Below are 57,671 nucleotides of genomic sequence, written 5' to 3'. Positions count from 1 at the left end.
TGCCACCGGCCAAACCTGCCAGCATCGCCTCGGTGAAGGGCTTGTCCGTCAAGGGGTTGCGCACACCGGAGGCTGCCAGAACACGGGTCCAGAGCCCAGAATCCCAATGTGAATATTCGGTGGTGTGGTCATAGGCGGAAAGCATCCTTCGATTCTAGCCGGGCTAGGCTTGATCCATGACTGAGACCGAATTACGTATGACCGACCATGAGCTCTTGGCCCTCTTGTCGATGACGCCCACGGAGTCGGCGGCCACAACGCTGGGCTTGCTGCGCCTAGATCAGTACAACGACGACGAGTTGTTCCATCAGGCCGGCGTCACGACGCTGCTGGTGCGCGGGCTGGCCACGGCCCAGGGCGAAAAGGTCGTGCCCGTGGAGAATGCGGCCATTGTGGGATCCGTGATTGCCCAGGCTCAGGAGTGGCTGCAAATCACGCTGACGACGCCCGAGATGCACCACGTGTTGTTTACCGTAGGATCCAACGTTGGTGCCGTGCTGTTGAGCATCACACCCTTCGGCGTGCACGACGTCCAGCCCATCGAATCCGGACCCGCCATGCTGGAACTGGGCCTGCACCTGAGCAAGGAATACCTCACGGCCGCCACGGCAGATAGCCCCGCCACGGTCACCATCAAGCGCCTCCGCGTGGATGCCCCGACCGTTGAGGCCAGCGTGAGGGCCGAGGCCGGCGACTGGACGCTCAGCTCCACAGGCGGCGAACAGAGCTATCCTCGCGAGGTGGCCTTGGACAAGCTCCGCGAGAGCCTCGGCTAAAGAGTTCGCCGGCGACAGCATTTACGAACAGTACGACGGCGGGAGCCCTCCTTGGCGGATTTTAGCTGTCGTTGCAACACGGCTGGTGGTTAGGTTGTTAATAGTAGGTCGCGTAAGCGCTCGGCTGGTGTATTCCAGTCGAGCGTTTTGCGTGGTCTCCCGTTGAGTTGTTGGGCGACGTGCTCGAGGTCCTCAGGGCTGTAGACGGATAGGTCGGTGCCTTTGGGGAAGTATTGGCGCAGGAGTCCGTTGGTATTTTCATTGCTTCCGCGTTGCCAGGGGCTGTGAGGGTCACAGAAATAGACGTCCATGCCGGTGGCTGTGCTGAAGGCCTTGTGCTGGGCCATCTCGGCGCCTTGGTCCCAAGTGAGGGATCCTCGCATGTGTTCAGGCAGTGTACTCATGGTTCTGATGAGCCCGTCACGGACGGTTTCAGCGCTGTGATCGTTGGGTAAATGTACGAGCATGACGTAGCGGGTGGTGCGCTCCACGAGAGTGGCGATAGCTGATTGGTTGCGGGAACCCGTGATGTAGGGTCGGGCCGGAGCGCGACACCAGAATTGCTCCTGGCTCGTTTCTCCGACCCGCCCTCCGCACCGGACATGCGACTCTCATCGCATCCGGCGCTCCACGGATAGCCACTCAAACCGTGCTGGTCGCCCATGGCGTCGGGATATTGTGCGCCCGCCACCGATACCGTGTGACAGGTACCGACGCGGTATCGAACATAGTAATTCCCTCTGCCTGTGGCTGGTTTCCGGGCCTTCCTGTCAGAAAGCGCCGAAACAATTCCCGCCACGTAATGCCGGGGTGTCGTTTGCGAATCCATTGGGTCACCCGATGCCAAATAAACGCATCAAGATAGCCGAAGGTCGCTTTGGAAACCCCATGACGGAAATAGTTGCACCAACCACGCACTACCGGATTTAACTGGTTGAGCAGGACGTCCAACGAAGGATGCTCCGCTCGACGTGTCAGTGCACGCACCTTCCCCAGAATCGTCAGCAAAGACTTCTTCGACGGGTAGGTGTAGACACTCATTTTCTGGGTTCCTTTCTTCAGTCTTCGCTGGATGTGAAAACCAAGAAAGTCGAACCCCTCATCAATATGGCAAACCCGGGACTTGGCCATGGAGATCTTCAACCCCAAGGGGGCAATGACCTCAGCGACTTCATCCCAAAGGGCCTCCGCATGGGCTTGGGTTCCAAGGACCATGATCACAAAATCATCCGCGTAACGAATGATCCGGTACGTGGCCCCACCCTGTTTCCGGTGGGCTTCCCTGCGATACGGGGTGCTGTGGGCCTCCCATTTATCGCAGAAATGCTTATCCAAGACCGTCAAGGCGATATTGGCCAGAAGCGGGGAAATGATCCCGCCCTGTGGAGTCCCGGTGCTGGATTTCCTGACTTTCCCCTCGGCAGACATGATGCCCGCCTTGAGGAACTTACCGATCAGGATCAACACGCGCTTGTCCGTGACTCGCTTACGCACCTCGGCTATGACCGCCGAGTGCTTGAGTTCGTCAAAGCACGCCTCAATATCTGCCTCGAACACCCAGTGATAATTCCGGGTGGCCATGGCATGTATTTCAGCTATCGCATCTTGTGCCCGACGCTTCGGACGGAAACCGTAACTGACCGGTTTGAAATCCGCCTCAAAGATCGGTTCCAACACCAACGCCAAAGACGCCTGAGCCACCCGATCCCTCGCGGTGGGAATGCCGAGCCGGCGAAGCTTCGTGCTGTTCGGTTTAGGGATCAAGCGTTCCCTCACCGGCAACGGAACAAAAGCCCGGGACTTCAGTAGCTCCCTGACTTCCTCCAGAAACTCCACACTTTCGGCACCAACACCGATCAGGGCCGGAATGCGCCGGTCAACACCGGCCGTTCTAGCACCCTTATTGCCCTTGACCCGGCCCCACGCAACGGTGAGGAAATCCCGGTCATAGACGAGGTTAAACACATCCTCGAAAAGACGGTCAGGATCGCTGACCGCCCAGTGGTGCAGTTTCGTCTGCATCGCACGTACCCGCACGGACGCCTCATCGAGGTCAGGCCATCGCGGTTCACCGGTATTCACCAATGCCTCCGTTCCTTGCAGTAGCAACTGCGTCATATCCGCTGGGGCCCTTCGCCATGTACGAGGCTTTCCCCCGCTCGGACTACTACGGCCCCTCCGCCCCATCGCGCGCCGATCGACGGACAACACGCCCACCCGAAACCATGACCCTGGATGGGCCTACGATCACGGGAGACACACGATGGTTCCCACGTTCACTGTTTACCGATTGGCAGGTTAGGTGCCCAGCTATGCCCCTGCGATATCGCCACGGCTACGCCGCAGGCCTTCACCGTGGCCTCGAATGCCAACGACCTTAACCGGCATTCAAGTTCCCATCCCGTAATGAGGGGATGGTGCGCATCGCAGGCCAGCCCATATCCACCGAATTTGAGCTGGCGGGAGACTTGAGGAGCTTTTAGCGCTGGTTCCTCTCGTACACCTTCCTGCCTTGCTTGCCGGACCCGGCCCATTCGGTAGTACTGGTCCGTCCCGGCGTTGTCGGGGCTGCTTTCCGCCCTCCCCGGTGTTTCCTCGGGTTAGACTGCCCCCAGCTTCATCATGCTGCTGCGACAGCACAACGGCGAAGGTCTTCCACCTCCGCTCGGTAAAACAGCGCCTCGTGGCGCACCAAGTCTCCTTCCCAGTGTCCTGGCACGGCCCGGTCCTCGATCTCTGCGGGGCGTTCGGAGATGTTGATCATGGAGTCTTTGAATCGGTGGGTGCGTTCTTGCGGGCCGGTGCGAGTTTTGCGGCGGGTTCGCCCGGTGCGCAGTGCTTGCTGGACTTCAAGTTTGAGCCCTCCGCGAGCTTGGAAGTACAGTGCTTGATAAATTGTTTCGTGGCACACGCGCATGTCCTGATCCTCGGGGAAGTCCTGAACCAGTTTGTGCGATATTTGTTCCGGTGACCAGCACTGGCGCAGCCCGTGTTGAATGAACTCTTTGAGCATCGGGTTAGCCACGATTTTGGCCAGCTTGGGCCGGGGCCGGCGTGCCACAAAAGCACGGTGGGCGAGGTAAGGGGTGTAGCCGCTCACAGGATCGCTGTTGCGCCTAATCTCGCGGCTGATACTTGAAACGTCTTTGCCCAACGCTCTGGCGATCGCACGTTGACTGCAGCCGCGGATGAGCATGCCATGGATCATTTCCCGGTCCGCTAAGTGGAAGAACCGCCTATCAATGACACGCTCAAGCTGTTCCAACGTCGGGCTCGAGGATGCTTCGGATTCACGCTTGTACGTCACCCCCTTTTTATAGTCCACAGCCCGACCCGCAGGATAAACGCGGCCATACTGTGTCCGGCGTATCCCGTGTTCCCATTCCTGTGCGGTCGTGGCGTGAATACCCAACTGTGCGGCCGCTTCATGTCGTGAGAGCCCAGCAGCGCGTAGCTGAAGGAAGTCTTCCCTACTGGGCTGTTCCGAACGCTTACGTGCTAACCCAGCCCGCCGGATCCACGCGTAACAAGTATTCCTATCTAGACCCAGAGCCTTCGCCGCTTCGGTCACGCTCCCCAAACGAGCGAACAGATCAAAGAAATCCTGCTTTACTTCCGGCGAGGACCGCTGCCTTTTCCGCGGCAACTCTGGATCCCCCACAGAATTCAACTTTTTCGTTAAAGACGACACGGTCGTTGCAACTCCCAAAAACTTAGGTGTTGCAACGACCGCTAGAACTCGCCCCTTTTCGCAAAAGGTGGGCTCCCGCCGTCGTACTGGGTGGTGAAAAGCGAGCTACTTGTTGTAGTTCGGGGCTTCCACGGTCATGGTGATGTCATGGGGGTGCGATTCCTTCAGGCCGGCAGCCGTGATGCGCACAAACTTGCCGCGGGCCTTCAGCTCAGGAATGGTCGGCGAGCCAACGTAGAACATGGTCTGGCGCAGGCCACCCACGAGCTGGTAGGCAACCGAGGCGAGCGGCCCACGGTAAGCAACGCGACCCTCGATACCCTCGGGGATGAGCTTGTCATCACCGGAGACGTTCGCCTGGAAGTAACGGTCCTTGGAGTAGGAGGTGTTGTTGCCACGGGTCTGCATCGCGCCCAAGGAACCCATACCGCGGTAGGCCTTGAACTGCTTGCCGTTGACGAACACGGTCTCGCCCGGGGATTCCTCGGTGCCAGCCAAGAGCGAACCGATCATGACGGTGTCGGCGCCGGCAACCAGGGCTTTGCCGATGTCGCCCGAGTACTGCAGACCGCCGTCGGCGATCAACGGCACGCCGGCCGGGATGGCAGCCTTGGCGGACTCGTAGATGGCGGTGATCTGCGGGACGCCAACACCGGCAACAACGCGGGTAGTGCAGATCGAGCCCGGACCAACGCCAACCTTGATGCCGTCAGCACCTGCATCGATGAGCGCCTGAGCGCCCTCGCGGGTGGCGGCCTGGCCGCCGATGATGTCAACGTGCGCGGCAGCCTTTTCGCTCTTCAGTCGGGCAATCATCTCCAACACGCCCTGGCTGTGGCCGTTGGCGGTGTCGACGAACAAGGCATCCACGCCGGCCTCGACCAGGGTCATGGCGCGCTCGTAGCCGTCGCCGAAGAAGCCGATAGCGGCACCGACGCGCAGGCGGCCCTCGTCATCCTTGGTAGCCAAGGGGTACTGCTCGGCCTTGGCGAAGTCCTTCACGGTGATCAAACCGCGCAGGACGCCGGCGGCGTCAACGAGCGGGAGCTTCTCGATCTTGTTCTTGGCGAGCAACTCGGAGGCGTCTTCGCGGCTGATGCCGACCTTGCCGGTGATCAACGGCATGGGGGTCATGACGTCGCGCACCAGGCGCTGGGAGTATTCGTTTTCGGGGATGAAGACGGTGTCGCGGTTGGTCACAATGCCCATGAGGCGGCCGTCTTTGTCCACAACCGGCAAGCCGGAGACGCGGAAGCGGGCGCAGAGCTCGTCCAACTCGGCCAGCGTGGCGTCGGAGCCAATGGTCACCGGGTTGGTGATCATGCCGGATTCGCTGCGCTTGACCAGGTCAACTTCTTCGGCCTGACGCTCGATGGACAGGTTGCGGTGCACAACACCCAAACCGCCCTGGCGGGCCATGGCGATGGCCATGCGGGATTCGGTCACGGTATCCATGGCTGCCGACAGCAGCGGGGTCTGGACCGTGATGCGCTTGGACACGCGTGAGCTGGTGTCGGCGTCCGACGGGATCACGTTGGTGTGGCCGGGAAGGAGCAGGACGTCGTCGTACGTCAGTCCAACAAAGGCAAATGGATCATGAATTTCGGGCTGGGACACGAGGGCTCCTTGGCGGGGTAGAACCGGTGGGGGTGTGCATCCGATGGCCGGTCCCGTAATTACGAAGCTGGCCTGTGCGTTGGTTACAGTCTAAAACGAAAGCGGCCGTTGCCCTATTCCCGTTCGTTGCGTCACACCGACGCGCCACCCGGGCGTCCGGGCAGATTAGCGCGTCCAAGAGATCCCACCAAGAAAAGGGACGGCGTTTGCGGTCAAAGCCGGTGGTATACCTGTGGCTTTACCCGCAAACGCCGTCCCTTTTCAAGAAAGCGTCACACGTTAGTGCTGGTGTGCGTCTTCGTCCTCGGCAGGCTTGTCCGTCACGAGAACTTCGGTGGTGAGCACCAAAGCCGCGATGGAGGAAGCGTTGCGCAGGGCTGAACGGGTGACCTTGACGGGATCGATAACGCCGGCCTTGACCAGGTTTTCGTACTCGCCGGTTGCAGCGTTGAAGCCGAAGCCGTCTTCGAGCTCGCCAACCTTGTGGACAACAACGTAACCGTCGTGGCCAGCGTTCTGGGCGATCCAGCGCAGCGGCTGAGCAACAGCCTTGCGGACCAGCTCAACAGCGGTTGCTGCGTCGCCGGTCAATGCCAGCACGTTAGCGTCGTCATCAAGAGCCTTGGCGGCCTGAACCAGTGCGGAACCGCCACCGGCAACAATGCCTTCTTCCAAAGCAGCGCGAGTAGCCGAAACGGCATCCTCGATGCGGTGCTTCTTTTCCTTGAGCTCGACCTCGGTGGCTGCGCCAACCTTGATCACGCCGATGCCGCCGGCCAGCTTGGCCAGACGTTCCTGCAGCTTCTCCTTGTCCCAGTCGGAGTCGGTGCGCTTGAGCTCAGCGTGGAGCTGAGCTACGCGCTCTGCAACATCCTCGGCCGTGCCGGCGCCGTCAACGATCGTGGTGTTGTCCTTGGTGACGGTGATACGGCGAGCCGTACCCAGTACCTCGAGGCCAACCTGGTCCAGGGTCAGGCCGATCTCCGGGGAGACCACCTGAGCGCCGGTCAGGATCGCGATGTCCTGCAGCATGGCCTTGCGGCGGTCGCCGAAGCCCGGAGCCTTGACAGCAACAACGTTCAAGGTGCCGCGCAAGCGGTTGACGATCAGCGTGGACAGAGCCTCGCCGTCAACGTCTTCAGCAATGATGAAGAGCGGCTTGTTGGCAGCAAGTGCCTTTTCCAACAGCGGCAGGAATTCCTGCAGGTTGGAGATCTTGCCCTGATTGATCAAAACCAGTGCATCTTCCATGACAGCTTCCTGGCGTTCTGCGTCGGTGACGAAGTACGGGGACAGGTAGCCCTTGTCGAACTGCATGCCCTCGGTGAGGACCAGTTCGGTGGAGGTCGTGGAGGACTCTTCGATGGTGATGACACCATCCTTGCCAACCTTGTCGAAAGCCTCGGCGAGCAGGTCGCCGATTTCCTGGCTCTGAGCGGAGATGGCGGCAACTTCTGCCACCTGTCCACCCTCGACCGGGCGGGCGTTCTCCAGGAGACGCTTGGCAATGGCTTCAACCGAAACCTGAATGCCGCGCTTGAGCTCACCGGGAGCCGCACCTGCGGCAACATTGCGCAGGCCTTCCTTGACCAGAGCCTGTGCCAAAACGGTGGCCGTGGTGGTGCCGTCGCCGGCAACATCGTTGGTCTTCGTGGCAACTTCCTTGGCCAGCTGTGCGCCAAGGTTTTCGTACGGGTCTTCCAGCTCAACTTCGCGGGCGATGGTTACGCCGTCGTTGGTGATGGTGGGAGCGCCCCACTTCTTGTCGAGCACAACGTTGCGACCGCGCGGGCCGAGGGTGACCTTGACGGTATCGGCAAGCTTGTCGATACCGGCCTCAAGGGCCTTTCGTGCGTCGTCATTAAATGCAAGCTGCTTAGCCATGCGTGTGGTCCTTTCAAGCAAAGACCCCGCTCCCACAAGGGTTGATCTGGACGTGCTCGATCAACCCAATTGCTGGTGCGGGGCTTTACAAAAGTGGTTACTTAACTACGATGGCCAGTACGTCGCGAGCCGAGAGAACGAGCAGCTCTTCGCCACCGGTCTTCACTTCGGTTCCACCGTACTTGGAGTAGATAACAACGTCGCCAACGGCAACATCGATCGGGACACGGTTGCCGTTGTCATCAACGCGACCGGGTCCAACTGCCACAACTTCGCCCTCCTGGGGCTTTTCCTTGGCAGTGTCCGGGATAACCAGACCGGAAGCGGTGGTCAGCTCTGCTTCGAGCTGGCGAACAACAATACGATCCTCAAGAGGCTTAATAGAGACCGACACTCGGACCTCTCCTTCACATGCGTAAATTCTATGGATGACTAGCGGGATTTTTCGCCATGTTTTCAGAGCCCCAACCGTCGTCGCGGTGCCGGTGTTGCTCTCATGGCCAAAAAGTATCGCAAGTTAGCAGCCTCAGGGCGAGAGTGCTAACTCTGACTCTAGGGAATCTATTAGCACTCGGTCAAGGCGAGTGCCAGAATTAACCTCAAAAGTACGACGGCGGCAGGCCCGGTTACGCTCACGGCGCACCCTGGGTGCCCGCGCAGCTCAGTAGTAAACCGCCAGCGGGCCGCGCGGGCCGTCGATGACCGTCACGGGGGTGTCGAAGACCCGGCTCAGGACCTCATCGGTCATGATTTCGGCGGGGGTGCCAAACTCGATGACCTTTCCATCCTTCACGGCGCAAATATGGTCGGCGTAGTGCCCGGCGAAGTTGATGTCGTGCAGCACGATCACAATCGTGCGGCCCAATTCGCGGGCCGCCTTGTGGAGCAGCTGCATCATCTGTGCCGAATGCTTCATATCGAGGTTGTTCAGCGGCTCATCCAGCAATACGTGGTCTGTTTCCTGGGCTAGGACCATGGCCACATAGGCGCGCTGGCGCTGCCCACCCGAAAGCTGATCAAGATAGCGGTTTTCCAGCTCGTTGAGGTTCAGAAAATCGATAGAGCGGCTGATGATTTCCTCATCGTCGCGTGTCAACCGCCCCTTGGAATGCGGGAAACGGCCAAAGCCCACGAGCTGGCGCACCGTCAGGCGTGTGACGAAGTGGTTTTCCTGGCGCAGGATCGAGACGATCTTGGCGAGGTCCTTCGAGGCCGTGCTGGCAACGTCGTATCCGGCGATCTCGATAGCACCGGCATCCAGGCCCAGGAGCCGGCCGATCATGGTCAGCAGGGTCGATTTTCCGGCACCGTTGGGGCCCACCATGGCGGTGATGCCGCCCGTGGGGATCTTTAGGTCCACCGGCCCGATGGCCACGTCGCTGCTATAGCTCTTCTGGACTGCGCTAAGAGAGATCACAGGCGTCCCTTTCTGAGGATAAAGATGAGGAATACGGTGCCGCCGACGGCCTCGATAATGATCGAGACCACGCCTTGTGCGTAGAAGACGTTCTTCATGACGAAGTACGCGCCGGAGAGGACCACGAAACCAACGAGGATCGCCACAGGGAAGACGTAAAGGTGATCGTGGGTATCGGCCAGCTGGTAGGCGAGGGTTGCCACGAGGAAGCCCAGGAAGGTCATGGGACCCACCAAGGCGGTGGAGACGGCCATCAGGATCGAGACTAAGAACAACACGCGCATCGTCTCAAAGCGGTGGTTCAGGCCGAGGTTGGTGCTGGCATCCTTGCCGAGGGCGATGACGTTCAGCCGCTTGGCATTGAGCCACAGCAGCGTTCCGGCCACGGCCGCGAGCGGGATGGCGACCGGGAGATAGCTGACATCCGCGTTGGAGATGGAGCCGAAGAGCCGCGCCGTCAGGACATCAAATTCACTCGGCGTCAGGAGCCGCTGCATGAAGGAGGACACCGCGCCGAGCCCGCCACCGAGGACGATACCCACGAGCAGCATGATCTGCAGGTTACCGTTCTTGCCGGAGAGCAACCAGCCGTACAGCGCCATGGACAGCCCCACCATGAGCACCAGCTGCAAGGCGAACTGCGGCACGCCTTGGATGGCGGTGACACCGGCTGCGCCGAGGAAAAATACGGCCCCGGTTTGCACGGCGATGTACAGCGATTCAAAGCCCATGATGGAGGGCGTGATGATGCGGTTGTTCGTGGCCGTCTGGAAGCTGACGGTCGCCATGGCCTGGCAGAACGCCACGAGCAGCATGACCAGGACGTTAACGGAGCGCATCTGGGCGATGAGCCAGAAGCCCGGGGTACCCGGAGGCATGGGGTTGTCGTAGGCGAGCAGTCCCCCGGCAAAGCCCAAGGCCAAGATGATGAGGATGCTCAGGACGATCCAATAACGACGGCGGACCCGCCCGGTCGGCAGCGGCCCGGACACGCGTCCGAGGTGATGGCGAGAGGCCAGGGCCGGGGTGGTGCGGGGCGCGGATTTGATGGTGTTTGATTCAGGCATTGCGACGCTGCTTCAGGAGGAGGGCTACGAAGACCACGGCGCCGACGACGCCCAGAATCAGGGAGACGGGCACCTCAAAGGGCATGATGATGGTGCGTCCGATCAAGTCGCAGATGGTCACGATCGCGATGCCGAGCAGAGCGACCCACGGCAGATTTGAGCGCAGGTCATCGCCGCGGAACATGGATACGACATTGGGCACGATCAGACCCAGGAACGGCAAGTTGCCCACCACCACGGTGACAACGCCGGTGGCGATGGCGATCAGGCCCGTGCCGATCAGCATGATCTGGTTGTAGTTCAGCCCGACATTGGTAGCGATTTCCTCGCCGAGTCCCGCGACCGTGAAACGGTCCGCGATCAGGAAGACCAGCGCCCCGACGATAGCCACGATCCACAGCAGCTCATACTGTCCGCGTAGGACCGAGGTGAAGCTGCCGGCGAACCAGATGCCGAGGCTTTGGAGCATGTCCGTCTGCAGGGCCAGGAAGGTGGAGAAGGCGCCCACCACGGCGCCCAACATGATGCCGACAATCGGCACCGTCAGGGATGCCTTCAGCGAGACTCTGCGCAAGAACAGGAAGAAGATCATGGTGCCGATGAAGGCCGCCGTGACGGCCCCGCCCATCTTGGCCATGATGCTGGCGCCAGGGAAGAGGATCATGACGGTCAGTAAACCCAGGCCCGCCCATTCGGTGGTTCCGGTGGTTGTTGGCTCCACAAAACGGTTCTGCGTCAGCAATTGCATGACGAGGCCACACATGGCCATGGCCGCGCCGGCAAGTACCAGAGCAATCGTGCGCGGGATGCGCGTAATCGCGAACATCTCCCCGCCGTCGTCATTGCCGAAGATGTCATAAACACCCACAAATAAGGACAGCACGAGCAGTAAAGCCACCACTACTATCCCAATGAGCAGTGAGGGCTCAAATAGCCGGCCCTTGGCTGGTGCGCGCGTGGTGGTCACCGGGCGACCTTCCCTTCAAAATCTGTGGCGGAAACACGACAATGGCGGACCCGGCGAAAAAGGCCAGATCCACCACTGAGGTGCTCAAATATAGCTATTACTTATTTGCCCTCAAAAGCATCGGCGATGCTGTTCAGGAACGTGGTGTACGTCTGGATGCTCTCGTTGGTGTACGTGTCGGCAGGCATGTACACAATGCGGCTGTCCTTGACGGCGCTGACATTCTTCAGGGCCTCAGAGGAAGCAATCAGCTTGTTCGCTTCAACGTAGCTGGCATCGGCGTTGCTCACCGCGGCGTCGCGGTCCATGACCAGGATCCAGTCCGGGTTGGAGGCGGCGATGGCTTCTACCGAAATATCGTCACCCTTGTGGTCGGTGCTGGCGTCCTTGACCTCAAGAGCCGGAGTCAGACCCAAAATGTCGTAGACCGGACCCAGGGTACGGCCCGTGCTGGGTGCCGAGTAGTTGATGTTTCCGCCGGAGGTGATGACGGCCATGACCTTGTCGTTGGCGTCGTAAGCCTTCTTGGCGCGAGCAACAGCTGCATCGAAGTCGTCGGTGAGCTTCTTGGCTTCATCCTGCTTGGAGAAAACCTCACCCAAGACGGTGATCTGGCGCTTGAGTTCGCTATCGAAGGGCTCGCCGTCGCGGGGATCCAGTTCCAGCACCTTGGCGCTGGGAGCCAACTTGGTGAAGTCATCGTGGTACTGCGCAAATCGCTGACCGTTGACAATCACATCGGGTGCCACGGCGACAATAGCTTCGAGGTTGGGCTCGTTGTGGCTGCCCAGGTCAACGATGCTGTCGTCCGTCTTGTACGGGTTGGTCTTCGGCATCAGGGCCACGGCCCCGGCGCTGAGCTTGATGCCCCAGTCGGACAGCGTCTGGAACGTGCGGTTGTCGGTAGCAACAACTGACTTCAGGGGAAGTGCGATCTCCTGCGAACCGTTGTTATCCTGAACGGTCACGGAGGAAGCTGCGGCGCTTTCACTCGTGTCTGTTGCGGCGGATCCTCCACAAGCGGTGAGGGCAAGCACAGCGGCTGTGGCGGCAAACGTCATCAGGCGTGTCTTCATCATCAAAATTTCTCCAGAAGTAGATTAGCTTAGGCAATCCTTATTAAGTCTCCTCAAAAAACTATTACACCGGTGAATAATTGCGCAAATTATTCGTATGCTATTTACTGTGATCCTTATCACGGCGGAACTGGCGGCTACGCTTGAGTCATGCCTAGCGATGCGATTTCCCCCTTACTGACCCTTGACGGATGGGAACTTTTGTCATCCCTCGGCCCCTACCGCGAGGCCGACTCGCTCAAGCTCAACGAAACACTGCGTAAAGCCGGCCACTCCCCCGAGCTTGTAGCCGCGGCGCTGACGCAGGCCCGCTTGCGATCCAAGGCCGAGGCGAAATTCGGCGAATTCGCCCATCAGATGCTGTTCACCCAGGCCGGACTCGAGCAGGCGACGCGCCTGAGCATCGCCGCCCTGCATGCTCAAAGATTTACGACGGCGAACATCACCTCCGTGGCCGACCTCGGCTGTGGCCTCGGAGCGGACTCGCTCGCCATGGCGAGCCTGGACATCGCCGTCACTGCGGTCGAGATGGACGAGATCACGGCGGCCTGCACCACCGTGAACCTCATGCCCTTCCCGCACGCGAAGGTCATCTGCGGCAAGGCCGAAGAGGTTGATCTGAGCGGCATCGAGGGCGTCTGGTTGGATCCGGCCCGGCGTACCACCAACACCTCGGGCACCACCCGGCTCTTTGACCCGGAGGCGTTCTCGCCGCCGCTGTCCTTCGTGGAATCGTTGGCGGATCGCGGCCTGGCCGTGGGTGTGAAGATGGGTCCGGGTATCCCGCATGAGGCGGTTCCGGAGACGGCCGAGGCGCAGTGGATCTCCATCAACGGCGATGTTGTCGAGGCTGGACTGTACTTCAACCAGCTGGCTCGCCCGGGCATTCGCCGCTCGGCTTTGGTGATTGGCAAGCATGGCAGCGCAGAGCTGACGAGCGCTGAGAAGTACGAGCCGCTGAAGCAAAATGCCGAGCTCGGCCCGGTCAGCAACTACCTGTACGAGCCCGACGGCGCCGTCATTCGCGCGGGGCTCGTGGCCGATCTCGCCCGGAGTTTGGGGGCGCATCTACTCGACGAGCACATCGCCTACCTCTCGTCGGAGGAGGCCATCGACACCCCATTTGCCCGCGGTTATAAGGTGCTGGAGGTCAAGCCCTTCAACGTCAAGGCACTCAAGAGCTGGGTGAAAACGAACAAGATTGGCGTGCTGGACATCAAAAAGCGCGGCATCTCCGTGACCCCCGAGGAGCTGCGCCGCCAGCTGTTGACCGGCTCGGGCAAGGGCCCCAACAAGGCCACCTTGATCCTCACCCGCATTGGTGAGGACCGGGTCGCCGTGGTGGTTGAACCTCTAGGCGCGGGAGAACTCTGAGGCTTCGCGCACCAGCTCGGGGCTGGGGCGCACGCCCGTGTACAGCACAAACTGCTCCTCGGCCTGAATCGCGATGACCTCGGCGCCCGTGATGAGCTGCTTGCCAGTCGCACGGCCCGCCCTGATGAGCGGGGTCTCGGAGGGAAGTGCGACGACGTCGAACACGATTTGTGCCTGCGCCACCGTCTCATCGCTGAAGGACTGAACCGAGGCATCGGCGCCTGTCATACCCAGCGGGGTGACGTTGATGAGCATTCCGGCGGTAGCCTCGCCCACCTCGGGCAACCACGCAAAGTCATATAGCGCGGCAAGGACCCGGCCCCGCTCCTCGTTGCGAGCCACAATCGTGACGGACGCAAATCCGGCGTCGTGCATGGCGGCGGCAACGGCCTTGGCCATACCCCCGGAACCGCGGAGTAAAACCGTGGTGGCGGGGTCGACGGCGTTGACGCTCAGGAGGCGGGCGATCGCCAGGTAATCGGTGTTGTAAGCGGTGAGCACGCCGTCGTTATTGACGATCGTGTTGACCGAATCGATCGCCGAGGCGGAGGCGTCCATGACATCGATGAGCTCGATGACATCTTCTTTATAAGGCATTGACACGGCGGCGCCACGAATTCCGAGGCCGCGAATACCGGCAACCGCCTGAGCAAGATCAACCGGGGCAAAGGCCTTGTAGACATAGTTCAGCTCGAGCGCATCGTAAAGGTAATTATGAAAACGCGTGCCGATGTTGCTGGGTCGCGCCGCGAGGGAAATGCATAAGGTCATGTCTTTATTCAGGATGGGCATGCTCCCATTGTGCCCGAGATCCTGAACTACAATCAGAGGGCAGTCGGCATTATTTCCGTAATCACTGCCATACGTTCGCTTATCAAGGAGGCGCCGCAGTGAAGATTGACTTCGCACAGTCAGAGCAATCGACTTTGGGATTGGAATGGGAAATTGCACTCGTGGACAAGGAATCAGGTGAGCTAGCGGCCCGCGCTAATGATGTTTTCGCGAATATCACCGCGGCCCACCCGGATGTCATGGAGGATGGCGAGCATCCCCACATCAAGGGCGAGATGCTGCAAAACACGGTGGAGCTTGTCACCGGGGTCAATCACACGGTTTCCGAAGGCACCGAAGATTTACGCCGCAGCCTCAATATCTTGCGAGAGGCCAGCGAGCCCCTGGGCCTGGATTTGCTATGCGCCGGAACGCATCCGTTCAGCAATTCACGCACTCAGGTCGTGACCGACAAGGAGCGTTACGCCAAGCTCGTAGACCGGACCCAGTGGTGGGGCAGCCAGATGCTCATCTACGGAGTTCACGTCCACGTCGGCTTGGATCACGTTTCCAAGGCCATGCCGGTCCTTGACGGCCTGGTCAATTACTTCCCGCATTTTCAGGCGCTCTCGGCATCCTCACCATATTGGAACGGCGAGGACACCGGTTACGCCTCGCAGCGTGCGCTGATGTTCCAGCAGCTACCCACGGCCGGACTGCCGTTCCAGTTCCCCACCTGGGAGGCCTACGAATCGTACGTCCAGGACATGTTCACCACAGGTGTCATCGACGCGACGAATGAGATCCGCTGGGACATCCGCCCCGTGGCGGGCCTGGGCACGATTGAAATGCGCATCTGCGACGGCATGTCCACGCTCGAGGAGATTGGTGCCGTTGCGGCCCTGACCCAGTGCCTCGTCGAGGACTTTTCCAATACCTTAAACGACGGCGGCACCATCCCCACGATGCCGCCGTGGCATATTCAGGAAAACAAGTGGCGCGCCGCACGTTACGGCCTGGACGCCATCATCATTCTCGATGCTGCAGGCAAGGAACAGCTCGTCACCGAGCACACTCTGGAATTGCTGAACAAGCTGGAGCCGGTTGCCGCAAAACTGGGCTGCTCCGATGAGCTTGCCAGCGTGGAAAGCATCCTCACCAAGGGCGCGAGCTACCAGAGGCAACGCCGCGTGGCCGCCGCCAACAATGGTGAGTTGCGCGCCGTCGTGCGTGAACTCGTGGCCGAGATGGCGAGCAACTAGCCGTTCGCGACGACCGGAAGGGCTGTGCGGACCACCATCTTTCCGGTGTTGGCTCCCCGCATCATCTCCAGCAAGGCATCCACAGCATTGTCGATGCCGTCAACGATCGTTTCGTCGTAGGCGATCTTGCCGTCGGTGAACCAGCCGGTCATGTGCTCGTTGAATTCCGCGGCCAGATTGAGGTGGCTGCCCAGGGTGAAGCCTCGCAGCTTCAGCCCGCGGGTAATCATGTTGACCATATTGTCGGGACCAGCTTTACGCTCGGTCGTGTTGTATCCAGCGATGGCCCCGCACAAGGCGGCCCGGCCGCCTGGGTTGAAGACGTCAAGGGCGGCCTCGAGGTGGTCGCCACCGACGTTGTCGAAGAACACGTCGATACCCTCCGGCGCGGCCGCGGCGAGCAGTTCGCGCACGGGACCGGACTTGTAATTAAAGGCTGCGTCATAGCCATATTTTTCCGTCAAGAGGGCGACTTTCTCGTCGCTGCCGGCCGAACCAATGACGCGGCCGGCACCGAGCAGTCGGGCGATCTGGCCGGCGGCGGTACCCACGGCCCCTGCGGCACCCGAGATAAAGACGGTGTCCCCAGCCTTCATGTTCGCGATCTCGGTCAGGCCAACATAGCCTGTCATCCCGGTCATACCCAGGATCCCCAGGTACAGCGAGAGCGGCACACCGGGGAGTTCCGGAACAATCCTGAATCCAGCGGCGTCCTCCTGAACCACGTCGCGCCAACCAAACTGGTGGAGGACTACGGAGCCTACCGGAATGGTCTCACTGGCGGACTCGACAACGCGGCCGATGGCGCCGCCGGTCATGGTCTCACCGAGAGCAAAGGGCTCCGAGTAGCTCTTGGCCGCGCTCATACGCCCACGCATATAGGGGTCAACGGAGACAAATTCGTTGGCCACACGGATTTGGCCCGGCGAAAGCGGCGCAAGGTCCACCTTCACGGTGGTGAAGTCACTGGCTGTGGGCCATCCCACGGGACGGGCGGTGAGCTGGATTTGGGTGCTGACTGAGTGGGTCATGATATGAGCTTTCTTGTGGAATGAGTGAAAAGTAGCGGGTATCAGAGGGATAGGCCAAGGGCCAACGCCAAGACACCGAGGAGCGGCGGCACGAGTTGTTTGAGTGCAGCCCCGGCCTTGCTCGGGCTGGAGAGCAACAAGACCACTCCGGCGGCTGCCATGGAGCCTGCTCCAACAAATACCAAGGTGGCGCCAACCGCTGTGGCTACCGGCGAGCTGGCCACGGCCAGCACCACAATTCCGGCCAGAACTCCCAGCGCTAGGAACAAGTTGTAGAACCCTTGGTTGAAGGCCAAGGACTTGGTCAGCTCGGCTTCTTCCTTGCTGGCCAGGCCAAAGGTGGCGCGGCTGCGTTCTCCGGTCCATGCGATGGACTCCAAGAAGAAAATGTAGACATGAATGAGCGCTGCAATGCCTGCGAACACGAGACCGATGATAACCACGCTGAACAACTCCTCACGGGGTGCTTTGGTTCCGGGAACCGTCACCCATGGCTTATTATGTATTGACTAGTCCACTATATATTGAACCGATCGATCTACAAAATGAGGGGCCCATGGGACGCGCGCAAGCATTTGATACGCAGGAGGCGATCCGTGCTGCGCGGACAGTGTTTTGGGAGCACGGCTACGAGGATGCTTCCCTGCCGGATCTTGAGCGCGCCACAGGGCTGAGTCGCTCCAGTATTTATCACGCCTTTGGCAGCAAACGGGGACTCTTTGATGCCGCCCTGACGAGTTACCTCGGCGAAATTATCCGCCCACGACTACTGCCTTTGAACGCTCCTGTTGTGGAACCTGACGCCATCGTCGACTATTTCACCGGCTTGCGGGACGCGCTTGCTCGGCGAGGCACCCTACCCTCCGACAACGGCTGCCTACTACTGAACGCTGCCGGTTCTCCTATCTCCAATGAGGAGGCGGTCAGCCTCACCATCGCCGGGTACCGGAAGGAACTCAGCGCCTCCTTGCTGCGCGGCATCGCCGCCCACCGCCCCGAGATAGGCAGGGCCACCCATGAGCAGCTCGCCACCGTCCTGAGCTCCCTGGTCATCGCTGCCATGACCCTGGCTCGCGTCGACAACCCCCAGGCCCTGACCACCCTAGATACGGCGCTGATTTTGCTCAACAGCTAAGCAACAGCCGCGCCGACTCTCACTCCGGGAGAATCAGGAAGTCCAGGTAGTCCTGCAGGCACTGGGCCATGTCCACACTGTCTGGGTCCATGAGCCATTGCGTCTGAATACCGTCCCAGAGAGCAATCAGGCTTGCTGCTGCGCGCTCGGGATCCACCCCTGAGCGCAGCCGTCCTTCGCGCGCGAGCGCGGTAAATGATCTGGAGTAGCTGCGGCGCAATCCCTCGTAACGCTGCGTAAAATAATCGCGTCCAGGATGCTTGGCAGTCAGCGATTCGGCGCAGAGCACCGTATACAGCTCGACGACCCCCGGGACGGTTTCGTTGAAGCGAGCCTGCCGAATCACGGCGGAGGCCAGCGATTCCTCTGGACTGCGGGACCCGCCGTCGCCCGTCACCGTATCGCGCCAATTCAACACAGCCAACAGAAGCGCACTCTTGGACGGAAAGTAGTGCAACAGGCTGGTTTGACTCATCCCCACCCTGTCGGCAACAACCTGCAAGGAACCGCCCTTGTAACCATGTTCGGCAAAGACTTCATGCGCGGCGATCACAATATTCTCACGCCGTTGCTTGGACTTGGCATATGGGCCGCGCTTGGGCGCCGAAGCGGAAGAGGTGGTCATGAAATGTCAGCCTAATGCACATGACGGCTTAACGTCATCTAAATTCGAGTACACACTCGATATTTGTGGTAACTTCTTCACCAATCGGTAAACACGGTATGTGACCATCAACGCTTTTTGCTCGTAAAACTGGCGTACGCATACCCACAATGAAGTGAGAGAACCCTTATGCCCCTTGTTACTCGAAGGCAGTTGCTGCACGGCGGCTTAGGTACCGCAGCCCTGGGACTACTGTCTGCCTGCGCCACGCCTGGAACTCATTCGGTCAATACGGCGCCCACCATCGCCTCAACAACTGGTGAGAAGATCACCATTGAATACTGGTCCTGGCTCAAGGATCTGCAGGTTGTGGCGGATATCTGGAACGCCGCGAATCCGAATGTTCAGGTTAAAACCGTGTGGATCCCCAGCGGAAACCAGGGCGGCTACCCGAAGCTGTATTCAGCACTCGCCGCCGGCGGTGGCCCCGATCTGGCACAGGTAGAGTTCGGTGTCATTCCGTCCTTCATGATGGTCAATGGGCTCGTGGACATCTCGCGCTACGGAGCCGCGGAATTCGCCGGCCGCTACGACAAAAACTTGTGGAATCAGGTAAGTTTCGCCGGCGGCGTCTATGGCATCCCACAGGACTCCGGCCCCATGGCCACGTACTACCAAAGCGAGCTCTTTGCCAAGGTCGGCGCCACGGCTCCTGCAACCTGGGACGAATGGGCCGACGTCGCGGCGGAACTGCGCAAGGCCAAAACCTACATCGATTGCTTCCCCTTGTCCGATGCCGCCGTATTCACCGCCTTTGCAGCCCAGGCCGGCGCTTCCTGGTTTCGCGCCGACGAGGACGGCTGGGTCATTAACATGAGTGACGAGGCAACCTTGGAGGTGGCCCGCTTTTTCGACAAGGCCATCGACAAGGACCTCGTCCAGACTGGTTTCACCCCCTTTTCTCCGGGTTGGTTCGCGGCAGCAGGAAAGGGTGAAATCGCCACGCTGACCTCGGCCAGCTGGGCTGACGCACTCATCGCCGGCATCAGCGGAGGAGCAGGCAAGTGGCAGGTGGCCGACATGCCGCGTTGGAGCTCTGGAGGATACGGTTCCAGTTACCAGGGCGGCTCCACTGTTGGCGTCATGGCCAATAGCAAACATCCCCGTGAGGCGCTGGAGTTCGCCGCGTGGCTAACCTCCACGCAAGAGGGAATCGACGCCGAAATTGAACATTGCGGCATTGGCTGGTCACCGGCCCCGGAGATCATCGGCACCCCGCGGACGCAGCCCTCGGATTTCTTTAGCGGCCAGAACTACAACCAGGACATCTTCGCCCCGGCAGCCCTCGAACAAAACACGCAGTGGTCCTGGTGGCCCTCCCAGCAGCAGTCGTTCAACATTCTCAGCGATGGATTCCGACAAAAAGCCTCCGGTACCACCCTCGTGGATGCCGTTGTTGCGGCAGAAGAAAAGATCATGACCGTCTTTAAAAACAGCGGCCTGAGCATCCGGAAGGAATCGGCATGAGCATCACAACCCCACAGAGAGAATCCCGTCCGGCAGCTGACCGGCGCGGCGGCACCCGGCGGGTTTCCGCCGTCACCCGCGCCCCATGGCTGTTGCTGGCTCCGTTTCTGGCTCTCTTCCTGCTGACCTTTATCCTGCCCATCATCGTGGCCGTGATCTCCAGCTTCACCAAGGTCACCCGTGGTGGCTTGTTTGGCGAGACCGGAGTCACGAGCAAATTCGCAGGATTCTCCAATTACGCCCAAGCTCTGGCGGACGGAAACTTCGTTGCGTCCATGGGACGAATGCTCCTATTCGGTGTGGTGCAGGTACCGGTCATGATTGTTCTGGCCACCATCTTGGCACTCCTACTGGAGGCCGCCTCGGCACGCTGGCCCGGATTCTTCCGCGCCGCGTTCTTCCTGCCCTACGGTGTACCCGGTGTCATCGCCACGATCCTGTGGTCCTTCTTGTACGTGCCCGGATTGAGCCCGCTGATTGATATTGCCGGCTGGTTTGGCCTCTCCCCCGACTTCCTAGGCCCCAGCGCTGTGCTGTGGTCCATCGCGAACATCGTGACCTGGAGCTACACCGGTTACAACATGCTCATCATCATCGCCCAGCTCAAGGCCATCCCCACCGAGGTCTACGAGGCCGCCAAGGTTGACGGGGCCTCCCCCGTCCGGGTGGCCTGGACCATTCAACTCCCACTGATCCGTCCGGCCCTAGTATTGACCACCATTTTCTCCATCATTGGCACCCTGCAGCTTTTCGCCGAACCTCAGGTTTTGCAAACCGTCTCGCCAGCCATTGACAGCCAATACACCCCCAACCTCAGCGCCTACACCACGGCCTTTGCCTACAACGACTACAACGTCGCCGCGGCACAGGCGGTCCTCATCGCCGTGGTGGCTTTTACGCTCTCCTTCGCCTTCCTGGCGTTCTCGAATAGGAAGTCATCATGACCACACAGCTGACTAAGCCCGTCACGAAACCGGCGGCAAAGCCCTCGGCCAAGGTACATAAGCCCGGGACGAAAAAGAGCACCACCATTGTTGTCACCGGCATTTTGGTGGTGGCGGCGTTGTACTTCCTGGCTCCCGTGTACTGGGTTCTTGTGGCGTCGACCAAATCAACGGCGGATCTCTTCTCCACCAACGGCTTCGCTTTCGCCGCGAACTTCAATTTGTGGAATAACTTGTCCCAAGTTCTCAGCTACGACAACGGTATCTTTGTCCGCTGGTTCCTGAACTCGATCCTCTACGCCGGCATTGGCGCCTTATTGGCCACCTACATTGCCGCGGCCGGAGGCTACGCCCTGGCAAAATACCAGTTCCGCGGCAATAACCTCGTTTTTGGCATCATTCTTGGCGGTGTCCTGGTACCCGGAACGGCAACAGCCCTTCCGCTCTTCCTGCTCTTTAGCCAGATGGGCCTGGCCAACACGTACTGGAGCGTTTTACTACCCTCGCTCGTGTCCCCGTTTGGTTTATTCCTGTGCCGAATTTACGCCCAAGCCACCGTGGACCCGGCCCTGTTGGAGGCCGCCCGCCTCGACGGCGCCGGGGAAATCCGCATCTTCCACACAGTTGGCCTGCGGGTCCTGACACCGGCGCTGGTCACCGTGTTCTTGTTCCAGCTGGTTGGCGTATGGAACAACTACTTCCTCCCGCTCGTCATGCTTTCAGACACCAAGCTTTACCCTGTGACCCTGGGCCTGAATACGTGGCTCAGCCAGGTCAATCGCCTGCCGGAGTTTTACCAGCTCACCACCGGCGGAGTGTTGCTGTCCATCATCCCCCTCGCCATCGCCATGGTAGTTCTGCAACGCTTCTGGCGCGGCGGCCTCACAGAAGGATCAGTCAAGTAATGTCTTCCTCCTACATCACCGATCAAGGCCCCGGTTCCGGCCTCCGTGTTCCGGCCCGCTCGTGGCTGAACAGCGATGCCCCGTCACTGTCCCTCAATGGGGATTGGCGCTTCCGCCTCTTGCCCACTGCTCCGGGTACTCCCGGGGCCGGGTCCGTGCTTCCCACGGGAGAAACGGTGGAAGGCGTTGCCTCCGAGTCCTTCGACGACTCCAGCTGGGACACCCTGGCCGTTCCCTCGCATTGGGTCCTGGCCGAGGACGGCAAGTACGGCCGCCCCATCTATACCAATGTGCAATACCCCTTCCCAATCGATCCCCCGTTTGTCCCGGACGCTAATCCCACGGGCGATTATCGCCGTACCTTTGACGTCCCGGACAGCTGGTTTGAGAGCACGACGGCGGCCCTGACCTTGCGCTTTGACGGCGTCGAGTCCCGCTACAAGGTCTGGGTTAACGGAGTGGAGATTGGGGTTGGCTCCGGCAGCCGCCTCGCCCAGGAATTTGATGTCAGCGAGGCCCTGCGTCCCGGGAAAAATCTCTTGGTCGTCCGGGTTCACCAGTGGTCAGCCGCAAGTTACCTCGAGGATCAGGACCAGTGGTGGCTCCCCGGCATCTTCCGTGATGTCAAGCTTCAGGCCCGCCCGGTGGGCGGACTCACGGATGTTTGGCTACGGACAGATTGGTCCGGCAGCGGCACGATCACCCCCGAAATCACGGCGGATCCTGCCGCGTTCCCCGTGACCTTGCGCGTGCCCGAGCTGGGACTTGAGGTTATCTGGGACTCTCCCGCCGACGTCGCCCCGGTGAGTATTGACGCCGTCGAACCTTGGTCTGCCGAGGTGCCGCGCCTCTACGACGCAAGTGTCTCCAGCGCCGCGGAGAGCATTTCGCTGCGCCTGGGCTTCCGCACCGTGAAAATCGTGGGAGATCAGTTCCTGGTCAATGGCCGCAAGGTGATTTTCCACGGCGTCAACCGCCATGAGACCAACGCCGATCGTGGCCGGGTCTTCGACGAGGCCAGCGCCCGTGAGGATCTGGCGCTCATGAAACGCTTTAACGTCAACGCCATCCGCACGAGCCACTACCCGCCACATCCGCGTTTTCTGGATCTGGCCGATGAGCTGGGATTCTGGGTCATTCTCGAGTGCGATCTGGAGACGCACGGCTTCCATGCCCTTAAGTGGGTCGGCAATCCCAGCGATGATCCGGCCTGGCGCGATGCCCTCGTGGACCGTATGGAGCGCACGGTCGAGCGGGATAAGAACCACGCCTCGATTGTCATGTGGTCGCTGGGCAACGAGTCCGGGACCGGCGCGAACCTCGCCGCCATGGCGGCCTGGACGCATGCGCGCGATCTCTCCCGCCCCGTGCATTACGAGGGCGACTACACGGGAGCCTACACGGATGTCTACTCCCGCATGTACTCCTCGATTCCGGAGACGGATTCCATTGGGCGCAACGATTCCCATGCGCTGCTCCTGGGCTGCAACGCCATTGAATCCGCGCGTCAGCGCACCCGCCCCTTCATCCTCTGTGAGTACGTTCATGCCATGGGCAACGGCCCCGGCGCGATCGACCAGTACGAGGATCTTGTGGATAAGTACCCGCGTCTTCACGGCGGTTTTGTGTGGGAGTGGCGTGACCACGGCATTCGCACGCGTACCGCCGACGGCACCGAGTTCTTTGCCTACGGCGGCGACTTCGACGAGGTCATCCACGACGGCAACTTTGTCATGGATGGCATGATCCTCTCCGATTCAACGCCCACACCGGGCCTATTTGAGTATAAGCAGATCGTCTCCCCGATCAGGCTCGCGCTGACCTTGAACGCCGAGGGGAACGCGGGCCTCACGGTAGCGAATCTGCGGCACACCTCTGATGCGTCCGACGTCGTGCTGCGTTGGCGTGTGGAGCATAACGGTACACGCGTTGACGCGGGTGAACTCACTACAGATGGCGCCAACGGCCCCTTGCAGGCGGGCGATTCGCTCACGCTGACGTTGCCCACCATCGTCGCTGCGGCTGAGGGTGAGACCTGGCTGAGCGTCGAGGCCGTGCTGCGCGAGGCTACGGCCTGGGCTCCTGCAGGGCACCCTCTGAGCGAGACTCAGCTGGATCTCTCCCCTGCGCAGCCGCCGTTGCGCGTGCCTCGCCCGGCTTCCCCCATCGCTGGTGCGGCTCCTGTGGAGCTGGGTCCGGCCACGTTCGACGCCGGATCCCTCGTTACGCTGGCAGGATTGCCTGTTGCAGGTCCCCGGCTCGAGCTATGGCGCGCGCCGACGGATAACGACAAGGGTCAGGGCTTTGGTGCTTATGGTCCCGAGGATCCGTGGATCAATAGTGGCCGGGGTGTTCCGGCGCCGTCGTCGGCCGTCGTCTGGCAACAGGCTGGATTGGACCGACTCACGCGCCGCGTTGAGGACGTAGCCGCGCTGCCGCAGGGTCTGCGCGTGCGTAGCCGCTATGCCGCCGCCAACAGCGGACATGATGTTGCCGTTGAGGAGAACTGGCAGCTTTCCGGCGATGAGCTGTGGCTGCGGATCGACATTGCACCCAGTGCTGGTTGGGATCTGGTGTTCCCTCGGATCGGTGTGCGGTTGGATCTTCCTAGCGAGGTTGACGGTGCTTCCTGGTTTGGCGCGGGCCCGCGGGAATCGTACCCGGACAGTTTGCATTCTGCCGTTGTGGGTACCCACGGCGGATCCCTCGAAGAGCTCAACGTCAACTACGCCCGGCCACAGGAGACTGGCCATCATAGCGATGTGCGCTGGGTGGAGTTGAGCCGCGATGGGGCTCCGTGGCTGCGCATTGAAGCAGATCCGGATGCTTTAGGTCGACGCCCTGGCTTCTCCTTGGCCAAGAACACGGCCCAGGAAGTTGCCCTTGCACCGCATCCGCATGAGTTGCCGGAATCGCAGCACAGCTATCTTTACCTCGATGCGGCGCAACACGGTCTGGGCTCGAGGGCTTGCGGGCCCGATGTATGGCCGGACTTTGCACTACGACCGGAGGCCAGGACACTCGTCCTGCGCATCCGTGCCGCTTAGAGACTAGGACGCCGCATCACTTTAGGGGCTTTATCCCATTACGCTCCCGCAATTTTGTGGGTCTGAGGAATTCTTAGAGAGTTCTTAGATGACGTGCGGGACAGTGGAAATACCAGCCACTGTCCCGCACGTTTTTGTTGAAGAAAGCTCCCTCATGCACTCATTGAGCACCCGCACAAACACCGCGACTCCGCACCAGAGCGCTCTCTTGCCCCGGCTCCCACAGCCGGCATTTTGGGGCCTGTGGGTAACGATCTTGTCCTTAGCCGTCCTCGCGATCGGCGTCGTCGCCAGCCACTCCCCGCAGTTCACCTCGGAGGAATTCACGGTGGATCAAGAGCTCAGTAAGAGTCATGTGGGCGTTCTGACGGGCCTGGTGATGGTGCTTGATAGGGCTTTTTCTCCGGTCGGCGGCGTCGTCATGATCGGTCTGGTTTGCTTGTTCCTCTGGTTGTTCCGCACATCATTTGTCAACGCGCTGGCCTTTGGCGGTGTGGCCTCCGCGGGATGGCTCTCCAGCCAGCTGTTCAAAGTCATCGTCGCCAGGCAGCGGCCCAATCCGGCCTTGTTGATTGACCCGCTCTCCCCGGAAACCGGCTCCACTAGCTTTCCCAGTGGTCATGTGGCCCTCGCCGTGGGACTGGCCTGGGCTTTTTACTTTCTGTTGCGAAAGACTCACTGGGCCAGGCCGGTGATGGTGCTGGCCGTCGTCGTACCTCTTGTAGTGGCCTGGTCTCGCATCTATGTTGGTGTGCACTACCCCAGCGACGTTATTGCCTCATTCCTGGCGGCGAGCGCAGGCGTAATGTTGTTTGTTGGTGTGTGGAATCTTTTCCGGGGCGCCGGCGATGCTACTGCCGCCACCCACCCTTCTGTGTAATCGAGACTCATTGTGCTGCATGTAATTGATCCTTCTACCCTTTTGGGTGATCTCGGACCGGCGACGTTGGCCGTCGTGGCCTTGATTGTTTTTATCGAATCGGGGCTGTTGTTCCCTTTTCTGCCGGGCGATTCGCTGCTCTTCACTGCCGGGCTGTTGCATCAGCAGCTGAATCTGTCACTGCCGGTCTTGATTGGTGTGGTGGTGGTGGCCGCGATTGCCGGAGATCAGGTGGGTTACCTGCTGGGACGGAAGTTTGGCCGTCGCTGGTTCAAGGACGATGCCCGGATCTTGAAGACGAAATATCTGACGGAGACCGAAGAATTTTTCGCCAAGCGGGGCGGCTGGGCCATTGTGCTGGCTCGTTTTGTTCCCGTGGTGCGCACCTATGCTCCCTTGGTGGCCGGGGTTGCGAACTTTAACTACAAGAAGTTCACGTTGTGGAACATTGCTGGTGGTGTCGCGTGGGCAGCGTCGATCACCCTCTTGGGGACGTGGCTGGGACACTACGAGATCATCGCCAAGAATATCGATGTCATCGCGGTGCTTCTGGTGCTGGCCTCCGTTATACCGGGTTTGATCAGCTTTCTTCTCAAGCGTCGCAAGGCCGGTTCAACTGCTCCCGCCCCTGTGACGACAGAGGACAATAAGGATCATGTACATCCCTGAGCTGCCACGGCTCCTGTTGATTGAAGATGATCCCGTGTTGGGTCCGTTGATCGCCGAGCTTTTATCGGGCGACTATGAAGTTCGGATCGCCCCCGATGGGCAACAGGGTCTCCATCTGGCTCTCACGCAGGACTGGGAGGCCCTGGTGGTTGACCGCGGCTTGCCGATCCTGGATGGGGTGGCGCTGATTCAGGCCCTACGGCGCAAGGGCGTCACGACCCCTGCCATTATTCTCACCGCTCTGGGGTCCACGGCAGAGAAGATCGCCGGGCTCGACGCCGGAGCTAACGACTACATGAGCAAACCCTTTGACGCGGGTGAGCTCAGAGCGCGGCTGCGTGCCATAACCCGCAGTTTCGCGGCCACCCCGACGCTATTGAGCTTCGGGGAGTGGGTGCTGGACCCCGTGAGCCGTTCCTTGCGTTCCTCCTATGGGGAACGGGTGGCCCTGACCGCCAAGGAAAGCGATCTCTTGGCGCTCCTCGCCGCCGAACCGGAGCGCGTGTTCAGCCGGCAGGAGTTGTTGACGAACCTGGCCCACCCCGACGATTCGCACAGTGTCATCGACACCTATGTGCACTACCTACGTAAGAAGCTCTCGCGCTCCGTGATCCGCACGGTGCACGGACTGGGTTACCAGATTGGGGATGGTTCTTGAGCTCCGCGGATTCACCCCAGCTCCGCCGCGCCGCACTGACGGTAGGGCTGCGAATTGCCATCAGCATCGCCCTCATGGTGGTGGTCGTCATCATCGCGGCAGCACTGTACATGCTGTATCTCTCCGACCATCCCGATGTGAATGCCGCCGACACCTCGGCCCGGGTTTATGTTGAATCCAACGACATGCTCAAGGCCATGATCGTGGCCGGCATTGTTGGAGTTCTCGCCGCCGGTGGCATTGGCTGGCTCAGCGCCCGCAGCGCCATCCGCCCCCTGGGCAAAGCTCTCGAACTGCAGCGTCGCTTCGTCCAAGACGCCAGCCATGAGCTGCGCACTCCCCTGACGATTCTGGACGCCCGGGTGCAACTGGCCGAGGTGAAGGTGGCGCCGGGCAGCGACGCCGCCGGGCTGTTGGGCCAGATCCGGCAGGACACGGCCGCGCTGTCGGCCACGGTCCAGGAATTATTGCTCGCGGCCACCGGCGAGAGCGAGGACACGGCCGAACCCCTCGAGGTATCCGCCGCCGTGGCCACGACGGTTGCAGGTCTCAACGATCACGCGGCTGCCCGGAACATCACGCTGCGCACCGAGAACGACGGCGTCGCGCACGTCCGTATTCCGGCCAACAGTCTGCATCGGGCCGTGTTGGGCTTGATCGACAACGCCCTCAATCACACTCCCGAGGGCGGCGTCATCACGGTCGGCACGGCGCTGCGCGGAAACACCATTGCTATCTCCGTGGCCGACACCGGCGCCGGAATCACTGGCATCGACCCGGCCCGCATCTTCGATCGCTTCGCCCACAGCAGCACACCGGCGCTGGGTGGACGCCGCAGTTACGGTCTCGGCCTGGCCCTGGTGCGCGAGATCGCACAAGCCTGCGGCGGCAGCATCGCCGTCACGGCCACGGGCCCGTCCGGCACCACTGTAGAACTCCTCCTCCCCGTTGACCTGGCACATAATGCCGCTATGAGACGTCAGAAGGGCATGATCTGACTACTCAACCTGGGGACGTTCACTTTCCGGCGGCGGCGTTTACTCACAGTTCATCTGAACCAGCTAGTCTCGAGTGAATGAGCAACCCGCAGAACTTGGCCCGCAGGCTCGGCACCTTTGACGCCGTCGTGATTGGCCTAGGCTCCATGATCGGGGCCGGCGTTTTCGCCGCCTTCACTCCTGCCGCCCAGGCCGCCGGATCGGGATTGCTGATCGGCCTGGCTGTGGCCGCCGTCGTGGCGTACTGCAACGCCACCTCGTCGGCACAATTGGCCGCGGCCTACCCCACCTCCGGCGGTACCTACATCTATGGGCGCGAACGCTTGGGGCAGTGGCCAGGCTTCCTCGCAGGCTGGGGCTTTGTTGTGGGCAAGGTCGCCAGCAGCGCGGCCATGGCCATGACCTTTGCCGCCTATGCTGCACCCGCCGGGTGGGAGCGACCCGTGGCGATCGGCGCCGTCGTCCTGCTCGTGGCTGTCAACTATCGCGGCATCAGCCGGACGGCCGCCATGGCCCGGATCATCGTGCTGTTGGTCCTCGCCGCTCTGGCCCTCGCTATCACCGCGGCGTGGGTGGGCACGGGCGGCAGCACAGCCTCGATCAGGGGCGAGGGCCTGTTGTCCCACGGCTGGTACGGGATTGCGCAATCGGCCGGGCTGCTCTTTTTCGCCTTCGCCGGATATGCCCGCATCGCCACGCTGGGTGAGGAGGTGCGCGATCCGCGGCGCACCATCCCCCGCGCTATCCTGCTCGCCCTGGCCATCGCCGCCGCACTCTACGCGGTCATTGCCGTGACCCTGCTCAGTATTTTAGGGCCCGACGGCGTCGCCTCCTCAGCAGCTCCGCTCGCCGAGGCGGTGGCCGCGGGAGGCTGGAGTTGGGCCTCACCCGTGGTCCGTTTCGGGGCGGCCTTGGCGTCGCTGGGGGCGTTGTTGGCTCTCATCGCGGGGCTGGGAAGAACTTCCTTGGCCATGGCGCGCGAGGGCGATTTCCCGCGCTACTTTGCCGCCATTCACCCGAAATTTCAGGTGCCGCACCGTGCGGAACTGGCGCTGGGCGCGGCCATCGTCGTGATCATTGCCGTGGCCGATCTGCGTGGGGCCATTGGATTCTCGTCCTTTGGCGTGCTGGTCTACTACCTCGTGGCAAATCTGGCCGCGCTGACCCAGACCGGCGCCGACCGCCGCTACCCCAAATTCCTGCAGCTACTCGGCGCCGCCGCCTGCGTCATCCTCGTTGCCACGCTGCCCCTCGAAGCGGTGCTCGCCGGCCTGCTGATGTTCGCAGGAGGAATCTCCTACCGCCTCGTCAGACAACGCCGCACCACTTTACGGCCATAATCGGCCAACGCGGCATCATTTTCCGGCGGTGCTCCTAGAGGCTGATGCTCGTCACCGGCATGGAGGAATCCGGTGCGAACGCCAGATCGCTGGGGGCTACACCGTTCATGACAAGTTGCGCGCCGAGGGCCGCCACCATGGCTCCGTTATCGGTGCAGAGCGAGAACTTGGGCACCAGCAAGGTGATGCCGGCGGCCAGGCAACGCTGGTGTGCCAGCTCGCGCAGACGGGAGTTGGCCGCCACGCCGCCACCCAGCAACAGGGTCGTGATGCCTTGTTCCTTGCAGGCCAGCACGGCTTTGGCCGTAATGACGTCCAGCACGGCTTCCTGGAACGACGCCGCAACATCGGCAAAGGGAACCTCCTCGCCGCGCGCCTCGTAGCCCTCAACGCAGCGAGCAACCGCCGTCTTCAGCCCGGAGAAGGAGAAGTCGTAGCGGTGCGGGCCAGGAGCCTCGGCCGTCCCCATGTACTTGGGCATGGTCAGCCCGCGCGGGAACCTGATGGCCTTGGCGTTGCCCTCGCGTGCCAGCTTGTCGATCGCCGGCCCGCCCGGGTAGTTCAGCCCCAAAAGGCGGGCCACCTTATCGAAGGCTTCGCCGGCGGCGTCGTCAATCGTGGCGCCGAGCAGCTCAACATCCGAGGCGATGCTGCGCACCCGCAAAATCTCGGTGTGCCCTCCGGACACCAGCAAGGCACCGAGGTTCTCCGGCAGCTGACCACCCTGGGTCATGGCGGCGATGGATTCATCAAGCAATCCCACCCCAACGTGCGCCACGAGGTGGTTGATGGCGTATAGCGGCTTGCCCGTGGCCAGGGCCAGCGCCTTCGCCGCACTGACACCCACCATGAGGGCGCCAGCCAAACCGGGTCCGCTTGTCACGGCAATCGCGTCCACATCCTCCAGCGTGACCCCGGCATCGGACAGCGCCTGTTGCAGTGTGGGCACGAAGGCGTCCAGGTGCGCGCGCGAGGCGATCTCGGGGATGACTCCGCCAAATCGCACGTGCTCTTCCATGGACGAGGAGACCGTGTTGGTCAGCAGCTCGGTGCCTCGAACCAGCCCGACCCCGGTTTCATCGCAGGAGGATTCGATCCCCAAGATCAGCGGATTTTCCTGGCTCATGACGGGTCCTTCGAGGTTGTGGGGAGATCTGCGGTGGCGAGTGGGAGTCGCATGATGAGCCCGTCCGAGCCGTCACGGTAATACTTGCGCCGCGTGTGAATGTGTTCAAAACCGTAGCGTCGGTACAGCGCCTGCGCCCGCGGATTGGTGGAGCTGACCTCCAGCATGACGTCGTCCGCGCCGCGCCGCCGGGCCTCGGCGATGAGCTCGGTCAGCATGGCCCGGGCCATCCCGCGCCCCTCATAGTCCGGCAGCACGCCAATGGTTTGGATGTCGCCAATGGGCGCCACACACATGAGCCCGGCATAGCCCACAATGATTTTTTGGGAAGGCTCGACGGCGGACGGCAGCTCCGCGATCACGTACCGTCGGGTCTCTGGCTGGGCCAGTTCCCCGACAAACATCTCCCGCGGCCAGGCGTCCACGCCAAAGAGCTGCTGGTCCAGGGCCGCGATGAAGTCAATGTCGGCCTCGACCATGTCTCGAAGCTCGGCCGGCTGGGTGGTTGCGGCTTCGACGCTCACGACAGGGCTCGCTTCCGGGGGCCGGGGACCTTCGCATCGGACTCGCGCAGGTAGAGCGGGGTGGAATCCAGCAGTCCCGCGGCCTCGAGGGAACCGGCGGCCGTGATCTTGCGAGCCGCCGCGCGGCCCAGTTCGAGGGCCGTGGGCTGCGCTTGGGCGAAGGGCTCGTACACGGAGCAACGGTTGGCGGTGAGGACCTCTTCATAGAGTCCGGCACCGGCGCCAAATACCTGAACACCAAAAATGTCGTCGGCCGGACCTACGTGAGGCCCGTCCAGCAGCTGCGCGCCTGCACTGTATTTAGCCCAGTACACTTCCTTGCGCCGGGCGTCGGTGGCGATGACAAAATCCCGGACGGCGAGCGGGGCAACAGCCACCCCGTTGCGGTATTCGGGTGAGTCAAAGACCTGGTGGGCCAGGGCGTCCAGGCTCATCATGCCGTACAACGGAACACCCCACGTGAAGCTCAGTGTCCGTGCCATGGCAATGCCGGAGCGCAGACCCGTGAACGGTCCCGGACCGGTGCCCACCACAATGGCATCCAGCGCGGGCCCCTCCGTGATGGGGTCACCGAAGAGGGACTTGACGCCCGGAGCCAGCACCTCGGCATGGCTGCGCGTGTCCTCGGTGACGAAGTTCGCCACCACTTCTGCGGTCTTCACGGGGTTGCTGGGGTCAAAGTCCAGGATGGCTGCGCTAGCAACAGCCGAGGTATCAATAGTCAGTATTCGCACGAAATTTTTATCTCTACTCTGTTGTGTTCACGCGCTGGCCAAGCAGCGAAAAATCGGTCTCTGCCCAGCGCGGCCCCACGGCCACCAAGCGCAAGGTGCGGGGTTCGTCGTCGTCCTCGTCAGCATCGAAACTGGCGGAAAAATCACTGTCCTCCACGTCACTGCCGGCAAAGTCACCGGCGGCCTCAGTGGGAGCGGCGACAGGGCTGGCGCCCCCCACGGCCCGCACGAGCTCAATCTCCAGGCGGCTGGCGGCCAGGTGTTCCACCCGGTCAACGCCCCATTCAACCACCGTGACGGAGGAATCCATGGTGTTTTCCAGGTCGATGTCATCAATCTCGCCCGGGGTCGCGAGCCGGTACGCGTCAACGTGGACCAGATCCGGGCCGCCGGGGTTGGAGCCGTCGGGCAGGTTCGGATGAATCCGCACCAGGACAAAGGTGGGCGAGATGATGCCCTCGCGCACGCCAAGGCTGCGGCCCAGGCCTTGCGTAAAGGTGGTCTTCCCCGCGCCAAGTTCACCACTGAGGATGATCAGATCGCCGGCACGCAAGAGTTCGGCCAACTTCCCTGCCAGCTGTTGCGTGGCCTCGGCCGTGCCCGTGGCAAATTCCCAGAGCGTCATTGGGCCCCTCCCACATAGCGACGCGGAACGCGGGGGCTGATTCGGGTCACGATCTCATAGTTGACCGTCCCGGCGGCGCCCGCCCACTCCTCAACGAGGGGTCCGCCGTCGGCCCCATTACCAAACAAGACGGCCGGGGCACCAAGCGCCGAACCATTTTCGAAGCCTGCCCGCCCCTCAGGGCCGAGGTCGATGACCATCTGGTCCATGGCGATCCGGCCCACCACCGGGTAGGTGATGCCGTTGACTCGCACCGGGCCGCCCGTGGCAATGCGCGGCACACCGTCGGCATAGCCCAGGGGAATCAGGCCTAGGGTCGTGGCCTGTGAGGCGATGAAGTTCAGCCCGTACGACACGCCTTGACCGGCGGGAACGTCCTTGCACTGGGCAATCTGTGTCTCCAAGGTCATCGCGGGCGTCAGGCCCAAAGCGGCGGAGCTTTGGTCCGCAAACGGCGAGAGCCCGTAAATACCTAGGCCTACGCGAACCATGTCGAAATGGGAGTCGGGGCGGGACAGGGTCGCGGGGGTGTTGGCGATGTGCCGAACCTCCAGCTGCGCGCCAGCCTCTTCGGCAATGTTGACGGCCTCACGGAAGCGGTCCAGCTGCTCATCGGTTTCGGGACGCTGCGGTTCATCGGCCACGGCAAGGTGGCTAAAGACGCCAACTACACGCAGCAGGCCCTGATCCTGATACTCCATGGCGGCGGTCACCAGGGCCGGCCAGTTCTCGCGGGAACAGCCGTTACGGCCCAAGCCGGTATCAATTTTCAGGTGGATTCGAGCGGGGCGCTGCAGCTCGCGGGCCGCGGCCACAATGTATTCAAGCTCCCAACCGGAGCAGCCCAAATCCAGCTCGTTGGCCACGGCAGCCGTGAAATCGGTGTCCAGCGTGTGCAGCCACGACAAGACCGGCACCTCGATGCCGGCGGCACGGAGCGCAAGACCCTCGGACACGTGGACGGCACCAAGCCACTGAGCTCCCGCGGCCACCGCGGTGCGGGCCACCGGAATCATGCCGTGCCCATAGGCGTCGGCCTTGACCACCGCCATGAATTGGGCCGGGGCGGCAATCTCACGCAGATGACGGATATTGTTGGCGATCGCGGACAGGTCAATGATGGCTTGCCGTTCAAGACTGGGACTGCGCTCAGGAACGGGGGCAACGAAAGGGCTCACCAGCCCATTTTAGGCCTCTTTTCTGGGAGTCAGTTCGATTCTTCGCTCCCGTGCCGACGCTCACACGTAGCACGGGCGTGGAACAACTCGCGTCGTGTGCACCTTATAGATGGCGAGCGGTCCCCAGCAGTGGGAAGATATATAAGGTATTTGCGGGGTCAACCGGCCCGGCCACGAAGCCAACGGAGGAAAGCTGTGCATCAGATTCGGCGTGTCGCCATGCTATCCCTCCACACTTCCCCGCTCGAGCAGCCCGGCGGTGGCGATGCCGGCGGCATGAACGTTTATGTGCGCCATCTCGCCTTAGAACTGGCCGCCACGGGTGTGGCCGTTGACATTTACACCCGACGCGTCTCCGCAGCGCAGTGTGAGAGCGTGGAGCTGGCCCCGCTTGTCACGGTGCACCACATTGCGGCGGGCCCCGCCGCAAAAGTTTCCAAGGAGGTCCTGCCGGAGCTCATCACCGAGATGGCGGACGCCGTCGCCGATCATGTGGCGGCACTTCCGGGAGAGCCGGTCAGGGTCATTCACTCGCACTATTGGATTTCCGGGATGGCCGGGTTGCTGGTTGCTAAACGGCTCGATCTGCCGCTCGTCCACACCATGCACACCATGGCCCGGGTCAAGAACCATCTCCTGCCACAAGGCCAGACCGCCGAGCCTGGTATCCGAGAAGATGGCGAGCAACATATTGTGGCGGCGGCAACGCGCTTGATTGCCAATACCACGGCCGAGGCCGCCGAGCTGGAGCGCCACTATGACGGCTGTGAGCAGCGCATCGATATTGTCTCCCCCGGTGTCGACCTCAAAACGTTTAAACCGGCTTTCCGGGATCGTTCTCGGCAAGAGCTTGGTATCGCGCCGGAGCGTTTCCATGTCGTTTTTGCCGGGCGCATGCAACGTCTCAAGGGCCCGCATGTCCTGGTCAAGGCGGCGGCACTCCTGCGGGAGGAACACCCCGATATCAACCTTCAGCTCTCCTTCCTGGGCTCGCGAAGCGGCAACGATAAGTACGATCTGCAAACCCTCATCGACAACGCCGGGTTAACGGACTGCGCCACCATCTACCCGCCCGTCGAGGCGCCGCAATTAGCCGATTGGTACCGCAGCGCCAATGTCGTGGCAGTCCCCTCCTCCAGCGAGTCCTTTGGCCTGGTGGCCCTGGAAGCTCAGGCCTGTGGCACCCCGGTGGTGGCCACCAATGTTGGCGGCCTGCCCCGCGCCGTAAGCGATGGCCGCACGGGCCTGCTCGTGGACGGACGCTCGGCCACCTTGTGGGCCGAGGCTCTTGCCTCACTGCATGACTTCCCCGAGACCCGGATCGACATGGGCCGTGCCGCCTCCGTCTTTGCCGGAGCCTTTGGCTGGGAACGAACGGCCGCCCGCACGGTCTTGAGTTACGATCTCGCCCTGACCTACCAATACATCGCACCTCCTGGCTGCTAGGCGCCACCCCTAGCCGTATGGATAGTTCATGACCATCTTCGTGTGTTTGGGGTCACAAACTTCGTACTGGTCAGTAGCCTAATGGGGTTGGCTTCGATCGTTTCGCACCCCCGACTTCATCACTCGATGCTCAGGTACGAACCGTCGCGCCATGTTGCACCCGCTAGGTAAGCCGCCTAGCGGAGATCCTGTTGAAAGGTTCACGCGCCATGAAACGAACGAGAAGAACTCTCTTTCGAAACTCAGGAATGCGAAAGGCTGTGGCTCTTTGCGCCGGCCTTCCATTGCTTTTTGTCACAGTGGGGGCACTGCCCGCATCGGCCAACCCGAGCGAACCCACCGAGTCCGGCATTTCCCAGTCGGAGATTGACCCCTTGGATTACCAGGCCGGACGTTACATCGTCGTCCTCGCCGAGCAGCCCATCGCCATGTACGACGGCGGCACGGCCGGCATGAGTGCCACCAAGCCCCAGGCGGGCCAAAAGTTAGATTCCTCGCGTCCCGAGGTCAAGAAGTACAAGGCTCATCTTGAGAACAAGCAGGCCGCCGTCGCCAAGACGGAAAATGTTAAGGTCAAGCGCACCTTCACCGCGGCCTTGAACGGATTCTCCGCGGATCTCTCGGCAGATCAGGCCCTCGCCCTGGCCAAGGACCCCAACGTCCTGGCCGTCGCGGCCGACACCGAGAATGCACCTGATTACTCCAGCACCGATTTCCTCGGGCTCAGCGGCCCCTCGGGTAGCTGGAACACAAAATTTGGCGGCCAGGACAAGGCCGGCGAGGGTGTCGTGGTCGGCATCATCGACACCGGTTACACCCCCTCGAGCCCCTTCTTTGCAGGAGAAGAGGTGCTGCCCCTGACGGGTGAGCCGCAGGTTGGTGTCCCCTACCGCACAGATGATGGCAATATCGCCATGCTCAAGGCCAACGGTGAAACCTTCTCGGGCGAATGCCAGAAGGGTGAGGGCTTCGATGGGAGCGCCTGCAACTCCAAGGTCCTCAGCGCACACTACTTCGCCGATGATTTCCTGGACTATGTAGCACCCGGGGATCGCGCACCGGAAGAGGTCATCTCACCCGTTGACGTGGGCAGCCACGGCACGCACACGGGCAGCACGGCAGCCGGAAACGCCAACGTTTCCGCCACCATCGGCGACCGCGCCATGGGTATTACCAGCGGGGTTGCCCCGGCGGCAAAGCTCTCCGTCTATAAGATTTGCTGGGAAGATACCGATCCCGACACGGGCGGCTGCTACTCCTCTTCGGCAGTTGCCGCCATCAACCAGGCCATCCTCGATGGTGTTGACGTGCTGAACTACTCGATCTCTGGCAGCGCCACCTCCACCACGGATCCGGTCTCCCTGGCCTTCCTCTCAGCCACCTCGGCCGGGATTTTCGTTGCCGCATCAGCGGGTAACTCCGGACCCACGGTCAGCACCGTCAACCACGGCGCCCCGTGGCTGACCACGGTTGCTGCCACCTCCTTCTCCTCCGAGTTGCAGGGCACGGCAGAATTCTCGGACGGCAGCAAGTTCCGGGGTGCCAGCATGATGGCCCAGGGCGTTCCGGCCAGCCACGTGATCCTCGCGACCACCGCAGCAGCATCCGGTGCCGCCAACCCCGAATTGTGCGGACCGGGCACACTCGATGCCGCGAAGGTTGCGGGCAAGGTCGTTGTCTGTGATCGCGGCGTGATCGACCGTACGGCCAAGAGTGCCGAGGTCAAGCGTGCGGGAGGCGTGGGCATGATCCTCACCAACGTCACCTCTTCCTCAGAAGATGTGGATCTCCACGCAGTTCCCACGGTGCATGTGAATCCTCCGGCGACCCAGCAGATCAAGGATAAGGTCACGGCCAATCCGGATATTCTGGTGACCTTGGTGGGCACGGATACCACTGGTCTGCCGGTCGCTCCGCAGCCGCAGGTTGCCGGGTTCTCCTCGCGCGGCCCGCTGTTGGCCACAAATTCTGATCTGCTCAAGCCCGACGTTGCAGCCCCGGGTGTTGCTGTCTTGGCGGGGGTCTCCCCCATCGCCACCGGCGGTGACCAGTTCGGCATGATGTCCGGAACCTCCATGGCCGCACCGCATGTTGCTGGTTTCGGCGCACTCCTGATGGCCAAGAACCCCACGTGGTCACCGGCCACGGTGAAGTCGGCCATGATGACCACTGCCACGAATGTGGTTAATGAGGACGGCAGCAAGAACAGCGACCTCTTCGCCACGGGCGCCGGCCAAACCGCCGTCGTCAAGGCGCTCACCCCGGGTCTGGTGTACGACGCGGGCGACACCGAATACCTGAAGTTCATTCAGGGCACCGGAATCGACCTGGGCATGCCGGGCTTGGGCAGCACGGCACCGCGAGACATGAACCTCGCGTCCTTCGCCGTGGGCAGCCTGGCCGGCAAGGTCACCGTCACCCGCACCGTGACGGCGTTGCAGGCCGGTATGTACCGCGCCACGGCCAACGTTCCCGGTGTCAACGTCAAGGTCACCCCGTCGGTGCTGAACTTCGCTCAGGCGGGTCAGCAGCGCACCTTCAAGGTCACCTTTGAAAACGCCTCGGCACCCTTGGGTAAGTTCGCCATGGGTAACATCGTGTGGCAGGGGCAAGGCGCTACCGTAACCTCCCCCGTAGCGGTGCGGCCGCTCGCCGCCATCGTGGCTCCGGAGATCACCTTCACCTCCGATCAGGGCACGGGAACGGGCAAGATCCCCGTGGTCTCGGGAACGAATGCGCCTGTGGCATTGACGTTGAATGGTCTCTCGAAGGCCGATTCCAGCGCCGTTGAGCTGACGCCCGGCCCGCTGGTTGTCGGGACGAACGCCTCGAACTACCTCAAGGAAGTCACCGTTCCGGTCGGCACCGAGCTGGCCAAGTTCCAGGTCATTTCCTCCGATGCGGGCGCTGACTACGACATGGTCGTGTTCAACCCGCAGGGCAAGGTGTACGACCTGCGCACGGCGTCCTCCAGCGAGTCCTTCTCGCTGAGCAATCCGACGCCGGGCAAGTACCGGGTCCTGGCCAATCTGTACTCCAGCACGGATGGCGGCGCGGTCAAGGCCAATGTTGACGCCGCGATCTTGGGCGGCAACGTGGGCAATGCCTCCGTCTCGCCGAACCCGCTGAAGCTCGCCAACGGCAAGTCCGGCAGCGTGACGCTGGGCTGGACGGGTCTGGCTCCGGGTAACTACCTGGGCCGGGTGGCCTTTGGTGATGCCGGAACCGAAACATTTGTCTCGGTCATCATCACCGACTCGGGCGCCGCGGTAATCCCGCAGAACGCCAAGGTCGCCGACTCGCTGGTTCAGGAGTCGCAGGGCTAAGACGCTCTCACAGTACGACGGCGGGGACTGCGCAATTCAGGTGAATTGCGCAGTCCCCGCAGTGGTTCGTTTGAGGGAGCTTACACCGCGCCGGTGCTGCCGGCCAAGGCCCCGAACAGCGGAGCCAGAGCCTGCCAGCGGGAAATCTCGCAGCCGTCGGTGCGGCTGAAGCTCGCGTTGACTTCTTGATCTTCAAACCACCCTGTCACGACGGCGATTTCCGGGCCACCGTATTGCTGGGTGCAGACTCTCGTGGGATCCGGCAGGGCAAAGAAGATCTTTTCGCCGTGCTGTTCCACGGCAGCCAGTGCGGCCGCGGAATCGGGCAGATTTGAGGCGGCGGAGGGCGTTGCACCGTCGGCCACGAGTCGGAAGACGCGCGGCGTGGCACCGGGAGATTCCGTCAAGGTGATGGTCAGATCGACGCGCGCGGCGGCAGCGGTGGTCGGGGAGCTGCTGGCCGGGGCGCTCGAGGCATCACCGCCAGGTGTAGCCTGGCTGCAGGCAGCCAGAAGTGCCGCTAGCGAGAGCAGGGCCGCCGTCACGGCAAGTCGTGACCGGGCCTCGTGGGCCGCCTCTCGCAGACTGTGAACGACGTTCATGGTGGCCGCCTCCTCGCGTTTGTGCCGTGGTCACCCCAGACTATGCCTATAGCCCGTGACCCGGCTAGAGAACGAAGGCCTGCGCTTGAATCGCCACGGCTGCCGCACCGCGCGCCCACTCCGTGAAATCGGCAGAGGCAACGCGCAGGGTCACGGGATCGGCGTCAGGATCGCGACCGGCGGCCAGCGCCGTCAGGACCGCGTCCTTGCGGCTCGTAAAGAGCGCAAGTCCCTCCCCGCCTAGCACGACAGTGTTAACCATCGTGAGATTTGCGGCGGCGGAGATCAACACGCCCAGGGCCTTTGCCGCGGCCTCGAGCACGGCGACGGCCACCTTGTTGCCGGCCTCAGCCAGCTCGAGTGCCTGCGCGTAATCCACCGGATGCCCTAGGGCTGCGGAGATCTGCAGGCAGATGCTGGGAATCGACAGCATGGCCGTGGAGCAGCCGCGATGCCCATCGGCGCACATCGGCCCCGTGGGATCGAGCGGGAAGTGCCCGCCCAGGCCCAGCCCGGTGTCGGCCGTTCGCATGACATGGTTGCGGATGGCCAAACCGTAACCAACTCCCGCACCCACGGTAATGACGGCAAAGTCGGCTACCTCCTTGCCCGCACCGAACCATTGCTCGGCGGCAACGAGCGCCGTGACGTCGTTATCCACGACCACGGGCAGGCGGAGACGATCAGCGAGCAGCGCACCGAGCGGAACATCTTTCCACGCTAGGAACGGCGCCCGATACACCACCCCGCCGGCCCGCACCTGGCCACCGAGGGAAACCCCGACGCCGGTCACCACCACCCCGTGTTGGGCGGCCAGCTGTTCACTCAACCGGGCGATTCCTGCCACGACCGTGGCAACGGCGGTATCAGGCAAAGGCAGCGAGGCCTCGGCCAACACGGTGGCTCGCAGATCCGTCAGGACGGCTTGCAACACATCCCCGGCAACCTTGACGCCCACAAACCACGCGCTGTCGTTGCGCACATCGAGCAGCCGCACGGGCCTGCCCACGGTGCCGTCGGTCAGCAGCTCACCCTCGACCAACAGGCCGGAATCAATCAGGGGCTTGCCCAACCGGGTCAGGCTGGCCACGCTGAGCTTGAGCTCCTTGGCCAGCTCACCACGTGAGATCGGGCCGCGCACAAGGACCAGCCGGGCTAGCTCGAGCGCCGAATCACTCAGGGCGTCCGGGAGCGGAATGACGGTGTTCATGCCGCCTAGTTTATTGCAGATTGAAGCTAATTCAAGTTAGTTCTCGCGGAATCGACGTGAAATCCGCGCACAAAGTGACCCTTGACACTCCAATTAGTTTTGCTGTAAAACTAATCCATGAGCTCTTCCACTTCTCACTTCCCTGCCTACGCGCAGCTCCACCGCGGCGGTACCTCGGTCATCGTTGACCTGACGACCGCAGGAACTCCCGCCCTGATCCATTGGGGCGCCCCGACCGGTGTCCTCTCGAACCCCGAGCTGGAATCCTTGGCCGTCGCGGCCCGTCCGCAGCGCGTCTCCGGAGGCATCGATTTCCCGGCACGCCTGACCCTGCTCCCCCAGGAAGCCTTTGGCTGGCAGGGCTCCCCGGCCTTGATCGGACAGCGCTCCCGCAGCGGTTGGTCCACCGCCTTAACCACGACGGCGGCCCTCGTCGAGAATTTCTCCCTCACCATCACCGCGGAAGACGTGAGGGGCGGGCTGACCCTCGTGACGGAGCTGTCCCTCACCGCCGCCGGAGTCCTCAAGCAGCGCCACACACTGAGCAATACCGGCAGCACGGAATACCAGCTGCAGCAGCTTGCGTCGATGTTCCCGCTTCCGGCCTCGGCCACCACGGTGCAGGATTCTACCGGCCGGCATCTTAAGGAGCGCACGGCCCAGCGTCGCCCGCTCACGGTGGGTGCCCATGTGCGCGAAAGCCGTCGCGGCCGTCCCGGAGCCGATGCGTCCTTGCTCATGCTGGCCGGAAGCGAGCATTTCGGGTACCGCAGCGGGCTTGTCCACGGCGTGCACTTCGCCTGGAGCGGCAACCACCGGATCAGCGCCGAACGCACCATCACGAGCGATAACTTCCTCACGGCGGGTGAGCTATTGCTTCCCGGCGAGGTGGTGCTAGCGCCCGGCGAAAGCTACACAACACCGTGGGCGCTGGGTTCCTGGGGCTACGGCCTGGACGAGCTCTCAGCACGGTTCCACGACGATCTCCGGGCCCGCCCGCACCACCCGAGCCGTCCCCGCCCCGTCACCCTCAACACCTGGGAGGCCGTGTACTTCAACCACGACCTCACGACCTTGGAGCACCTCGCCGACAAGGCGGCCGCGGTCGGCGTGGAACGCTTTGTGCTGGACGATGGCTGGTTCCTGGGACGTCGCGACGACACCGCGGGCCTGGGCGACTGGATTGTTGACCCCGCCGTCTGGGCCGAGGGCCTGCACCCCATCATCGATCACGTGCGCGGTCTAGGCATGGAATTTGGGCTGTGGTTTGAGCCCGAGATGGTCAACCCCGACAGCGAGCTGGCCCGGAACCACCCGGAGTGGATCCTGCACACCCCAGGCCGCTGGCCCGTCAGCGCCAGGCAGCAACAGGCGCTCAACCTTGCCCACCCCGACTGCTTCGACTATCTCCTGACCCGCCTTGATGTCCTGCTGAGCGAATACCCCATCAGTTACATCAAGTGGGACCACAACCGGGACCTGCTCGAGGCCTCCGATCCGCGCAGCGGCCATGCCGCCGTTCGGGACTCCACCTTGGCGCTCTACCGGCTCTTGGGAGAGCTCAAGTCACGCCACCCGGAGCTGGAAATTGAAAGTTGCGCCTCCGGCGGCGCCCGCGTGGACCTGGGTATCTTGGAGTTCACCGACCGGATCTGGACCAGCGATTGCATCGACCCCCTCGAGCGACTCGACAACCAGGCCAACACCTCACTTTTGGTGCCCTATGAACTAATGGGTGCCCACATCGGCGGACCCAGCTCACACTCCACCCGCCGCCAGCACAGCCTCGGTTTCATGGCGCGCACCGCCATCTTTGGCCATTTTGGCATCGAGTGGAACATCGCCGATATCAGCGCGGAGCACACCGCCGAGCTGACGCAATGGGTCAGCTTCCACAAGGAATACCGGGACATCTTCCACACGGGCCGCAGCGTTCACGCCGATCTCCCGGACCCGGCACTGGATGTGCGCGGGGTTATCGCAGCGGACGGCGAGCGCGCCGTCTTTGCGCTCACACAACGCACGGCATCCACCACTTACCCCTCGGGACGGATCACGCTTCCCGGCCTTGCCCCGGACAGCCGCTACCGCGTGAGTCTGTCCCATCCCCTCGACGACGCGCTCGGCAATGGCCAATCGCCCCTCGCTTGGGCCTCCCACGAAACCATCCTCTCGGGCCAACTGCTGGCATCGACCGGCATCCAGTCCCCCGTCCTCTTCCCCGAACAAGCTGTGCTCATCGTGCTCACCAGGGTCGACGCCGATCCTCGCCGGGCCTTCTAAGGAGTTCGCATGAAAGCAACAACTCGCCTAGCTACCGCGCGCCCAAAATCGTCTGGTTCGGTGGTGGCACGCACCGCCGCCGGCCTTGCCCTGGTCTTGGCCTTGAGCGGCTGCGGCGCCGCCGACGATGGCCGCGTCAAGCTCGACTTTTTCCAGTTCAAGCCCGAAGCCGTGGCCCAATTCGATCAGATCGTGGCCGATTTTGAGGCTGCTAACCCCACGATCGACGTCGTGATCAATAACGTTCCCGACCCGGACACGGCCATCCGTACGCTCCTGGTCAAGGACAAGACACCGGATGTTCTAACGCTGAATGGCAACGGCAACTTTGGTGATCTGGCCCAGGCCTGCGTCTTTGCCGATCTGTCCAAACTGCCCACTGCCGCACGGGTCAATCCCTCCGTGCAGAATATTCTCAATGGCTTGGGGACCTGCCACGGCAGCGAAAGCAACGGCCTGCCGTTTGCTAACAACGCCAGCGGAATCTTGTACAACCCCGAGATCTTTGCCAGGTACGGTGTCTCCGTACCCACCACCTGGGATGGCTTGATTGCCGCAGCCGACACCTTCAAGTCCCAGGGCGTCAACCCCTTCTTCATGACGCTCAAGGACGCCTGGACGATTCAACCCTCCTTTGTGAACCTCGCCGGAAACCTCATGCCCGAAACGTTCTTCGACGATGTGAGCTCATCGGGCTGGACGGCCAGCGGCGGGGAGTTTAGTTTCGACAAGAACGGCGGGGAGGCAGCCACGAAGCTGGCGAAGTTGTTCAGCTACGCCCAGCCGGGTGCCGAAGCGGCCGGATACAACGACGGCAATGCCGCCTTCGGTGCCGGGGAGTCCGCCATGTATCTGCAGGGCAGCTTCGCTATCCCCGCGATCCGCGCCGCCAATCCTGACGCGAAGATCGCGTCCTTCCCGTATCCCACCTCCAACGATCCAGCCAAGACCACCCTGGTGTCCGGCGTCGACGTGACCCTGGCGATCGGCAAGGACACCAAGCATCCGCTCGAGGCGCAAAAGTTCGTGGACTACCTCATGAGCCCGACTGTTCTGAACTACTACGCGGGCGCCCAGTCCTCGCTGACACCCGTTCTGGACGCCGCACCTAGCACTGACCCGGCGCTGGCCGGCATGCAGGGCCTCTTTGCCGAGGGCAAGGTCATTGGCTACTTCGATCATCATGTGCCCCCGAGTATTCCGCTGGCCCCGCTGTTGCAGCAATACATCCTCGACGGCAAGCAAGGCGAATTCCTGACCCGCATGGATCACGAATTTGAGAAGGTCGCCGCCCGCACCGTTACCAAGAAAGGGGACTAGGTCATGAGTATCTCCTCAGCCAAAGCATTACGGCCCCGCACCTCAGCCGGCCTGCAACGCCGCAAGCCTTCCCGGGTCAACAAGACCTTTTACTGGATGGTCATTCCGGCCCTGGTGCTCTTTGTCATCCTGCACACCATCCCCACCCTGACGGGCATGTTCTTTAGCTTCACGAACTATGCCGGGTACGGCGAATGGAACTTCGTAGGAATCCACAACTACGTGAACCTGTTCAAGGACGATCGGATCCTCGCCTCCTACGGCTTCACCTTTATCTTTGCCATCACCACCACGATCGTGGTCAACGTTGGCGCCTTGTTCATCGCCATCTTGCTGAACTCGAAGATCAAGTACCAGACGGCCTTCCGCGGGATCTTCTTCATCCCCAATATCTTGTCCGTGCTCATCGTGGGCTACGTTTTCAACTACCTGCTCTCCAACAATCTGCCGCTCATTGGGCAGGCTTTGGGGATCAAGTGGCTCTCCACCTCCATCCTGGCCAACCCCGATCTGGCCTGGCTGGGCATCGTGGGCGTCACGGCCTGGCAGTCCATCGCCTTCAGCGTCATCATCTACCTGGCCGGACTTCAAACAGTTCCCGGCGAGCTGTACGAGGCGGCCAGTCTCGACGGCGCCTCACCGTGGCGCCAGTTCTGGTCCATCACCTTCCCGCTCATCTCCGGCTTCTTCACGATCAACATGGTGCTCGCCCTCAAGGGCCTGCTGCAGGCCTTCGATCAAATCGTGGCGTTGACCAACGGTGGCCCCGGAACCTCCACCGAATCGGTCTCCATGGTCATCTACCGCGGCGGCTTCCAAGGCGGAGAATACGGCTACCAAATGGCCAACTCCGTGGTGTACCTCGTGGTCATCGTGGTCCTGTCACTACTGCAGCTGCGCGTTCTCTCGCGCAAGGAGGCTGACTTCTCATGAGCACACTAAACCCCACCCCCACCCAGGTGAGGACCGGCACCCGCCGGGCGTCCCGCCGTCGTACTTCCGTGAATATCCCGGTGACCCTGCTCATCGCGGTCCTCTCCCTGACCATTTTGATCCCGCTGTACTTCACGATTGTCACGGCGCTGAAGTCCTCGGACCAGCTTGGCGGCAACGGCCTCGCCTTACCCACCAGTATTCACTGGGAGAACTTTTCCAACGCCTGGCAACTGACGAATTTCCCGCATGCGCTGCTGATCTCGGGGATCGTCACGGTGGCCGCGGTCATCCTGACCATCCTGACGAACTCGCTCGTGGCCTATGCGATCGCCCGCAATATGCACCGCCCGTTCTTCAAGGCGCTGTACTACTTCTTCATCGCGGCGCTCTTTGTCCCCTTCCCCATCATCATGTTGCCCGTAACAAAGGAGATGGCGGTGCTGGGGCTCGATAACCCGGTGGGCTTGTTCCTGCTATACACGGTGTACGGACTGAGCTTCAATATCTTTGTCTACACGGCCTTTATCAAGTCCATCCCGGCCGAGCTGGAAGAGGCAGCCATCATGGACGGCGCCAGCGTGTGGACCACGTATCGGAAAGTCATTTTCCCCATCCTGACGCCCATCAACGCTACCGTAGGCATCCTGACCTGTCTGTGGGCGTGGAATGATTTCCTGCTCCCGTTGGTGATTCTTTCCGATCCCAACACCCGCACCCTGCCGCTGGTTCAGTACGTTTTCCAGGGACAATTCAATACCGATTACGCCACGGCATTTGCCTCGTATCTGATGGCCATGGCGCCGCTGCTTCTGATCTATTTATTCGCCCAGCGCTGGGTTATTTCCGGCGTCATGAGAGGATCCATCAAATAATGTCTGTGCCCACCTCCGAGTCCTTGTGGTGGCGTCAAGCCGCCGTGTACCAGATCTACCCTCGCAGCTTTGCCGACTCCAATGCCGATGGCATGGGCGATCTGCCCGGCATCACCTCACGCATGGCCTACCTTTCGGCGCTGGGGATTGACGCGATCTGGCTCAGCCCGTTCTACCCCTCTGCCCTGGCCGACGGCGGATACGACGTCGACGATTACCGCAACGTTGATCCCCGGCTTGGCTCCCTGGATGACTTCGACACCATGGTGGAAGCTGCGCACGCCGCTGACATCCGCGTCATCGTCGATGTGGTGCCCAACCACAGCTCCAACCGGCATGAATGGTTCCAGGCTGCGCTGGCGTCGGCCCCGGGGTCGACCGAGCGCGCCCGATACCATTTCCTCGATGGTTTAGGGGCCGACGGCGAGCTGCCGCCCTCGGATTGGCCCTCCCACTTTGGCGGGGGTGCCTGGACACGAGTGATGGAGCAGTCCGGCCCGAACGCCGGTTCCCTGGGCCAGTGGTACCTGCACCTCTTCGCCGCGGAACAGCCGGACTTCAATTGGGACAATCCCGAGGTACGCGAGGATTTCCACACGACCTTGCGTTTCTGGTCCGACCGCGGCGTGGATGGTTTCCGCATCGACGTGGCGCACGCGCTCGTCAAGGACATGTCACTGCCGCTGCGTTCCAAGCCGTCGCTGGAGATTGTGGTTGCTGATGGCGGCGACCCGCTCTTTGACCGCGATGCCGTGCATGAGGTCTTCGAGGGGTGGCGCTCGGTGTTCAACGAATATGATCCGCCCAGGGCTGCCGTGGCCGAGGCATGGGTGCCGTTCACGGATCGCCGGCTGAAGTATGCTCGTCCCACTGAATTGGGTCAGGCGTTTAACTTTGATCTGCTCGAGGCGCCGTTCTCGGCCGTGAAGTTCCGTTCCATCGCGGAGAAATGCCTGTCGGAAGCAACCGCGTCGGGAGCATCCTCCACCTGGGTTTTCTCCAACCACGATGTGGTGCGCCATCCCTCGCGTTATGCCTTCCCTGATGGCAGTACGCGCGAGGATCTCGAGGCGTGGTTACTGTCCGGCGGAGCCTCTCCCGTACTGGATCTAGCGCGCGGTGTGCGCCGGGCCCGGGCCGCAACGTTATTCATGCTGGGCCTGCCCGGATCGGCGTATCTGTACCAGGGCGAGGAGCTGGGCCTCTTGGAGGCTGCGGACCTTCCTGCGTCTGTTTTGCAGGACCCCACTTGGTTCCGCACCGACCACAAGATCAAGGGCCGCGACGGTTGCCGTGTTCCCCTGCCCTGGTCTGCCACCGAGCCCAACTTTGGCTTTGGCGGCACGCCCTGGCTGCCGCAGCCCGAATCATTCGGCGCTTCGGCGGCGGCTGCTCAGGACGGTGTCGCGGGCTCCACGCTGGAGATGTACCGTGCCGCGCTGGCTTTGCGCCGCTCGCTGCAGGCCGAGGAGTCGCTCGAGTGGCTCAGCGCGCCCGAGGCGACGGTGGTGCACTACCGCCGCCCCAACGGCTGGGAGGTCATCACCAACTTTGGTGCCGATGACGGACAACTGCCGTCCGACGTCGACCTTTCCAAGGTGGTCCTCAGCTCCGGCGAGCCTGCTGCGGTTGAAGCTTCGGGCGGGACGATCCCGGCCGAGACAACCCTCTGGATCGCCCCCTAACCCCCAACGCCGCACCACTTTAGTGCGGTTTTTCACCAACGCTGCATCAGCTTACGGCCTCCACAACTGTGTGGGGGCCGGCCGCCGTTTCTAGGCTGTGGATAACTTCTGCAGCGGGTGTCCCCTCGGGGCCACAATTAAACAATGGAACCCAGCGACGCGTTCTCTCTCCCCGAGGTGCCCCTCACCTACCGTGAGGCCCTCGCCGCTGGCTTGACCGCGGATCAGCTCAAGCACGGCCGGCTCATCAACGTTAGCCACGGGATTTACCGGCCCGATGCGTGGACTTTTGATCTCCGGGACGCCGCCCGGGTGCTCTCGGCTGCTTCGCCAGGCGCCTGGATTTCGCATTCCACGGCAGCCCGGCTCCACGCGCTCATTCTGCCGCCCTGGCTGGCCGATTCGGATGAGCTGCACCTCAGCAAGCCCCGCCAGCTCCCGCAACTGCGCCGTAAAGGCATCGTCAGCCACAACGTGACGGCGCTGCCCGGCGAGGTCGAATCCGCGGGCGGTCTGCAGCTCAGCACACGCTCACGCACCTGGCTCGATCTGGCCCGAACACTTCCCCTGCCCGATCTTGTCTGCCTGGGCGACCAGCTCATTCGCCGCCCCAGAGCCGAGTTCGAGGGCCGCAGCGAACCCTACGCCACCCTCACCTCATTGCGCGAGATGGCGAGCCAACACCGCAATCTCCAAGGTATTGTGCGGGCCCGGGACGCTCTGGAGCTCATGCGCGTCGGGGCAGATTCTGCGCCCGAAACCCTTTTGCGGCTGGCCATAGCCGACGCCGGCCTGCCGGAGCCCGAACTTCAGCTCACCTTGTGGGGCCGGGAGGGCGGGCCGTCGGCTGACGCTGGCTATCGTGCCCGGCGCCTCGCCCTGCAGTACGACGGCGCCCATCACCTTGAGGAGTTACAGCAGTTCAGCGACAAACGTCGCGATCAGGCCTTCAACAACGCTGGCTGGACTGTGCTGATCTTTACGCAGGAGGATCTCGCGGACGGTTTTCAGAACGCGGTGAAGCGGATTCGACAAGCCTTGAGCCACGCGTGGCGTGATCCTCGGCTGACCTCCGGCTTCGAGGGCCAGCATTGAGGGTGTTCCACCATTTTAAAAAGCAATGGGACGCTCCCTCGAAAGGAAGCGTCCCATAGGCTATCGCCCTAAAGTGATGCGGCGTCGGCGAAAAACCGCCGGAAAGTGATGCCGCGTCGGGAGAGAGGTGTTAGATGTCGCCGCGGATGAAGGCTTCAACCTTTTCGTGGGCGATATCGTCGGCGTACTGCTCCGGCGGGGACTTCATGAAGTAGCTGGATGCCGAGAGGATGGGGCCACCGATGCCGCGGTCCAGGGCAATCTTTGCCGCACGGATAGCGTCGATGATGACACCTGCCGAGTTGGGAGAATCCCAGACCTCGAGCTTGTATTCCAGAGACACGGGGGCGTCACCGAAGTTACGGCCTTCCAAACGGACGAAGGCCCACTTGCGGTCATCCAACCAGGCAACGTAGTCCGACGGGCCAATGTGCACGTCGTCCTCGCCCAACACGGCAGAGGTGTTGGAGGTGACGGCCTGCGTCTTAGAGATCTTCTTGGATTCCAGGCGCTCACGCTCGAGCATGTTCTTGAAGTCCATGTTGCCACCAACGTTGAGCTGGTAGGTGCGGTCCAGGACCACGCCGCGGTCTTCGAACAACTTGGCCATCACGCGGTGCGTGATGGTGGCACCGATCTGGCTCTTGATATCGTCGCCAACGATCGGCACACCGGCAGCGGTGAACTTGTCGGCCCATTCCTTGGTTCCGGCAATGAAGACGGGGAGGGCGTTGACAAAGGCAACACCGGCGTCGATGGCGCACTGTGCGTAGAACTTGGCAGCAGCCTCGGAGCCTACGGGCAGGTAGCAAACGAGCACGTCAACCTTGGCGGCCTTGAGGGTTGCCACAACGTCAACCGGCTCGGCGTCGGATTCAACGATCGTCTCGCGGTAGTACTTACCGAGACCATCCAAGGTGGTGCCACGCAGCACGGGGACGTCCAGGTGCGGGACATCGGCAAGCTTGATGGTGTTGTTTTCGCTCGCACCGATGGCCTCGGAAAGATCCAGACCAACCTTCTTGCTGTCAACGTCGAATGCGGCAACAAACTGCACATCGTTGACGTGGTACTTGCCGAACTCGACGTGCATCAGGCCAGGAACCTGAGCGCTCGGATCTGCATCGTGGTAGTACTGGACGCCCTGGACCAGTGATGAGGCACAGTTACCCACACCGACAATGGCAACCCGAATAGGATGATTGGACACGGAACTCCTTTATAAAATCACACGGATCCGGCGCGCACGTTGAGGTGCGGTTCGACGCCCGACTTCACGGTAGACATAAAGAAGCGACGGCATGGCCGGATCTGGCGCCCCTACGGCGCCCTAACCATAATAGTCAACACCCGAGAAGCCGTTTTTGTTCCATCGGGAAGAGAATGGCCCCTCTTGTGCACTTGCCCGTTGTGCGCTAGGAGCCCACAACGGGCAAGAAAAGCCTAGAGGGAAGGCTCGACGGCGCACGCGTCAATGGCGCGCAGCTCACCTTCGCTGAACTCTAGATTGTTGATGGCGGCCACGTTGTTTTCCAGCTGGCTGACACTTGAGGCGCCGATGAGTGCCGAGGTGACGGGGCTGCTCTCGGGCCGCTCGCGCAGGATCCAGGCGATCGCCATCTGAGCCAACGACTGCCCGCGTTCGCCGGCGAGATCGTTCAGCGCGCGCACCCGGCCCATCTTTTCCTCCGTCAGGTCACTGCCGTGCAGGAAGTGTTCCTTGGCCGCCCGGGAATCGGCCGGGATACCCTTGAGGTAACGATCGGTCAGCACACCCTGCGCCAGCGGGGAGAAGGCGATGGAGCCGGCACCCACGGTGTCGAGTGTTTCATACAGGTTGGGTTCGCCGTCTTCGGTCCACCGGTTAAGGATGGAGTAGGAAGGCTGGTGGATGAGCAGCGGGGTGCCCATCTCCTTCAAAATCCGTGCGGCTTCAAGGGTTTGCGCCGGGGTATAGGAGGAAATTCCGGCGTACAAGGCCTTGCCCGAGCGGACGGCGTAGTCCAGTGCGCCCATGGTTTCTTCCATGGGCGTCTCCGGGTCCGGACGGTGACTGTAGAAGATGTCTACATAGTCCAGGCCCATGCGTGTCAGGGAGCTATCTAGGCTATTGAGCAGGCTCTTGCGAGAGCCCCACTCGCCGTACGGGCCCGGCCACATGTCATAGCCAGCCTTGGTGGAGATCACGAGTTCGTTGCGGTGAGCGGCGAAGTCGTCCTTGAAGTGACGGCCAAAGTTTGTCTCGGCGCTTCCAGCGGGCGGGCCGTAGTTGTTGGCCAGATCAAAGTGCGTGACGCCTAGGTCAAAGGCGCGGCGCAGGATATTGCGCTGGATCTCGAACGACTTGTCGTCGCCAAAGTTATGCCACATCCCCAGCGAAATAGCAGGAAGCTTGAGTCCGCTGCGGCCAACGCGGCGGTAGGGCATGGTTTCGTAGCGGTTGTCCGCGGCGTGAAAAGTCATACTGTTCATCTTGCCAGTTCGGGGTGTGATTATTCTCTAGTTGGACGCGCGCCCGTAACACTGGCCCACACAGCGGGAATTCTCCCGGCGAGCATTCCGGCGTTGAGTGGTGTGCTCGGGGCGCTGCGTGCCAGTTCGCCGTGTAAGGCGACCGCCAACGCCGCTGTTGTGGGCAGATCGCGCCCGCCCATCGCCAGGAGCGCCACGAGGATCCCGGCGAGGGTGTCGCCGCTGCCTGCGGTGGCCAGCCGCGCCGTGCCATTGGCCTGGGTGTAGATCGCACCCAGCGGATCTGCCACGACGGTGGTGGGACCCTTCAGCAGCACGACGGCGCCCAACACCGTCGCTGCCTCCGTGGCCGCGGCACGCGGGGATGCCTCGATCTCGGCCCTGCTACGCGCCACGCCGCACCGCTGGAGGAGGCGCGAAAGCTCGCCAGCGTGCGGAGTCAGCACCAGGTGAGCGTTACCGCCGTCGTCCGAGGCCTGCACGAGCCCCAGCGCTCCGGCATCAACCACGGTGGGAATCCTTGCGGCGCGCCCTGCGAGCAAGATGTCCCGCGCTCGTTCGTCTTGGGCGTCGTCGCCGTCGATCCCAGGGCCCAGCAGCCACGCCTGCACCCGCACCTCAAGCGGCGAATCCTGCGAGCTCACGACCTCGGGATTGCGCAGCGCCAACGCGGCGGCGACCGGCTCCGGCCCTAGATAGCGCACCATGCCGGGCCCGCAGGCCGAGGCCGCCGCCACAGCGAGAAGTGCGGCTCCGGGATAACGGGCAGATCCGGCCACAATCCCGGCCACACCACGGGTGTACTTGTGATCGGAGTTGTGCGGGGCGGGAAGCAGCACGGCCAGGTCCGCGGCCTCCAACCGGCGCAGCTCCGGGGCGCCCTGCATGTCCAGCCCGAGATCCACGAGCCGCACCTCACCGGCATACTGCTCCCCCGGCGAGCTCAGCAGCCCCGCCTTGTGCGCCCCAAACGTCACCGTGAGATCGGCGCGCAGCACGGGTCCGTCGACCTCCCCCGTGCTGGCGTCGACGCCGCTCGGCAGATCGCAGGCCACCACGAGGGGCCGCAACGCGCCCTGCAGCCGGTCCAGCTCCGCCACGACGCTCGCCGCCGGTTCCCGCAGGCCGCCGCGGCTTCCTGTCCCGAGAATCCCGTCAAGCACGACGTCGGACGCCCAGGCTTCGGCACAAAAGCTCGCCTTCTCGGTCTCAAGAGACAGCTCAAGGCACCGGCCGCCTGCGTTTCGGAAGGTGGCCAGTGCCTCGGGATGGCTGCGCGCGCTGGTAAGTAACGCCGTCGTCCGTGCCCCGCGAGCGGCTAAGGCAGCACCCGCATACAAGGCGTCGCCGCCGTTATTGCCCGAACCCACCAGGATCGCCACACGGGCGCCGTAGACGGCCCGTCCGCGTGAGCGCAAGACCGAGATGATGCCCATGGTCAGCCCGTAGGCCGCTCTCCTCATGAGCTCGGCTCCGTGCCCGGCGTCGAGCAGGGGTTGTTCCGCTGCGCGGACGCTGGCCGCGGAATAGGCGCTGAGCATGTCAGCTTTCTGCGATCACCATGGCCGTGGAGATGCCGCCGTCGTGCGACATGGACAGGTGCCAGCGCTTGATGCCCTTGGCCTTGGCCACGGCGGCGACGGTGTCCTTGACATGGATCGTGGGCCCGTTTTCATCGAGTCCGATCCAGCAGTCCTGCCAGTTCATGCCGGCGGGGGCGCCGAGGGCCTTGGCCACGGATTCCTTGGCGGCAAAGCGGGCAGCCAGCGACTGCGTGTTGAGTCCGCGCTCGGCCGGGACAAAGAGGCGGTCAAGCAACCCCGGAGTCCTCTCCAACTGACGGCCGAAGCGCTCGATATCTACTACGTCCACACCAATGCCAATAATCATGAACTAACCCTATCGCGCAGCGCACGCCTCGGCTCCGTAGCCGGAGCCGAGGCGTGCGATTTTGCTACTCGACCGTGACAGACTTTGCCAGGTTGCGCGGCTGATCGACGTCGAAGCCCTTGGCCGAGGCCAGCTCGAGGGCGAAGATCTGCAGCGGCACGGTGGTCAGCAACGGTGCCAGCAAGGTGCTGGTCTCCGGTACGTAAAACACGTGCTCGGCGTAAGCCTTGACCGACTCGTCGCCTTCTTCAGCAATCACGATGGTCTTGGCGCCACGGGCGCGGACCTCCTGAATATTGGAGACAACCTTGGAGTGCAGGGAGTCGCGGCCGCGCGGGGAGGGAACCACCACGATGACCGGCTGGCCTTCCTCGATCAGGGCGATCGGGCCGTGCTTGAGCTCGCCAGCGGCAAAACCTTCCGCATGGATGTACGCCAATTCCTTGAGCTTCAAGGCGCCCTCCATGGCTACGGGGTAGCCAACGTGACGGCCCAGGAACAACACACTGCGAGTATCGGCCATGCTGCGGGCCAATTCCTTGATCTGATCGGCGTTTTCCAGCACCGTGGCGATCTTCGCAGGAGTCTTGGCCAGTTCCGCCAGGATGTCCTTGATCTGGCCCTGGAACAGGTTTCCGCGCAACTGTGCCAAGTACAGGCCCAGCAGGTAAGCGGCGGTGATCTGTGCAAGGAAGGCCTTGGTGGAGGCCACGGCGATCTCGGGACCGGCGTGCGTGTACAGCACAGCATCGGATTCACGCGGGATGGTTGAGCCATTGGTATTGCAGATGGCAACCGTCTTGGCGCCCTGCTCACGGGCATAACGCACAGCCATCAAGGTGTCCATGGTTTCACCGGACTGTGAGATGGACACGATCAAGGTGTTCTCATCCACGATGGGGTCCCGGTAACGGAACTCGTGGGAGAGCTCCACCTCGGTGGGGATGCGGCACCAGTGCTCAATCGCGTAGCGGGCCACCTGGCCGGCATACGCCGAGGTGCCACATGCCAGCACAATAATGCGGTCAATGTTTTTTAGCACGGACGGGTCAACACGGATCTCGTCGAGCGTCAGGTTACCGTCCGCATCGCTGCGACCCAGGAGGGTCTGGGCGACGGCGTCGGGCTGGTCGTTGATTTCCTTTTCCATGAAGGACGGGTAACCGCCCTTCTCGGCAGCGGCAGCATCCCAGTCCACGAGGTATTCACGGCCTTCGCCCGGTGCGCCAAAGAAGTCGGTGATCTCAACCTTGTCGGCGGTGATCGTCACAACCTGGTCCTGACCCAGCTCGACGGCACGGCGGGTGTAGTCGATGAAGCCGGAAACATCCGAGCCCAGGAAGTTCTCGCCGTCACCCAAACCCACCACCAAGGGCGAGTTACGGCGGGCAGCGACAACAACGCCCGGCTCTTCGGCATGCGTGGCGACGAGGGTGAAGGCACCCTCGAGGCGCTGTGCCACCTGCTGCATAGCCTTCGACAGGCGCCCCTCGGCCGGGGTGGAATCGGCCAATCTGCTGTAGATGTCTCCCAGCAGAGTGGCGGCAATCTCGGTGTCCGTCTCGGACTTAAAGCTGTGCCCGCGAGCCAGCAGCTCAGATTTCAGGGCAGCATAGTTTTCAATGATGCCGTTGTGGACAACCGCCAGGGCGTCGCCATCCACAATGTGCGGATGAGCATTGGCGTCCGTGGGCCCACCGTGAGTAGCCCACCGGGTGTGACCAATTCCGGTGGAAGCATCCGGCAGCGGGTTGCTTTCCAGTTCTTCCAGGAGCATGGCAAGCTTGCCGCTCTTCTTACGCATTTCTAGGCCAGCCGCACCGACCACGGCAACACCGGCGGAGTCATAACCGCGGTATTCCAGGCGACGCAAGCCTTCAACCAGGACCTCAAGGGCACGCTGATTGGGCGATGAACTAATTCCTTGAGCCGGGGCAGTACCGGCGTATCCCACAATTCCACACATGAAAAACAATCATATGCCCCGCCGAAGTCGCAGGACGTTCTACCTCTTACCGGGCTTTATCCGTGAAAATGTGTCAGCGAATCGCAGCCTTGCGTGAGGCCCCGTTTCCCACTCACCGGCAAACAAGGCAGAATTGCAGGTGTGACAGCTCAAAGAACCGAGTCCAGCAACAGCGTCAGCGCCTCTCCTTTCGTGGAATTGGACCGCCAGACGTGGTCTCGCTTGGCTAATAAAATTGAGCAACCGCTCGATGAAGACGACGTGCAACGTCTCCGCGGCCTCGGCGATCAACTGAATATGCGCGAAATTCACGACGTGTATCTGCCGCTCTCACGCCTTTTGAACCTTTATGTCGGCGCGGCCGAACACCTGCACAATGCCACCACCACCTTCCTTGGGGAACGCGGCACCCGCACACCCTTTGTCATTGGTGTTGCCGGTTCCGTGGCCGTGGGTAAATCCACCACGGCGCGTGTACTTAAGGAAATGTTGTGCCGCTGGCCGGATACTCCCAATGTGGAACTTGTCACGACCGATGGCTTCCTGTATCCCAATGCGGAGCTGGAACGTCGCGGCCTCATGACGCGCAAGGGCTTTCCGGAATCTTATGATCGTCGGGCACTGCTTCGGTTCGTCAGCGCCATCAAGAGCGGCGCCGAGGAAGTCCGCGCACCCATGTACTCCCACCTGAGCTATGACATCCTGCCGGATAAGGAAGTTGTAGTCCGGCGCCCCGATGTCCTCATTGTTGAGGGTCTGAACGTTTTGGCCGCGGCCCGCCCCCGCAGCGATGGCCGCTCGGGCCTGGCCGTGAGCGATTTCTTCGACTTCTCCATTTACGTCGATGCCAAGACCAGCCACATCCAGCAGTGGTACATCGAGCGCTTCCGTTCCCTGCGTTCGAGCGCTTTCTCCGATCCGGATTCCTATTTCCGCCGCTATGCAGGCCTCTCCGACGCCGAAGCCACCGCGACCGCCGACAAGATCTGGAAGAGCATCAACGAGCCCAATTTGATTCAAAACGTGTTGCCCACCCGCGGCCGCGCCCAGTTGGTCCTCACCAAGGACGCCGATCATTCCATCAAACGGATGCTCCTGAGGAAGGTCTGATGGAGGTCGTCGGATTCCACCAGTCGCGTCGCCCCCGGCTCTCGCCGGGCGACCGCGTTCGCAGGGCTCTCTCCTGGCCCCATCCTGGTGGTATCGCGGTCTCGGTCCTCGGCGCCGGGCTGATCTTTGGCGGGGCCCTCGTCATGAGTCCCTCGGCGGAACCGGACAGCCTGGTGCTGGCAGATAATGCTCCTTCTCCAAGCACGACGCCGGAACCCACCCAGCTGCCAAGCATCGAGTTCCCCGTACCAACAGTGGGTGAAGCGTCAGCCACATCGAGCCCGTCGGCAACACTCGCGGCCTCGGGCGCGGACGCCTCGGCACTGCCCTCGGCGACTCCCGCCCCGGCTCCCCCGCTCCCGGTTGCCGGGGCCGCGGCCGACTCACCGATTCAAAAGTTGTTCGCGGGCGGAGAGTCCGCAACCCTCGATCAGGCGCTGCGGGACATCACTAACCCCAACAGCCCGCTGGTTCTCGTCAACAAACAACGACCCCTCATTCCAAGCAACTACGCGCCCAATGACCTCGTGACACCTCAGGTGCCCGCAGGATCCGAGGAGCCCGTCTCCCTGCGAGCCGAGGCCGCGACCGCAACAGAACGGCTTTTTGCTGCTGCCGCCGCCCAAGGCGTCGCCGTCACCATCAAGAGCAGCTACCGCTCGTACGATGTTCAGACCTCCCTCTACAACGGATATGTTGCCGCTAAGGGCCAATCCGCGGCAGACTCCACATCCGCTCGACCGGGCTTCTCGGAACATCAAACCGGTCTGGCCCTGGATATCGGTGATGCGAATGCCGGAACGGCATGCGATTTCGACAGTTGCTTCGCCGAAACGGCGGCCGCACAATGGGTTGCCGCCCATGGCGCGGAATTCGGCTTCATTGTTCGTTACGTTCCTGGCGTGGAAAGTATCACCGGCTACCTCGCCGAGCCGTGGCATCTGCGGTACGTGGGTGTTGCTGTCGCTCAAGATATGCAAAAAAAGGGTATCGCGAGCTTCGAAGAGTACTTGAAGCTACCGGGCGCCCCTGATTACAAATAAATAGTGATACACAAAAATTAACCTTCAAATTCGCCCCGAATGCTCTTGTGTGCGGTAGCTTGGTGGCATGTTAAAGGGATTCAAAGATTTCATAATGAAGGGCAACGTCGTAGACCTTGCCGTCGCCGTCGTCATCGGTGCAGCGTTCGGGGCAGTTGTAAACTCCCTGGTGGAAAATATTCTGATGCCGCTTATCGCAGCACTATTTGGTTCAGCTAATTTCGACAGCTTCGCGCTCCTGACCATCAACGGCGTTGATATCAAGTTCGGTGTCTTCCTCACCGTTCTCGTCAACTTCCTGATCGTCGCCGCGGCGATCTACTTCATGGTCGTCATGCCCATGAACCACATCATCGCCCGTCGTAATGCCAAGCTCGGCATCAAGGAAGAAGAAGCAGCCGTTGATCCTCAGGTGCTGCTCCTGACCGAAATCCGCGATGCCCTCAAGGCCCGCCCCACCGGCGGACAACACTAATCCACCCTCCAACACAGAAGAGGCGGTCACCCTTAAGGGTGGCCGCCTCTTCTGTGTGGTGGTTTAGAGTGCGAGTTCTGCTTGGACGACGGTGACGAGGTCGTTGCAGATGC

At 62.0% G+C, this 57,671-nt stretch carries 50 protein-coding genes and 1 pseudogene (1 of these 51 running past the window's edge); 24 read left to right on the top strand and 27 right to left on the bottom strand.

The annotated features are described in order from the left end of the window. On the bottom strand, positions 1 to 145 hold the beginning of the coding sequence (locus tag CVS30_RS13590) for a BtrH N-terminal domain-containing protein (RefSeq protein WP_110485870.1). It extends 962 nt beyond the left edge of the window; the window shows 145 of its 1,107 coding nt (coding positions 1–145); it begins with the start codon at positions 143 to 145; its stop codon lies off the left edge, out of view. Between the two features lie 31 nt (positions 146 to 176). Between CVS30_RS13590 and CVS30_RS13585 the strand changes: the two genes are divergently transcribed. Beyond that, a complete protein-coding gene (locus CVS30_RS13585) occupies positions 177 to 776 on the top strand; it encodes a hypothetical protein (RefSeq protein ID WP_146233400.1) in 600 nt (199 codons plus the stop codon). A gap of 89 nt (positions 777 to 865) precedes the next feature. On the opposite strand, the pseudogene CVS30_RS13580 reads toward CVS30_RS13585, so the two are convergent. From CVS30_RS13580 to CVS30_RS13535, 10 genes and pseudogenes are all read right to left on the bottom strand, one after another. After that, positions 866 to 1,306, bottom strand: a pseudogene (locus tag CVS30_RS13580) (IS30 family transposase); the annotation flags it as partial. A gap of 112 nt (positions 1,307 to 1,418) precedes the next feature. Then, positions 1,419 to 2,894, bottom strand: coding sequence for a group II intron reverse transcriptase/maturase (ltrA, locus tag CVS30_RS13575; RefSeq protein ID WP_110485868.1), 1,476 nt, complete (start codon positions 2,892 to 2,894; stop codon positions 1,419 to 1,421). 502 nt (positions 2,895 to 3,396) lie between these two features. Continuing rightward, entirely contained in the window at positions 3,397 to 4,083 is a 687-nt protein-coding gene (locus tag CVS30_RS13570) for an IS30 family transposase (RefSeq protein ID WP_146233399.1), read from the bottom strand. A gap of 489 nt (positions 4,084 to 4,572) precedes the next feature. Next, positions 4,573 to 6,084 carry an IMP dehydrogenase gene (gene guaB / locus CVS30_RS13565; protein WP_110485866.1) on the bottom strand — a complete coding sequence of 504 codons (1,512 nt, stop codon included), beginning with the start codon at positions 6,082 to 6,084 and terminating at the stop codon, positions 4,573 to 4,575. 279 nt (positions 6,085 to 6,363) lie between these two features. Continuing rightward, positions 6,364 to 7,968, bottom strand: a complete 1,605-nt coding sequence (groL, locus tag CVS30_RS13560; protein ID WP_110485865.1) for a chaperonin GroEL — start codon at positions 7,966 to 7,968, stop codon at positions 6,364 to 6,366. Between the two features lie 97 nt (positions 7,969 to 8,065). Continuing rightward, positions 8,066 to 8,362: a co-chaperone GroES gene (groES, locus tag CVS30_RS13555; protein WP_038464523.1), complete on the bottom strand. Its 297-nt coding sequence runs from the start codon at positions 8,360 to 8,362 to the stop codon at positions 8,066 to 8,068. Between the two features lie 267 nt (positions 8,363 to 8,629). After that, positions 8,630 to 9,385, bottom strand: a complete 756-nt coding sequence (locus CVS30_RS13550; protein ID WP_110485864.1) for an iron ABC transporter ATP-binding protein — start codon at positions 9,383 to 9,385, stop codon at positions 8,630 to 8,632. Further along, positions 9,382 to 10,452: an iron chelate uptake ABC transporter family permease subunit gene (locus CVS30_RS13545; protein WP_110485863.1), complete on the bottom strand. Its 1,071-nt coding sequence runs from the start codon at positions 10,450 to 10,452 to the stop codon at positions 9,382 to 9,384. The genes CVS30_RS13550 and CVS30_RS13545 overlap by 4 nt, the downstream gene beginning before the upstream one ends. Further along, positions 10,445 to 11,419 (bottom strand): ABC transporter permease, encoded by a 975-nt coding sequence (locus CVS30_RS13540; RefSeq protein ID WP_110485862.1) that lies wholly within the window; start codon positions 11,417 to 11,419, stop codon positions 10,445 to 10,447. The genes CVS30_RS13545 and CVS30_RS13540 overlap by 8 nt, the downstream gene beginning before the upstream one ends. Before the next feature lie 101 nt (positions 11,420 to 11,520). Continuing rightward, a complete protein-coding gene (locus CVS30_RS13535) occupies positions 11,521 to 12,495 on the bottom strand; it encodes a siderophore ABC transporter substrate-binding protein (protein ID WP_220033922.1) in 975 nt (324 codons plus the stop codon). Positions 12,496 to 12,645: 150 nt separating this feature from the next. Here CVS30_RS13535 and CVS30_RS13530 point away from each other — a divergent pair, with 150 nt between their 5' ends. Further along, positions 12,646 to 13,869 carry a THUMP-like domain-containing protein gene (locus CVS30_RS13530; RefSeq protein ID WP_110485860.1) on the top strand — a complete coding sequence of 408 codons (1,224 nt, stop codon included), beginning with the start codon at positions 12,646 to 12,648 and terminating at the stop codon, positions 13,867 to 13,869. Here the strand turns inward: CVS30_RS13530 and CVS30_RS13525 are convergent. Further along, positions 13,849 to 14,661 (bottom strand): shikimate 5-dehydrogenase, encoded by an 813-nt coding sequence (locus CVS30_RS13525; RefSeq protein WP_110485859.1) that lies wholly within the window; start codon positions 14,659 to 14,661, stop codon positions 13,849 to 13,851. The genes CVS30_RS13530 and CVS30_RS13525 overlap by 21 nt on opposite strands. A 98-nt stretch (positions 14,662 to 14,759) precedes the next feature. Between CVS30_RS13525 and CVS30_RS13520 the strand changes: the two genes are divergently transcribed. After that, positions 14,760 to 15,902 (top strand): glutamate--cysteine ligase, encoded by a 1,143-nt coding sequence (locus CVS30_RS13520; RefSeq protein ID WP_110485858.1) that lies wholly within the window; start codon positions 14,760 to 14,762, stop codon positions 15,900 to 15,902. Here the strand turns inward: CVS30_RS13520 and CVS30_RS13515 are convergent. Further along, entirely contained in the window at positions 15,899 to 16,933 is a 1,035-nt protein-coding gene (locus CVS30_RS13515; RefSeq protein ID WP_110485857.1) for an NADP-dependent oxidoreductase, read from the bottom strand. The two genes, CVS30_RS13520 and CVS30_RS13515, sit on opposite strands and share 4 nt — an antisense overlap. A 41-nt stretch (positions 16,934 to 16,974) precedes the next feature. Further along, positions 16,975 to 17,376: a DUF1304 domain-containing protein gene (locus tag CVS30_RS13510; protein ID WP_110485892.1), complete on the bottom strand. Its 402-nt coding sequence runs from the start codon at positions 17,374 to 17,376 to the stop codon at positions 16,975 to 16,977. Positions 17,377 to 17,489: 113 nt separating this feature from the next. Between CVS30_RS13510 and CVS30_RS13505 the strand changes: the two genes are divergently transcribed. Next, entirely contained in the window at positions 17,490 to 18,068 is a 579-nt protein-coding gene (locus CVS30_RS13505; protein ID WP_110485856.1) for a TetR/AcrR family transcriptional regulator, read from the top strand. Between the two features lie 19 nt (positions 18,069 to 18,087). On the opposite strand, the gene CVS30_RS13500 is transcribed toward CVS30_RS13505, so the two are convergent. Then, the gene (locus CVS30_RS13500; RefSeq protein ID WP_110485855.1) at positions 18,088 to 18,693 is read right to left on the bottom strand and encodes a TetR/AcrR family transcriptional regulator; all 606 of its coding nucleotides are present in this window, start codon (positions 18,691 to 18,693) and stop codon (positions 18,088 to 18,090) included. A 168-nt stretch (positions 18,694 to 18,861) separates the two neighbouring features. Here CVS30_RS13500 and CVS30_RS13495 point away from each other — a divergent pair, with 168 nt between their 5' ends. The 9 genes from CVS30_RS13495 to CVS30_RS13455 all read left to right on the top strand — a co-directional run bounded on the left by CVS30_RS13495 (position 18,862) and on the right by CVS30_RS13455 (position 29,640). Continuing rightward, positions 18,862 to 20,199 (top strand): ABC transporter substrate-binding protein, encoded by a 1,338-nt coding sequence (locus CVS30_RS13495; protein ID WP_110485854.1) that lies wholly within the window; start codon positions 18,862 to 18,864, stop codon positions 20,197 to 20,199. Then, positions 20,196 to 21,143, top strand: a complete 948-nt coding sequence (locus CVS30_RS13490) for a carbohydrate ABC transporter permease (protein WP_110485853.1) — start codon at positions 20,196 to 20,198, stop codon at positions 21,141 to 21,143. Before CVS30_RS13495 ends, CVS30_RS13490 begins: the two co-directional genes overlap by 4 nt. Further along, the gene (locus tag CVS30_RS13485; RefSeq protein ID WP_110485852.1) at positions 21,140 to 22,048 is read left to right on the top strand and encodes a carbohydrate ABC transporter permease; all 909 of its coding nucleotides are present in this window, start codon (positions 21,140 to 21,142) and stop codon (positions 22,046 to 22,048) included. Before CVS30_RS13490 ends, CVS30_RS13485 begins: the two co-directional genes overlap by 4 nt. Further along, entirely contained in the window at positions 22,048 to 25,095 is a 3,048-nt protein-coding gene (locus CVS30_RS13480) for a glycoside hydrolase family 2 TIM barrel-domain containing protein (RefSeq protein ID WP_110485851.1), read from the top strand. Before CVS30_RS13485 ends, CVS30_RS13480 begins: the two co-directional genes overlap by 1 nt. Before the next feature lie 154 nt (positions 25,096 to 25,249). Then, entirely contained in the window at positions 25,250 to 25,975 is a 726-nt protein-coding gene (locus tag CVS30_RS13475) for a phosphatase PAP2 family protein (protein ID WP_181419804.1), read from the top strand. A gap of 12 nt (positions 25,976 to 25,987) precedes the next feature. Next, positions 25,988 to 26,644: a DedA family protein gene (locus tag CVS30_RS13470; protein ID WP_245934602.1), complete on the top strand. Its 657-nt coding sequence runs from the start codon at positions 25,988 to 25,990 to the stop codon at positions 26,642 to 26,644. Then, positions 26,631 to 27,302: a response regulator transcription factor gene (locus CVS30_RS13465; protein ID WP_110485848.1), complete on the top strand. Its 672-nt coding sequence runs from the start codon at positions 26,631 to 26,633 to the stop codon at positions 27,300 to 27,302. The genes CVS30_RS13470 and CVS30_RS13465 overlap by 14 nt, the downstream gene beginning before the upstream one ends. Then, positions 27,299 to 28,300, top strand: coding sequence for a sensor histidine kinase (locus tag CVS30_RS13460; RefSeq protein ID WP_245934601.1), 1,002 nt, complete (start codon positions 27,299 to 27,301; stop codon positions 28,298 to 28,300). Before CVS30_RS13465 ends, CVS30_RS13460 begins: the two co-directional genes overlap by 4 nt. Before the next feature lie 77 nt (positions 28,301 to 28,377). After that, on the top strand, positions 28,378 to 29,640 hold the full coding sequence (locus CVS30_RS13455; protein WP_110485847.1) for an APC family permease: 1,263 nt from the start codon (positions 28,378 to 28,380) through the stop codon (positions 29,638 to 29,640). Between the two features lie 34 nt (positions 29,641 to 29,674). On the opposite strand, the gene tsaD is transcribed toward CVS30_RS13455, so the two are convergent. From tsaD to alr, 5 genes are read right to left on the bottom strand one after another with little or no spacing between them, the layout of a single operon-like run. Then, the gene (tsaD, locus tag CVS30_RS13450) at positions 29,675 to 30,766 is read right to left on the bottom strand and encodes a tRNA (adenosine(37)-N6)-threonylcarbamoyltransferase complex transferase subunit TsaD (protein WP_110485846.1); all 1,092 of its coding nucleotides are present in this window, start codon (positions 30,764 to 30,766) and stop codon (positions 29,675 to 29,677) included. Continuing rightward, entirely contained in the window at positions 30,763 to 31,245 is a 483-nt protein-coding gene (gene rimI, locus CVS30_RS13445; RefSeq protein WP_110485890.1) for a ribosomal protein S18-alanine N-acetyltransferase, read from the bottom strand. Before rimI ends, tsaD begins: the two co-directional genes overlap by 4 nt. A 41-nt stretch (positions 31,246 to 31,286) precedes the next feature. Continuing rightward, positions 31,287 to 32,024: a tRNA (adenosine(37)-N6)-threonylcarbamoyltransferase complex dimerization subunit type 1 TsaB gene (gene tsaB, locus CVS30_RS13440; protein ID WP_110485845.1), complete on the bottom strand. Its 738-nt coding sequence runs from the start codon at positions 32,022 to 32,024 to the stop codon at positions 31,287 to 31,289. A 13-nt stretch (positions 32,025 to 32,037) separates the two neighbouring features. Then, positions 32,038 to 32,649: a tRNA (adenosine(37)-N6)-threonylcarbamoyltransferase complex ATPase subunit type 1 TsaE gene (gene tsaE, locus CVS30_RS13435; RefSeq protein ID WP_110485844.1), complete on the bottom strand. Its 612-nt coding sequence runs from the start codon at positions 32,647 to 32,649 to the stop codon at positions 32,038 to 32,040. Continuing rightward, the gene (gene alr / locus CVS30_RS13430; RefSeq protein ID WP_245934600.1) at positions 32,646 to 33,827 is read right to left on the bottom strand and encodes an alanine racemase; all 1,182 of its coding nucleotides are present in this window, start codon (positions 33,825 to 33,827) and stop codon (positions 32,646 to 32,648) included. The genes tsaE and alr overlap by 4 nt, the downstream gene beginning before the upstream one ends. A gap of 195 nt (positions 33,828 to 34,022) precedes the next feature. On the opposite strand from alr, the gene mshA reads away from it, so the two are divergent. Then, positions 34,023 to 35,273, top strand: a complete 1,251-nt coding sequence (mshA, locus tag CVS30_RS13425; RefSeq protein ID WP_110485842.1) for a D-inositol-3-phosphate glycosyltransferase — start codon at positions 34,023 to 34,025, stop codon at positions 35,271 to 35,273. Positions 35,274 to 35,482: 209 nt separating this feature from the next. Beyond that, positions 35,483 to 38,599: a S8 family serine peptidase gene (locus CVS30_RS13420; RefSeq protein ID WP_442320000.1), complete on the top strand. Its 3,117-nt coding sequence runs from the start codon at positions 35,483 to 35,485 to the stop codon at positions 38,597 to 38,599. An 80-nt stretch (positions 38,600 to 38,679) separates the two neighbouring features. Here CVS30_RS13420 and CVS30_RS18475 read toward each other — a convergent pair whose 3' ends face one another. Beyond that, the gene (locus tag CVS30_RS18475; protein ID WP_306418780.1) at positions 38,680 to 39,201 is read right to left on the bottom strand and encodes a serine protease inhibitor; all 522 of its coding nucleotides are present in this window, start codon (positions 39,199 to 39,201) and stop codon (positions 38,680 to 38,682) included. 64 nt (positions 39,202 to 39,265) lie between these two features. After that, the gene (locus tag CVS30_RS13410; RefSeq protein WP_110485840.1) at positions 39,266 to 40,411 is read right to left on the bottom strand and encodes an ROK family transcriptional regulator; all 1,146 of its coding nucleotides are present in this window, start codon (positions 40,409 to 40,411) and stop codon (positions 39,266 to 39,268) included. 117 nt (positions 40,412 to 40,528) lie between these two features. Between CVS30_RS13410 and CVS30_RS13405 the strand changes: the two genes are divergently transcribed. From CVS30_RS13405 to CVS30_RS13380, 6 genes are all read left to right on the top strand, one after another. Continuing rightward, a complete protein-coding gene (locus CVS30_RS13405) occupies positions 40,529 to 42,694 on the top strand; it encodes an alpha-galactosidase (RefSeq protein ID WP_110485839.1) in 2,166 nt (721 codons plus the stop codon). 9 nt (positions 42,695 to 42,703) lie between these two features. Next, entirely contained in the window at positions 42,704 to 44,014 is a 1,311-nt protein-coding gene (locus CVS30_RS13400; protein ID WP_110485838.1) for an ABC transporter substrate-binding protein, read from the top strand. Positions 44,015 to 44,017: 3 nt separating this feature from the next. Then, the gene (locus CVS30_RS13395; protein ID WP_110485837.1) at positions 44,018 to 44,947 is read left to right on the top strand and encodes a carbohydrate ABC transporter permease; all 930 of its coding nucleotides are present in this window, start codon (positions 44,018 to 44,020) and stop codon (positions 44,945 to 44,947) included. Continuing rightward, positions 44,944 to 45,822: a carbohydrate ABC transporter permease gene (locus tag CVS30_RS13390; protein WP_110485836.1), complete on the top strand. Its 879-nt coding sequence runs from the start codon at positions 44,944 to 44,946 to the stop codon at positions 45,820 to 45,822. The genes CVS30_RS13395 and CVS30_RS13390 overlap by 4 nt, the downstream gene beginning before the upstream one ends. Further along, positions 45,822 to 47,507, top strand: coding sequence for a glycoside hydrolase family 13 protein (locus tag CVS30_RS13385; RefSeq protein ID WP_110485835.1), 1,686 nt, complete (start codon positions 45,822 to 45,824; stop codon positions 47,505 to 47,507). Before CVS30_RS13390 ends, CVS30_RS13385 begins: the two co-directional genes overlap by 1 nt. A 144-nt stretch (positions 47,508 to 47,651) precedes the next feature. Further along, positions 47,652 to 48,602 carry a DUF559 domain-containing protein gene (locus CVS30_RS13380; RefSeq protein ID WP_110485834.1) on the top strand — a complete coding sequence of 317 codons (951 nt, stop codon included), beginning with the start codon at positions 47,652 to 47,654 and terminating at the stop codon, positions 48,600 to 48,602. Positions 48,603 to 48,732: 130 nt separating this feature from the next. Here the strand turns inward: CVS30_RS13380 and CVS30_RS13375 are convergent, their stop codons facing one another. The 5 genes from CVS30_RS13375 to glmS all read right to left on the bottom strand — a co-directional run bounded on the left by CVS30_RS13375 (position 48,733) and on the right by glmS (position 54,930). Beyond that, complete coding sequence (locus CVS30_RS13375) at positions 48,733 to 49,812, bottom strand: inositol-3-phosphate synthase (RefSeq protein WP_110485833.1); 1,080 nt, start codon at positions 49,810 to 49,812, stop codon at positions 48,733 to 48,735. A 233-nt stretch (positions 49,813 to 50,045) separates the two neighbouring features. Then, on the bottom strand, positions 50,046 to 51,065 hold the full coding sequence (gene mgrA / locus CVS30_RS13370) for an L-glyceraldehyde 3-phosphate reductase (RefSeq protein ID WP_110485832.1): 1,020 nt from the start codon (positions 51,063 to 51,065) through the stop codon (positions 50,046 to 50,048). A 29-nt stretch (positions 51,066 to 51,094) separates the two neighbouring features. After that, positions 51,095 to 52,615: an NAD(P)H-hydrate epimerase gene (locus CVS30_RS13365; protein ID WP_110485831.1), complete on the bottom strand. Its 1,521-nt coding sequence runs from the start codon at positions 52,613 to 52,615 to the stop codon at positions 51,095 to 51,097. A 1-nt stretch (position 52,616) separates the two neighbouring features. Then, positions 52,617 to 52,964 (bottom strand): holo-ACP synthase, encoded by a 348-nt coding sequence (locus tag CVS30_RS13360; RefSeq protein ID WP_110485830.1) that lies wholly within the window; start codon positions 52,962 to 52,964, stop codon positions 52,617 to 52,619. A 64-nt stretch (positions 52,965 to 53,028) separates the two neighbouring features. Beyond that, positions 53,029 to 54,930 carry a glutamine--fructose-6-phosphate transaminase (isomerizing) gene (gene glmS / locus CVS30_RS13355; protein ID WP_110485829.1) on the bottom strand — a complete coding sequence of 634 codons (1,902 nt, stop codon included), beginning with the start codon at positions 54,928 to 54,930 and terminating at the stop codon, positions 53,029 to 53,031. Positions 54,931 to 55,071: 141 nt separating this feature from the next. Between glmS and coaA the strand changes: the two genes are divergently transcribed. The 3 genes from coaA to mscL all read left to right on the top strand — a co-directional run bounded on the left by coaA (position 55,072) and on the right by mscL (position 57,558). Next, positions 55,072 to 56,040, top strand: a complete 969-nt coding sequence (coaA, locus tag CVS30_RS13350; protein ID WP_110485828.1) for a type I pantothenate kinase — start codon at positions 55,072 to 55,074, stop codon at positions 56,038 to 56,040. Further along, positions 56,040 to 57,083: a M15 family metallopeptidase gene (locus CVS30_RS13345; protein ID WP_245934599.1), complete on the top strand. Its 1,044-nt coding sequence runs from the start codon at positions 56,040 to 56,042 to the stop codon at positions 57,081 to 57,083. Before coaA ends, CVS30_RS13345 begins: the two co-directional genes overlap by 1 nt. Before the next feature lie 67 nt (positions 57,084 to 57,150). Next, positions 57,151 to 57,558 (top strand): large conductance mechanosensitive channel protein MscL, encoded by a 408-nt coding sequence (gene mscL, locus CVS30_RS13340; RefSeq protein ID WP_110485827.1) that lies wholly within the window; start codon positions 57,151 to 57,153, stop codon positions 57,556 to 57,558. Positions 57,559 to 57,671 lie beyond the last annotated feature (113 nt).

The organism is Arthrobacter psychrolactophilus (genome assembly GCF_003219795.1).
Taxonomy (GTDB): Bacteria; Actinomycetota; Actinomycetes; order Actinomycetales; family Micrococcaceae; genus Specibacter; species Specibacter psychrolactophilus.
The sequence above is the reverse complement of the archived record's forward strand: the minus strand, read 5'-3'. Positions and strand labels throughout refer to the sequence as shown.

Coding starts and splice junctions, on each gene's coding strand:
- CVS30_RS13585 (WP_146233400.1), top strand. CDS start 177: ATGACTGAGACCGAATTACGTATGACCGACCATGAGCTCTTGGCCCTC.
- ltrA (WP_110485868.1), bottom strand. CDS start 2,894: ATGACGCAGTTGCTACTGCAAGGAACGGAGGCATTGGTGAATACCGGT.
- groL (WP_110485865.1), bottom strand. CDS start 7,968: ATGGCTAAGCAGCTTGCATTTAATGACGACGCACGAAAGGCCCTTGAG.
- CVS30_RS13545 (WP_110485863.1), bottom strand. CDS start 10,452: ATGCCTGAATCAAACACCATCAAATCCGCGCCCCGCACCACCCCGGCC.
- CVS30_RS13535 (WP_220033922.1), bottom strand. CDS start 12,495: ATGAAGACACGCCTGATGACGTTTGCCGCCACAGCCGCTGTGCTTGCC.
- CVS30_RS13530 (WP_110485860.1), top strand. CDS start 12,646: ATGCCTAGCGATGCGATTTCCCCCTTACTGACCCTTGACGGATGGGAA.
- CVS30_RS13525 (WP_110485859.1), bottom strand. CDS start 14,661: ATGCCCATCCTGAATAAAGACATGACCTTATGCATTTCCCTCGCGGCG.
- CVS30_RS13515 (WP_110485857.1), bottom strand. CDS start 16,933: ATGACCCACTCAGTCAGCACCCAAATCCAGCTCACCGCCCGTCCCGTG.
- CVS30_RS13505 (WP_110485856.1), top strand. CDS start 17,490: ATGGGACGCGCGCAAGCATTTGATACGCAGGAGGCGATCCGTGCTGCG.
- CVS30_RS13500 (WP_110485855.1), bottom strand. CDS start 18,693: ATGACCACCTCTTCCGCTTCGGCGCCCAAGCGCGGCCCATATGCCAAG.
- CVS30_RS13495 (WP_110485854.1), top strand. CDS start 18,862: ATGCCCCTTGTTACTCGAAGGCAGTTGCTGCACGGCGGCTTAGGTACC.
- CVS30_RS13490 (WP_110485853.1), top strand. CDS start 20,196: ATGAGCATCACAACCCCACAGAGAGAATCCCGTCCGGCAGCTGACCGG.
- CVS30_RS13485 (WP_110485852.1), top strand. CDS start 21,140: ATGACCACACAGCTGACTAAGCCCGTCACGAAACCGGCGGCAAAGCCC.
- CVS30_RS13480 (WP_110485851.1), top strand. CDS start 22,048: ATGTCTTCCTCCTACATCACCGATCAAGGCCCCGGTTCCGGCCTCCGT.
- CVS30_RS13475 (WP_181419804.1), top strand. CDS start 25,250: ATGCACTCATTGAGCACCCGCACAAACACCGCGACTCCGCACCAGAGC.
- CVS30_RS13465 (WP_110485848.1), top strand. CDS start 26,631: ATGTACATCCCTGAGCTGCCACGGCTCCTGTTGATTGAAGATGATCCC.
- CVS30_RS13455 (WP_110485847.1), top strand. CDS start 28,378: ATGAGCAACCCGCAGAACTTGGCCCGCAGGCTCGGCACCTTTGACGCC.
- tsaD (WP_110485846.1), bottom strand. CDS start 30,766: ATGAGCCAGGAAAATCCGCTGATCTTGGGGATCGAATCCTCCTGCGAT.
- rimI (WP_110485890.1), bottom strand. CDS start 31,245: ATGGTCGAGGCCGACATTGACTTCATCGCGGCCCTGGACCAGCAGCTC.
- tsaE (WP_110485844.1), bottom strand. CDS start 32,649: ATGACGCTCTGGGAATTTGCCACGGGCACGGCCGAGGCCACGCAACAG.
- CVS30_RS13420 (WP_442320000.1), top strand. CDS start 35,483: ATGAAACGAACGAGAAGAACTCTCTTTCGAAACTCAGGAATGCGAAAG.
- CVS30_RS18475 (WP_306418780.1), bottom strand. CDS start 39,201: ATGAACGTCGTTCACAGTCTGCGAGAGGCGGCCCACGAGGCCCGGTCA.
- CVS30_RS13410 (WP_110485840.1), bottom strand. CDS start 40,411: ATGAACACCGTCATTCCGCTCCCGGACGCCCTGAGTGATTCGGCGCTC.
- CVS30_RS13405 (WP_110485839.1), top strand. CDS start 40,529: ATGAGCTCTTCCACTTCTCACTTCCCTGCCTACGCGCAGCTCCACCGC.
- CVS30_RS13400 (WP_110485838.1), top strand. CDS start 42,704: ATGAAAGCAACAACTCGCCTAGCTACCGCGCGCCCAAAATCGTCTGGT.
- CVS30_RS13395 (WP_110485837.1), top strand. CDS start 44,018: ATGAGTATCTCCTCAGCCAAAGCATTACGGCCCCGCACCTCAGCCGGC.
- CVS30_RS13390 (WP_110485836.1), top strand. CDS start 44,944: ATGAGCACACTAAACCCCACCCCCACCCAGGTGAGGACCGGCACCCGC.
- CVS30_RS13385 (WP_110485835.1), top strand. CDS start 45,822: ATGTCTGTGCCCACCTCCGAGTCCTTGTGGTGGCGTCAAGCCGCCGTG.
- CVS30_RS13380 (WP_110485834.1), top strand. CDS start 47,652: ATGGAACCCAGCGACGCGTTCTCTCTCCCCGAGGTGCCCCTCACCTAC.
- mgrA (WP_110485832.1), bottom strand. CDS start 51,065: ATGACTTTTCACGCCGCGGACAACCGCTACGAAACCATGCCCTACCGC.
- CVS30_RS13365 (WP_110485831.1), bottom strand. CDS start 52,615: ATGCTCAGCGCCTATTCCGCGGCCAGCGTCCGCGCAGCGGAACAACCC.
- CVS30_RS13360 (WP_110485830.1), bottom strand. CDS start 52,964: ATGATTATTGGCATTGGTGTGGACGTAGTAGATATCGAGCGCTTCGGC.
- glmS (WP_110485829.1), bottom strand. CDS start 54,930: ATGTGTGGAATTGTGGGATACGCCGGTACTGCCCCGGCTCAAGGAATT.
- CVS30_RS13345 (WP_245934599.1), top strand. CDS start 56,040: ATGGAGGTCGTCGGATTCCACCAGTCGCGTCGCCCCCGGCTCTCGCCG.
- mscL (WP_110485827.1), top strand. CDS start 57,151: ATGTTAAAGGGATTCAAAGATTTCATAATGAAGGGCAACGTCGTAGAC.